The organism is Caulobacter sp. 1776, assembly GCF_040545685.1.
In the GTDB taxonomy this organism is placed as follows: Bacteria; Pseudomonadota; Alphaproteobacteria; order Caulobacterales; family Caulobacteraceae; genus Caulobacter.
This window is the reverse complement of record NZ_JBEPMI010000006.1, coordinates 109,085-165,158: the sequence shown is the minus strand read 5'-3', so window position 1 is coordinate 165,158 and position 56,074 is coordinate 109,085. Positions and strand designations below refer to the sequence as shown.

At 68.3% G+C, this 56,074-nt stretch carries 53 protein-coding genes (2 of these 53 cut by a window edge); 26 read left to right on the top strand and 27 right to left on the bottom strand.

The genetic code is table 11. The annotated features are described in order from the left end of the window. The 10 genes from sucD to ABIC66_RS16910 all read right to left on the bottom strand — a co-directional run. Positions 1-77, bottom strand: partial view of a succinate--CoA ligase subunit alpha gene (gene sucD / locus ABIC66_RS16955; protein ID WP_354071455.1) — the 5' portion only. It extends 808 nt beyond the left edge of the window; the window shows 77 of its 885 coding nt (coding positions 1-77); its start codon is at positions 75-77; the stop codon falls past the left edge of the window. Then, the gene (gene sucC, locus ABIC66_RS16950) at positions 78-1,277 is read right to left on the bottom strand and encodes an ADP-forming succinate--CoA ligase subunit beta (RefSeq protein WP_354071454.1); all 1,200 of its coding nucleotides are present in this window, start codon (positions 1,275-1,277) and stop codon (positions 78-80) included. A 225-nt stretch (positions 1,278-1,502) separates the two neighbouring features. Beyond that, positions 1,503-2,186: a hypothetical protein gene (locus ABIC66_RS16945; protein WP_354071453.1), complete on the bottom strand. Its 684-nt coding sequence runs from the start codon at positions 2,184-2,186 to the stop codon at positions 1,503-1,505. Between the two features lie 68 nt (positions 2,187-2,254). Beyond that, entirely contained in the window at positions 2,255-5,617 is a 3,363-nt protein-coding gene (locus tag ABIC66_RS16940; RefSeq protein ID WP_354071452.1) for a glycosyltransferase, read from the bottom strand. An 82-nt stretch (positions 5,618-5,699) separates the two neighbouring features. After that, positions 5,700-7,049 carry a spinster family MFS transporter gene (locus ABIC66_RS16935; RefSeq protein WP_502910373.1) on the bottom strand — a complete coding sequence of 450 codons (1,350 nt, stop codon included), beginning with the start codon at positions 7,047-7,049 and terminating at the stop codon, positions 5,700-5,702. 32 nt (positions 7,050-7,081) lie between these two features. Then, the gene (locus ABIC66_RS16930; protein ID WP_354071450.1) at positions 7,082-9,325 is read right to left on the bottom strand and encodes a TonB-dependent receptor; all 2,244 of its coding nucleotides are present in this window, start codon (positions 9,323-9,325) and stop codon (positions 7,082-7,084) included. 175 nt (positions 9,326-9,500) lie between these two features. Next, positions 9,501-10,232, bottom strand: coding sequence for a TetR/AcrR family transcriptional regulator (locus ABIC66_RS16925; RefSeq protein ID WP_354071449.1), 732 nt, complete (start codon positions 10,230-10,232; stop codon positions 9,501-9,503). 76 nt (positions 10,233-10,308) lie between these two features. After that, positions 10,309-11,760: a carotenoid oxygenase family protein gene (locus tag ABIC66_RS16920; RefSeq protein ID WP_354071448.1), complete on the bottom strand. Its 1,452-nt coding sequence runs from the start codon at positions 11,758-11,760 to the stop codon at positions 10,309-10,311. A gap of 11 nt (positions 11,761-11,771) precedes the next feature. Then, positions 11,772-12,224, bottom strand: a complete 453-nt coding sequence (locus tag ABIC66_RS16915; protein ID WP_354071447.1) for a DUF2141 domain-containing protein — start codon at positions 12,222-12,224, stop codon at positions 11,772-11,774. Positions 12,225-12,257: 33 nt separating this feature from the next. Further along, entirely contained in the window at positions 12,258-12,812 is a 555-nt protein-coding gene (locus ABIC66_RS16910) for a DUF2306 domain-containing protein (protein WP_354071446.1), read from the bottom strand. On the opposite strand from ABIC66_RS16910, the gene ABIC66_RS16905 reads away from it, so the two are divergent. Next, positions 12,791-13,702, top strand: a complete 912-nt coding sequence (locus ABIC66_RS16905) for a LytTR family DNA-binding domain-containing protein (protein WP_354071445.1) — start codon at positions 12,791-12,793, stop codon at positions 13,700-13,702. The two genes, ABIC66_RS16910 and ABIC66_RS16905, sit on opposite strands and share 22 nt — an antisense overlap. Positions 13,703-13,718: 16 nt before the next feature. On the opposite strand, the gene ABIC66_RS16900 is transcribed toward ABIC66_RS16905, so the two are convergent. From ABIC66_RS16900 to ABIC66_RS16885, 4 genes are all read right to left on the bottom strand, one after another. Beyond that, positions 13,719-15,866 carry a hypothetical protein gene (locus tag ABIC66_RS16900; RefSeq protein ID WP_354071444.1) on the bottom strand — a complete coding sequence of 716 codons (2,148 nt, stop codon included), beginning with the start codon at positions 15,864-15,866 and terminating at the stop codon, positions 13,719-13,721. A 117-nt stretch (positions 15,867-15,983) separates the two neighbouring features. Beyond that, positions 15,984-17,360, bottom strand: a complete 1,377-nt coding sequence (locus tag ABIC66_RS16895; protein WP_354071443.1) for an efflux transporter outer membrane subunit — start codon at positions 17,358-17,360, stop codon at positions 15,984-15,986. A 143-nt stretch (positions 17,361-17,503) separates the two neighbouring features. Then, a complete protein-coding gene (locus ABIC66_RS16890) occupies positions 17,504-20,680 on the bottom strand; it encodes an efflux RND transporter permease subunit (RefSeq protein WP_354071442.1) in 3,177 nt (1,058 codons plus the stop codon). A 145-nt stretch (positions 20,681-20,825) separates the two neighbouring features. Continuing rightward, complete coding sequence (locus ABIC66_RS16885) at positions 20,826-22,007, bottom strand: efflux RND transporter periplasmic adaptor subunit (protein ID WP_354071441.1); 1,182 nt, start codon at positions 22,005-22,007, stop codon at positions 20,826-20,828. Positions 22,008-22,414: 407 nt separating this feature from the next. On the opposite strand from ABIC66_RS16885, the gene ABIC66_RS16880 reads away from it, so the two are divergent. Next, positions 22,415-23,050: a TetR/AcrR family transcriptional regulator gene (locus tag ABIC66_RS16880; protein WP_354071440.1), complete on the top strand. Its 636-nt coding sequence runs from the start codon at positions 22,415-22,417 to the stop codon at positions 23,048-23,050. 15 nt (positions 23,051-23,065) lie between these two features. Here the strand turns inward: ABIC66_RS16880 and modB are convergent, their stop codons facing one another. Both modB and modA read right to left on the bottom strand, forming a co-directional pair. Next, positions 23,066-23,740: a molybdate ABC transporter permease subunit gene (modB, locus tag ABIC66_RS16875; protein WP_354071439.1), complete on the bottom strand. Its 675-nt coding sequence runs from the start codon at positions 23,738-23,740 to the stop codon at positions 23,066-23,068. A 2-nt stretch (positions 23,741-23,742) separates the two neighbouring features. Further along, complete coding sequence (modA, locus tag ABIC66_RS16870) at positions 23,743-24,501, bottom strand: molybdate ABC transporter substrate-binding protein (protein ID WP_354071438.1); 759 nt, start codon at positions 24,499-24,501, stop codon at positions 23,743-23,745. Between the two features lie 68 nt (positions 24,502-24,569). Here modA and ABIC66_RS16865 point away from each other — a divergent pair, with 68 nt between their 5' ends. After that, positions 24,570-25,352 (top strand): TOBE domain-containing protein, encoded by a 783-nt coding sequence (locus tag ABIC66_RS16865; protein ID WP_354071437.1) that lies wholly within the window; start codon positions 24,570-24,572, stop codon positions 25,350-25,352. Here the strand turns inward: ABIC66_RS16865 and ABIC66_RS16860 are convergent. After that, positions 25,349-25,795: a MarR family winged helix-turn-helix transcriptional regulator gene (locus ABIC66_RS16860; protein WP_354071436.1), complete on the bottom strand. Its 447-nt coding sequence runs from the start codon at positions 25,793-25,795 to the stop codon at positions 25,349-25,351. The two genes, ABIC66_RS16865 and ABIC66_RS16860, sit on opposite strands and share 4 nt — an antisense overlap. Positions 25,796-25,895: 100 nt before the next feature. Here ABIC66_RS16860 and ABIC66_RS16855 point away from each other — a divergent pair, with 100 nt between their 5' ends. Beyond that, positions 25,896-27,329, top strand: coding sequence for an FAD-dependent oxidoreductase (locus ABIC66_RS16855; RefSeq protein WP_354071435.1), 1,434 nt, complete (start codon positions 25,896-25,898; stop codon positions 27,327-27,329). Here the strand turns inward: ABIC66_RS16855 and ABIC66_RS16850 are convergent. Then, entirely contained in the window at positions 27,326-27,733 is a 408-nt protein-coding gene (locus tag ABIC66_RS16850) for a MarR family winged helix-turn-helix transcriptional regulator (protein WP_354071434.1), read from the bottom strand. The genes ABIC66_RS16855 and ABIC66_RS16850 overlap by 4 nt on opposite strands. A 116-nt stretch (positions 27,734-27,849) precedes the next feature. Here ABIC66_RS16850 and ABIC66_RS16845 point away from each other — a divergent pair, with 116 nt between their 5' ends. Both ABIC66_RS16845 and ABIC66_RS16840 read left to right on the top strand, forming a co-directional pair. Beyond that, positions 27,850-28,602 (top strand): DUF899 domain-containing protein, encoded by a 753-nt coding sequence (locus tag ABIC66_RS16845; protein ID WP_354071433.1) that lies wholly within the window; start codon positions 27,850-27,852, stop codon positions 28,600-28,602. A 91-nt stretch (positions 28,603-28,693) separates the two neighbouring features. Further along, entirely contained in the window at positions 28,694-29,440 is a 747-nt protein-coding gene (locus ABIC66_RS16840; RefSeq protein ID WP_354071432.1) for a VOC family protein, read from the top strand. On the opposite strand, the gene ABIC66_RS16835 is transcribed toward ABIC66_RS16840, so the two are convergent. The 3 genes from ABIC66_RS16835 to mtgA all read right to left on the bottom strand — a co-directional run bounded on the left by ABIC66_RS16835 (position 29,437) and on the right by mtgA (position 31,189). Next, positions 29,437-29,847 carry a Ros/MucR family transcriptional regulator gene (locus ABIC66_RS16835; protein WP_354071431.1) on the bottom strand — a complete coding sequence of 137 codons (411 nt, stop codon included), beginning with the start codon at positions 29,845-29,847 and terminating at the stop codon, positions 29,437-29,439. The genes ABIC66_RS16840 and ABIC66_RS16835 overlap by 4 nt on opposite strands. 101 nt (positions 29,848-29,948) lie before the next feature. Beyond that, the gene (locus ABIC66_RS16830) at positions 29,949-30,497 is read right to left on the bottom strand and encodes a GNAT family N-acetyltransferase (RefSeq protein ID WP_354071430.1); all 549 of its coding nucleotides are present in this window, start codon (positions 30,495-30,497) and stop codon (positions 29,949-29,951) included. Positions 30,498-30,511: 14 nt separating this feature from the next. Then, positions 30,512-31,189 (bottom strand): monofunctional biosynthetic peptidoglycan transglycosylase, encoded by a 678-nt coding sequence (gene mtgA / locus ABIC66_RS16825; RefSeq protein WP_354071429.1) that lies wholly within the window; start codon positions 31,187-31,189, stop codon positions 30,512-30,514. 125 nt (positions 31,190-31,314) lie between these two features. On the opposite strand from mtgA, the gene ABIC66_RS16820 reads away from it, so the two are divergent. After that, positions 31,315-31,977 (top strand): nitroreductase, encoded by a 663-nt coding sequence (locus ABIC66_RS16820; RefSeq protein WP_354071428.1) that lies wholly within the window; start codon positions 31,315-31,317, stop codon positions 31,975-31,977. 148 nt (positions 31,978-32,125) lie between these two features. Here ABIC66_RS16820 and ABIC66_RS16815 read toward each other — a convergent pair whose 3' ends face one another. Beyond that, a complete protein-coding gene (locus ABIC66_RS16815) occupies positions 32,126-33,145 on the bottom strand; it encodes a WD40 repeat domain-containing protein (RefSeq protein ID WP_354071427.1) in 1,020 nt (339 codons plus the stop codon). A gap of 342 nt (positions 33,146-33,487) precedes the next feature. Here ABIC66_RS16815 and ABIC66_RS16810 point away from each other — a divergent pair, with 342 nt between their 5' ends. Beyond that, positions 33,488-33,934, top strand: coding sequence for a biopolymer transporter ExbD (locus tag ABIC66_RS16810; protein WP_354071426.1), 447 nt, complete (start codon positions 33,488-33,490; stop codon positions 33,932-33,934). Between the two features lie 144 nt (positions 33,935-34,078). Continuing rightward, on the top strand, positions 34,079-34,513 hold the full coding sequence (locus ABIC66_RS16805) for an ExbD/TolR family protein (protein ID WP_354071425.1): 435 nt from the start codon (positions 34,079-34,081) through the stop codon (positions 34,511-34,513). An 81-nt stretch (positions 34,514-34,594) separates the two neighbouring features. On the opposite strand, the gene ABIC66_RS16800 is transcribed toward ABIC66_RS16805, so the two are convergent. Both ABIC66_RS16800 and ABIC66_RS16795 read right to left on the bottom strand, forming a co-directional pair. Then, entirely contained in the window at positions 34,595-35,704 is a 1,110-nt protein-coding gene (locus ABIC66_RS16800; RefSeq protein ID WP_354071424.1) for a CobW family GTP-binding protein, read from the bottom strand. 46 nt (positions 35,705-35,750) lie between these two features. Next, the gene (locus ABIC66_RS16795; protein WP_354071423.1) at positions 35,751-36,380 is read right to left on the bottom strand and encodes a hypothetical protein; all 630 of its coding nucleotides are present in this window, start codon (positions 36,378-36,380) and stop codon (positions 35,751-35,753) included. A 202-nt stretch (positions 36,381-36,582) separates the two neighbouring features. On the opposite strand from ABIC66_RS16795, the gene rplU reads away from it, so the two are divergent. The 3 genes from rplU to ABIC66_RS16780 all read left to right on the top strand — a co-directional run bounded on the left by rplU (position 36,583) and on the right by ABIC66_RS16780 (position 38,179). Then, positions 36,583-37,155, top strand: a complete 573-nt coding sequence (gene rplU / locus ABIC66_RS16790; protein ID WP_354071422.1) for a 50S ribosomal protein L21 — start codon at positions 36,583-36,585, stop codon at positions 37,153-37,155. A 33-nt stretch (positions 37,156-37,188) separates the two neighbouring features. After that, positions 37,189-37,458, top strand: a complete 270-nt coding sequence (gene rpmA, locus ABIC66_RS16785; protein ID WP_047406501.1) for a 50S ribosomal protein L27 — start codon at positions 37,189-37,191, stop codon at positions 37,456-37,458. Between the two features lie 190 nt (positions 37,459-37,648). Continuing rightward, positions 37,649-38,179 (top strand): GNAT family N-acetyltransferase, encoded by a 531-nt coding sequence (locus ABIC66_RS16780; protein ID WP_354071421.1) that lies wholly within the window; start codon positions 37,649-37,651, stop codon positions 38,177-38,179. Positions 38,180-38,293: 114 nt separating this feature from the next. Here ABIC66_RS16780 and ABIC66_RS16775 read toward each other — a convergent pair whose 3' ends face one another. After that, positions 38,294-39,226: a hypothetical protein gene (locus ABIC66_RS16775; protein ID WP_502910362.1), complete on the bottom strand. Its 933-nt coding sequence runs from the start codon at positions 39,224-39,226 to the stop codon at positions 38,294-38,296. Positions 39,227-39,527: 301 nt separating this feature from the next. On the opposite strand from ABIC66_RS16775, the gene obgE reads away from it, so the two are divergent. The 9 genes from obgE to ABIC66_RS16730 all read left to right on the top strand — a co-directional run bounded on the left by obgE (position 39,528) and on the right by ABIC66_RS16730 (position 48,881). Beyond that, positions 39,528-40,592 carry a GTPase ObgE gene (gene obgE, locus ABIC66_RS16770; protein ID WP_354071419.1) on the top strand — a complete coding sequence of 355 codons (1,065 nt, stop codon included), beginning with the start codon at positions 39,528-39,530 and terminating at the stop codon, positions 40,590-40,592. Then, entirely contained in the window at positions 40,589-41,734 is a 1,146-nt protein-coding gene (proB, locus tag ABIC66_RS16765; protein ID WP_354071418.1) for a glutamate 5-kinase, read from the top strand. The genes obgE and proB overlap by 4 nt, the downstream gene beginning before the upstream one ends. 163 nt (positions 41,735-41,897) lie before the next feature. Then, positions 41,898-43,427 carry a UbiD family decarboxylase gene (locus ABIC66_RS16760; RefSeq protein ID WP_354071417.1) on the top strand — a complete coding sequence of 510 codons (1,530 nt, stop codon included), beginning with the start codon at positions 41,898-41,900 and terminating at the stop codon, positions 43,425-43,427. A 25-nt stretch (positions 43,428-43,452) separates the two neighbouring features. Then, the gene (locus tag ABIC66_RS16755) at positions 43,453-44,019 is read left to right on the top strand and encodes a hypothetical protein (protein WP_354071416.1); all 567 of its coding nucleotides are present in this window, start codon (positions 43,453-43,455) and stop codon (positions 44,017-44,019) included. Between the two features lie 68 nt (positions 44,020-44,087). After that, complete coding sequence (locus ABIC66_RS16750; protein WP_354071415.1) at positions 44,088-45,863, top strand: M14 family metallopeptidase; 1,776 nt, start codon at positions 44,088-44,090, stop codon at positions 45,861-45,863. Positions 45,864-45,951: 88 nt separating this feature from the next. Beyond that, complete coding sequence (locus ABIC66_RS16745) at positions 45,952-46,353, top strand: MAPEG family protein (protein ID WP_354071414.1); 402 nt, start codon at positions 45,952-45,954, stop codon at positions 46,351-46,353. Between the two features lie 166 nt (positions 46,354-46,519). Continuing rightward, positions 46,520-47,851 carry a TldD/PmbA family protein gene (locus ABIC66_RS16740; protein ID WP_354071413.1) on the top strand — a complete coding sequence of 444 codons (1,332 nt, stop codon included), beginning with the start codon at positions 46,520-46,522 and terminating at the stop codon, positions 47,849-47,851. Continuing rightward, positions 47,848-48,627, top strand: coding sequence for a 3'(2'),5'-bisphosphate nucleotidase CysQ (locus tag ABIC66_RS16735; protein ID WP_354071412.1), 780 nt, complete (start codon positions 47,848-47,850; stop codon positions 48,625-48,627). Before ABIC66_RS16740 ends, ABIC66_RS16735 begins: the two co-directional genes overlap by 4 nt. 20 nt (positions 48,628-48,647) lie before the next feature. Then, complete coding sequence (locus ABIC66_RS16730) at positions 48,648-48,881, top strand: DUF4170 domain-containing protein (RefSeq protein ID WP_354071411.1); 234 nt, start codon at positions 48,648-48,650, stop codon at positions 48,879-48,881. Between the two features lie 74 nt (positions 48,882-48,955). Here the strand turns inward: ABIC66_RS16730 and ABIC66_RS16725 are convergent, their stop codons facing one another. Continuing rightward, positions 48,956-49,621, bottom strand: coding sequence for a fused DSP-PTPase phosphatase/NAD kinase-like protein (locus ABIC66_RS16725; protein WP_354071410.1), 666 nt, complete (start codon positions 49,619-49,621; stop codon positions 48,956-48,958). A gap of 141 nt (positions 49,622-49,762) precedes the next feature. On the opposite strand from ABIC66_RS16725, the gene ABIC66_RS16720 reads away from it, so the two are divergent. From ABIC66_RS16720 to lpxK, 5 genes are read left to right on the top strand one after another with little or no spacing between them, the layout of a single operon-like run. Beyond that, positions 49,763-51,583, top strand: a complete 1,821-nt coding sequence (locus ABIC66_RS16720) for an ABC transporter ATP-binding protein (RefSeq protein ID WP_354071409.1) — start codon at positions 49,763-49,765, stop codon at positions 51,581-51,583. Then, positions 51,580-52,293 (top strand): lysophospholipid acyltransferase family protein, encoded by a 714-nt coding sequence (locus tag ABIC66_RS16715; RefSeq protein ID WP_354071408.1) that lies wholly within the window; start codon positions 51,580-51,582, stop codon positions 52,291-52,293. The genes ABIC66_RS16720 and ABIC66_RS16715 overlap by 4 nt, the downstream gene beginning before the upstream one ends. A gap of 31 nt (positions 52,294-52,324) precedes the next feature. Continuing rightward, positions 52,325-53,314: a cation diffusion facilitator family transporter gene (locus tag ABIC66_RS16710; protein ID WP_354071407.1), complete on the top strand. Its 990-nt coding sequence runs from the start codon at positions 52,325-52,327 to the stop codon at positions 53,312-53,314. Positions 53,315-53,323: 9 nt separating this feature from the next. After that, entirely contained in the window at positions 53,324-54,568 is a 1,245-nt protein-coding gene (locus tag ABIC66_RS16705; protein ID WP_354071406.1) for a 3-deoxy-D-manno-octulosonic acid transferase, read from the top strand. After that, a complete protein-coding gene (lpxK, locus tag ABIC66_RS16700) occupies positions 54,565-55,572 on the top strand; it encodes a tetraacyldisaccharide 4'-kinase (protein WP_354071405.1) in 1,008 nt (335 codons plus the stop codon). Before ABIC66_RS16705 ends, lpxK begins: the two co-directional genes overlap by 4 nt. Positions 55,573-55,632: 60 nt before the next feature. Here the strand turns inward: lpxK and ABIC66_RS16695 are convergent, their stop codons facing one another. After that, positions 55,633-56,074, bottom strand: the 3' end of a protein-coding gene (locus ABIC66_RS16695) for a metal-dependent hydrolase family protein (protein WP_354071404.1). Its footprint extends 845 nt past the window's final position; 442 of the gene's 1,287 nt are visible here — the last part of the coding sequence; the start codon falls outside the window, past its right edge — the gene reads right to left on this strand; it ends in the stop codon at positions 55,633-55,635.

Sequence of the window (56,074 nt, the reverse complement as noted above, 5' to 3'; positions counted from 1 at the left end):
TCGGTGTGGAACGTGCCTTGAGCGCCGGTGATGCCCTGGCAGATGACCTTGGTTTGCGAACCGATCAGAACCGACATTTAGCGGGCGCCCTTCACAGCGGCGACGATCTTCTCGGCGCCGTCAGACAGATCGTTGGCGGCGATGACGTTCAGGCCGCTTTCCGAGATGATTTTCTTGCCGAGTTCGACGTTGGTGCCTTCCAGGCGGACGACCAGCGGAACCTGCAGGCCGACTTCCTTCACGGCGGCGATGACGCCTTCCGCGATGATGTCGCAGCGCATGATGCCGCCGAAGATGTTGACCAGGATGCCCTTCACGGCCGGATCGGCGGTGATGATCTTGAAGGCCGCGGTGACCTTCTCCTTGCTGGCGCCGCCGCCGACATCCAGGAAGTTGGCCGGCTCTGCGCCGTACAGCTTGATGATGTCCATGGTGGCCATGGCCAGGCCCGCGCCGTTGACCATGCAGCCGATTTCGCCGTCCAGGGCGATATAGGCCAGGTCGTACTTCGAGGCTTCGATTTCCTTGGGGTCTTCTTCGCTCTCGTCGCGCAGGTCCTTGATGTCCGGGTGACGGAACAGCGAGTTGCCGTCGAACGACAGCTTGGCGTCCAGGACCTTCAGGTGATCATCCGCCGTCACGATCAGCGGGTTGATCTCGAGCATGGCCATGTCCTTGGCCATGAACGCCGTATAGAGCTGGTTCAGCAGCGAGGCGGCTTCCTTGGCGAGGCCCCCGGTCAGGCCCAGGGCCTTGGCCAGGGCGCGCGCGTGGGTCGGCCACACGCCGGTCGCCGGATCGATGGTGAAGGTGTGGATCTTCTCGGGCGTCGAGTGGGCGACGTCCTCGATGTCCATGCCGCCTTCGGTCGAAGCGACCACCGAGACCTTGCTCGAGGCGCGGTCAACGAGAAGCGACAGGTAGAATTCCTTGGCGATCGCCGCGCCTTCTTCGATGTAGAGGCGGTTGACCTGCTTGCCCTTGGGGCCGGTCTGGTGGGTCACCAGCACGCGGCCGAGCATTTCCTCGGCGTTGAGGCGGACCTCTTCGACCGACTTGACGACGCGGACGCCGCCCTTGGCGTCGGGGCCCAGGCCCTCGAACTTGCCCTTGCCGCGACCGCCGGCATGGATCTGGCTCTTCACGACGAAGACCGGCCCGCCCAGCTTTTCGGCGGCGGCGGCGGCTTCGTCGGGCGTGAAGGCGGCGAAGCCGCGCGGCACGGGAGCGCCGAACTCGGCGAGTACGGCTTTGGCTTGATGTTCGTGGATGTTCATGAGGGCCCGGTCTCGACGACGGCTTTCTGAAATGTGGCCGGGTTATAGGAGCGGTATTTCGCAGGCGCAACCGCGTGAGGACGATAAGGTGAAGGCTTGCGCGCTTATCTTGTCGCGCAGGACACCCACGCCGCCGGTTTGGGCGCTCCTGAAAAGGGAAACCCTTGACCCTGCGGAAGTGTTACCGGTCACACCCTTTGGGTGGCGAATGGCTGTCCACCGGTGTCAGTCGGCATCGTCCTTCAAGAAACATACGATCAGCGCCGCGATCGCCGCCGCGTCGCGGTCGCCGCTGTCCTTGGCCGGCAGGTAAGCGTTGAAGTTCAGGCCGTTGAGATCCATCGCGCCGACATCGACGCCGTCGCGGCTGAAGATGTAGCCGATGGTCCCGCCGCCGGTGAGCGGCAGGCCGCTCTCGACCACCTTGGTCTCCAGCCGATAGGTGCGACCGCCGAAGCGCAGCTCGCCGGCCCGTTGAGGCTGCTGCAGCCGGCTGATGAACGTCCCCTTGGACCGCGCCATGGCGAACGCGGCGTCGACTCCGGCCTTCGCGCCCTCGAAGGTGCAGACGTATTGCAGCCGGTCGTGCTTGAAGGTGATCCAGCTCAGACCCAGCCGCCCCTCGCCGCCGCCGCAGTAGACCACTATCTCGCCCAGGCTCGGCGAGGTCACGTGGATCTCGACCTTGGCCTTGCTGCCCTTGAAGAACGGCATCGCGGTCGTGGAGGAGACGCCGCCGTAATAGCCCTCGTACTCGCCCAGTTGAAAACCAGGCCGTAGCAGGCGTGGCCCCTTCTTGCCCTGCAGCTTGACCTTCTCGGTGCGTTCGGTGATCGGCGCCGCGGCGCGCGCCGGAACGGCCAGGGCCAGGCCCATGGCGAGCGAAAGTGCGATAGCGACGGATTTCATGGCGAGCCCTCCCCGATTGAGCGTCGAGGCTGAGCTTGCCACACACCGGCGTTATCTCAACGCTCCATTCAACGTGGAGATGAAACCGACGCCGATCCCCGGCGCTCTAGCCTGCCCCAGCCGACCCGGCCGCCCTGGATAGCGGTGACCACCGACTTGACCACGACGTAATACATCAGCTGGCGATAGCCGAACCGCTGCACCGGCAGGAACGGCAGGTCGGCCCACGGCGCGCGCTTCTCCAGGGCCATGCCCAGGGCCCCGGCCGAGAGGTCGACCGCGATGAACACCGCCCAGTAGGCCAGGCCCAGCAGCATGTCGTCGGGCCGCCACTCCACCGGATGGGCCACCGCGCCATAGAGGCCGGCGACCAGGCTCCAGACCACCGCCAGATCGACCAGCGGCGCGGCCACGGCCAGGATGATCTGGAACAGCCAGATCTGCGGCAGGGCCACGAAGCCCAGCACGGGCGTCTTGGTGTTGAACATCGCCTTGCGGTGCTTCCACACGCATTGCAGCGTGCCGAACGACCAGCGGAAGCGCTGCTTCAGCAGGCCGCCGACGGTGTCCGGCGCCTCGGTGTAGGCGCGGGCCTCGGGATCGAAGGCCACCTTCCAGCCGGCGCGCTGGCAGGCGATGGTCAGGTCCTGGTCCTCGGCCAGGGTGTCGGCCGGATAGCCGCCCAAGGCGTCCAGCACGCTCTTGCGCCAGGCCCCCACGGCGCCCGGCACCACGGTGACCGCGCCCAGGGCCGACAGCGCCCGCCGCTCCAGGTTCTGGGCGGTGACATATTCCAGGGCCTGCCAGCGGGTGACGATGTTCAGGCGGTTGCCGACGATGGCGTTGCCGGCCACGGCGCCGACGTCCGGATCCTGGAACCAGCGGGCCAGCCGGCCGATCGTCTCGGGCGGGAACAGGGTGTCGGCGTCCAGCGCCACGACGAACTCGCCCCTGGCCACGGCCAGGCCCCGGTTCACCGCCCGCGCCTTGCCTCCGTTCTCGAAGGACAGCAGCGTCACGCGCGGATCATCGGCGAAGTGATCGCGCACCTCCTGCGCCGTACGGTCCTTGGAGCCGTCGTCCAGGACCAGCACCTCGAGGTTCTTCCAATCGCTCTCCAGGATCCGCGCCACCGAGGCGGCGATCACCTTCTCCTCGTTGAAGCAGGGGATCAGCACGCTGACCAGCGGACCGTTGTCGCTGTCGAGATCCGCCGGCTCTTCGTGGGTCCAGAAGCGGTGGACCAAAGCCAGGCTGGCCAGGAACACCAGCCGCGCCACGCCCAGGAAGATGGCGGTCACGAACAGCCAGGTCATCACCGCCTGCGCCCAGCGGAAGAAGTCGAAGCCCAGGCGGTCCAAAGCCAGGTCCAGCGCCGTGCGCGAGGTCGGCGGCATCACCTGCTGCGACGTCATGCCGGCCAGCTCGCCGACCGTGACCAGGCGATAACCGCGCGCGCGGATGGCGTCTATCAAGCCCGGCAGCGCCGCGACCGTGCGGCTGCGGTCGCCGCCGGCGTCGTGCAGCAGCACCACCTGCCCCGGCCGGGCGCCGGGATTGTCCAGCCGGTCCAGGGTGCGGTCGATGATCGTCTGCGGGTTGGGCTTCTGCCAGTCGTCCGGGTCGATGCGCAGGCCGACGGTCATATAGCCTAGGGTCTGCGCGATCACGAGCGGGGCCACCTCGTGCGGAGTCGACGGCTCGGCGTCGCCGAAGAACGGCGGCCGGAACAGGCGCATCGAGCGGCCGGTCAGCACCTCGAACAGGCGCTGGGTGGCGTTCAGCTCGACCTGCACCTGCGGCAGCGGCGTCTCGGCGATGTTGGGATGGGTCCAGCTGTGACCGCCCACGTCGTGGCCCTCGGCCACCTCGCGCTCCACCAGGTCCGGACGGCGCTGCATGTTCTGGCCGATCACGAAGAAGGTGGCCGGGGCGTTCTTCTGCTTGAGGATGTCCAGGATCTTCGGCGTCCAGCGACCGTCGGGACCGTCGTCGAAGGTCAGCGCCACCAGGCCCTTCTTCTGGCCGTAGCGCTCGATCACGTACGAGCTGGGAATGACGTCGTAGGTCTGGCCCGAGATCAGGCCGGTGTCGGGGTCGAACTCCAGGCTGCGCTTGCCCGGCGTCGGCAGCTGGGCGATCCGCAGCACCTCGCCGCCGCCGTCGAAGTCGACGCCCTGCCCATTCGCGAGGGTCGTCAGCCCGCCGGCCGAGGCCTGGCCATAGGGCTTGCCCAGCAGCGACCAGACGCCCGGATCCTCCATGCCCATTCGCCACAGGCCATAGCCGCGCGGCTTCCAGGGATCGGAGACCTTGACCTGGTTGAACAGGGTGACGGCGTCCAGGAACCAGACGACGTGATCGTCGCCGTTGTCGTCGGTATAGGTGTAGGTCGGGTTCAGGGCGTCGTCGTCCATGCGGATGGTCGCCCCGGCGTCCTGGGCATTGCGCATGGCCTCGTGGAAGGTCGCCGGCGCGCCCGAGGCGTGGCTGCCGTCCTTGTTCAGCGTCCAGTCGTAGCCATAGGCGCCCAGGGCCAGCACGGTGTGGTTCGGGTCGAGGGAAGCGAAGCGCTTGCCCAGCTCGGCCTCGTACCAGTCCTGGCCGGCGTTGGGGCCCGGATCGCCGAGGGCGTAGTGCTGGTCGTAGGCCATCAGCACCAAGGTGTCGGCGCTCTGCTGCAGGCGCTTGAGCGGCCAGCCCTCCTCGTCGAACGGCGCGGTGACCCAGACCTCGCGGCCCGAGCTCTTCAGCGCCGCGCGGGCCTCGTCGAGGAACTTGGGATACGCGGTCAGGCCCTTGGCGGATAGCGCCTCGAAGTCGAAGACATAGCCGCCGTAGCCGCGCTGGGCGGCCAGGTTGACGAGGTTGCCGATCAGCTTGGCGCGCGCGGCCGGGTCAACCAGCAGGGCGTCGGCCAGCGGGCCATTGAACGCGGCGTTGGCCGAGTTGTGGACCAGGGGCAGCACGGCCGGATGGTTGGGGGCGGCGGCGATTCGCGCCGCGCCTTCCGGATCGTCGACGAGGCCGATCTCCCCCTTCGAGCCGTTGATCGCCACCCACTGCGGCGAGACCACGTCCAGCTTGTCGATGTTGCGGCGCAGGGACTCGCGGCTGTCCTCGTCCCAGGCGACGTAGAAGCCGACCGAGAGCGGCCGGGCGGCGGCGTCGTTCGGAGCCGCCTTGGGGCGCGGCACGCGGCGCCAGGACTTCACCGGCTTGGTCTTGCGCGGGCTTTCCTGGTGCAGCGACGTCAGGACGTGCGGGTCCTTCAGCGGCGCGTCGGGCAGGCGCGGGGCGAAGGCCAGGGTGGCGACGAAGCCGGCCACGACCGCGGCGATGGCCGAGATGACGATCCCGAGAAGCAGCTTGGCCCGCCGCTCACGCTTGCCCGTGGGGTCGTGAAAGATATGGCGGTCTTCGGGGGTCATGGCGGCGCTCGTGATCTTCGCGCGTCTTGATACCCGATCTTGGCCGAAGCGTGACCGTCGAAACCCACGCCGCGTTCGCGCCCTACTCGACCCAGTCCTTCTTCAGCCGGGTCGAGGCCAGGGTCAGCAGAGCCGCCGCGCCCAGATAGAAGGCCAGGCCCCAGTAGATCGCGTAACGCATGGACTCCGCGCCGTAGGTCGGGGCCAGCTTGTCGGAGACGAAGCCGAAGAACCAATAGCCGACGGCGATGCCCAGCAGATTGTTGATCAGCAGGAACAGGGCCGAGGTCGTGCTGCGCATGGCGGCCGGGGCCAGATGCTGGACGGCGGTGACCACCGGGCCCAGCCAGGCCAGGTTCAGCCCCGTGGGGATCAGGAACAGCACGAAGGCCACGGCCAACGCCTTGGCGTTCATCGCCGCGAAGAAGCACGGCAGAGCGATCAGGAAGCAGACGGCGGGCGCCAGGGCGTAGGCGCCCTTCGACTTGCCGCCGAACTTGTCGCCTAGGAAACCGCCCAGCCAGATGCCAGCCACGCCGCCGAAGAAGGCGATGGCGCTGTAGTAGATCGAGGTTTCGACCAGGGTCAGGTGCAGGCTGCGGATGAAGAACGACGGCAGCCAGAAGGCGACGCCATAGCCGCAGACCGACGAACAGGCCGCGCCGAACGCCAGCAGCCAGAACGAGGGCTTGGGCAGGACGGTGGCCAGCACCGCGCCGAAGCCCGGAACCTTCGCGGCGACAGGAGCCTCGCCTGGGGCGACGTCGAAGCCCCCGCGCGGCGGATCCTTGACCACCAGCTTGAACAGCGGGGCCAGCACCACGCCGGCCGCGCCGACCGCGATGAAGGCCATGCGCCAGTCGACATAGGCGGCGATCAGGCCGCCGAACAGCACGCCCAGGGCCGTGCCCAGCGGGATGCCGAACGAATAGGCCGCCAGGGCCCGGGCCCGCTGATGCTTGGGAAAATAGTCCGAGATCAGCGAATAGGCGGGCGGCACGCCGCCAGCCTCGCCGACGCCGACGCCCATCCGGCACAGGAACAGCGACCAGAACCCGCCGGCGAAGCCGCAGGCCATGGTGAAGCCGCTCCACACCGTCAGGGCGGCGGTCATGATCCAGGTGCGGCTGAAGCGGTCGGCCAGCCAGGCGATCGGCACGCCCAGGGTGGTGTACAGCGCCGCGAAGGCCAGGCCGCCCATCAGCCCCAGCTGGGTGTCGGTCAGGTGCAGCTGCGCCTTGATCGGCTCCTTGAGGATGCCGAGGATCTGCCGATCCAGGAAGTTGAAGGTGTAGGCCAGGATCAGCATCGCCAGGACCACGTAGCGGTAACCCGCCTTCACCGGCGCCCCCGCCTCGATCCGCCGTTCGCTCATGCCCCTGCCCCCGGTTACGCCACCAGCTACATAGAAAGAGGGCGAGGCCTGTTGCAGCAAGCCCCGCCCAAGATGTTCGCCTAGATTTGTTAGAACGCCACCTCGATCGAGCCGGCGATGGTGCGCGGCGGGCCGTAGAAGCCGATCACCGAGTTGTTGTAGGTGGCGACCCCGAAGTTATAGCCGCCGGTGCGGTAGCGTTCGTCGGTCAGATTCTTGCCAGTCAGGGCCAGCTTGTAGCGACCGCCCGGCGCGGTCCAGATCGCCGTCAGGTCGACCAGGGTGAAGGCCTTCTGGTCCAGCAGCGGCAGCGGCTGCTCGAACTGCTGGTAGTCGTCGCGGTAGCTGACCATCGGGGTGATGGCCAGGTTGCCGCCGCCCAGCTCGCCGCGCCAGGTCAGGCTGACATTGCCAGTCCACTGCGGCGTGTTCTGGAAGCCATACAGGTCGGCGACGTTGATCACCTGGCCCGTCGCCAGCGTGGTCGAGGGGTTCAGCGGGTTCGGCGCGCCGGCCGGCACGAAGCGGCTGAAGCGGTCGTACTTGGCGTGGATGTAGCCCAGCGCGACATTGCCCGAGAGATGCTGACTGAGCTTGGCGTTGGCTTCGAACTCGACGCCGTACAGGGTCGAGGCGCCGGCGTTGTCGACCGAGCTGGCGATGCCCGAGGGCACCACGACCTGGGTCGTGACCTGCTGGTCGGTATATTTCGATAGGAAGGCCGCCGACGAGAACGAGACGCGACGGTCGAGCAGTGAGCCTTTCAGGCCGGCCTCGTAGGTCTTCACGACCTCGGGCTTGTAGCCATTGACGGTCTGCGGCGTGATGAACGCGTCGCCGCGCATGTCCCAGCCGCCCGACTTGTAGCCCTTGGAGAACGAGGCGTAGGTCGTCAGGTCGTCGGTCAGGTCGTACGAGGCCGAGATGCGCGGCGTGAACTGCTCGAAGGTCTTCTCGGCCTTGTAGTCCGTCCGCACCTGCAGGATCGGGCGCGGGGCGCCGTGCTGGAACGGGGTCGGCGTCGCCCCGAGATAGAAGTAGCGGAAGACGTTGGCGCGCTTGGCGTCGCGGGTGGCGCGGGCGCCCAGCGAAACCTTGAACCTGTCCGTCAGGTTGGCGCTGAAGTCGAAGAACGCCGCGAAGCTCTGGGTGTTGACCTTGCCGCCGTCGGCGATGGCCACGCCCAGATTACCGGCGATGGTGTCGAACTCGCCCGAGGCCTGGCTGTTCATGTAGTAGAGGCCGAACACGCCCTGGACGTTCTCGTCCGCGTAGACGGCCTGCAGTTCCTCCGAGAAGGAGCGGTCGTCATAGGTGGCCGGCACGTCCAGGGTCGGCAGCGGCGTGCCGTCGAAGTCGATCATCGTCTGGGTATGGCCGCGGCGGTTGGCCGTGATCGACTTCAGCGTGATCTTGTCCGTGGCGTTCCACTGGCTGGTCAGCGACAGGCCCTTGGTCATCACGTGGTTCTTGTCGCCCAGGCCCGCCTGGGTGTCATAGACGTCCAGCACCTGATAGCCGCCGACCAGCGCCGGCAGTTCGCGGTGGCCGTGGCGGGGATTGGAGTTGTCCTCGACGCGGTCGTAGGCCAGGCGGAAGAACAGGTCCTCGGTCGGCTTGTACTCGGCGCTCAGGCGATAGGCGTGGACGTCCTTGTCGTACTGGTCGGCGCCGGTGGTCAGGTTCGAGCCGTAGCCGTCGCGCTTGTAGAGAGCGTAGGCGCCGCCGATCGACAGGCCGGTGTCGCCGACGGGCGTCTGGGCCGAGACCAGCACGTCCGTCTGATTGTAGCTGCCGTAGGTCACCTTGGCCTTGGCGGCGGCTTCGTCGCCGAGGCGCTTGGTCACGTACTTGATCGCGCCGCCGATGGTGTTGCGGCCGTAGAGCGTGCCCTGCGGACCGCGCAGCACTTCGATGCGCTCGATGTCGAAGATGTCCAGCACCGCGCCTTGCGGACGGTAGATGTAGACGTCGTCGACATAGAGGCCGACGCCGGGCTCGTAGCCCCAAAGCGGATCCTGCTGGCCCACGCCGCGGATGTAGCTGATCAGGGTCGAGTTCGAGCCCCGGGCGGTCTGCACCGTGATGTTCGGGGTGGTCTGCTGCAGGATGGTGATGTCCGTGCCGCCCTGCTGCTCCAGCTTGGCGGCCGAGAAGGCCGAGACGGCCACCGGGACGTCCTTGAGGTTTTCCTCGCGGCGACGAGCGGTGACGACCACCGCGTCCACCGAAGCCGAATTGTCCGCCGCCGGAGCCTGCTGCGCCGACGCTACGCCCGCGATCGTGCTCCACGCCGCGCCAGCCAGCAGCGCGGCCTTCCACATCGAAGTCATGGGTTTCCCCTCCCTTGCGTTCCGCCCGTCCCGGGCCGGATCCGTCTTGCGCGGACGCGTGCTCGGGAGTTTCGCCAATTCATCGAACAGCGAATTGCGACCACCATCACCTGAACCGGCGCCGCGCGCCAGTCCTTTTTTCATCAAGTGATGAAAATGGATCGAGGGCGGAGGATCAGCGCAAGGAAGAGCCCTTGGCGATCACGGCGTCGAAGCCGGCCGCGCAGTAGGCGAACAGGCGCGCGCGGACCGCCTCCAGATCGCTGGAATGGCACTCGCCTTCCGACAGCGAGTCGATCCGTCCGGTCTCGGACAGGGCCAGCATCATCGATCCGGTCAGGAACTGATAGCACCAGTAGAGGTCGCGATACTCAGCTTCGGGACGGACGGTCTTCAGGGTCTCGACCAGGCGATGGACCACGGGGTCGAAGAACCGGGCCATGGTCTCGCCGCCCCAGGCCGGGGTGTTGTTCACCTGGGCCACCAGGGCGAAATAGCTCTTCCAGCCGGGACCGCCGTCCTGGGAGATGCGCAGCAGCGGATCGATGAAGGCCTCGATCACGCCCTCGACGGTCATGGTCGCCCCCTCTTGGCCTTGGGGGTCATGGGCCTTCAGATAAGCGTCCATCGAGGCCTCGCGGGCCTGGTTCAGGATCTCGGCCCGGCGCAGGAACACCGCGTCGAACAGCTCGCGCTTGGCTCCGAAATAGTAGTGAATCAGGGCGGTGTCGACGCCGGCCTCGGCCGCCACCTGGCGGGTCGTCACGCCATAGAAGCCGTGGCGCGCGAACAGGCCCTCGGCCGCGTCGAGGATGGTTTCCTTCAGGTCCAGGCCCTTGGCCTTGGACGGACGGCCCCGCCCGCTGGAACGGGCTCCAGAGCGGGACGAGGGCTTGGCTGCGGTCATGGAACGGCCCCGCCGTGGTTGCGCTCCGTCCTCGGATAGGCGCAACCCGGCGGGGCTGGCAAGGATCACCGTGACGTCAGGCGCCGACAAAGACGCCGTGAAAGGTCACCGGCAGGGCCACCGGGGCCCGCCAGGCGGCGATCGGACCTTGCTGGACGTGGCGCGCGTCGAACACATGCAGCTCGGTGGCCTTGGCGTCCAGATTGACCGTCGCGCCGACCAGCCAGCCGTCCAGCTCCTCGGATGAACCGGGGCGCGGGACGAAGACCATCTCCTCGACCAGGTGGCGCGGACCGAAGTCGAAGACCTGATCGCTGTCGCGCTTCCAGTCGCGCACCGCCACGCCCTGGAACAACGGCCGGTCGGGCCGCTCATTGGTGACATGAACGGAATACCGACGCGCCTGGCCGGCGCAACGCGGATCCGAGCGCGGGAACTCGGCGCTGATGGTCTCCTTGGCGAACTCGCCCTTGCCGTCGGCGCGCAGGGTGATCAGGGCTCGGCGCGGCGGCGCGGCGCGCACCCGCTCGCCGCGCAGGATGGCCCCGCCGTTGGCGGCCGTGCCCGACGGATCCTCGTCGACGCAGGCGTCGAAGCGGATGGTCCCGTCGGACTCCTCCCAGGCGTCGCCCAGGTGGAAGAAGAAGAACGGCGGCAACTCGAAGACCCGCTGCTTGCTGAGATCGTCCTTGTCCAGCACCAGCACCTGGGTTCCCAGTTCCGGCTTCCAGACCATCGAGGTCGAAAACGGCATCACGAACCGCTCCTGCAGCCAGGGCTGCAGCACCAGCACCAGGTGACGCGCGGTGGCGGTGAAGTCGTGCATGTAACTGCCGCGCGGCAGCTTGATCATTTCGGCCTTCAGCAGCGACCCGTCGGGCGCCAGCTTCCAGACCACCGCCTGTTTGCCGCCCAGCCCGATGTTCCAGATCGTCCCGTCGGGCTGGACACGCGGATGGGCCAGGAAGGGCATGCCCTTCAGGTCCGGGCGCAGGGTCTTGACGCCGCGGGTCTCCAGGGTGACGGGATCCAGAGCGGTGGGCGAACCGCCCTCCCACAGGGCCCACAGCTCGCCGCCGGCCATCAGCACCGAGGTGTTGGCGGCGTTGGCGTCGTCGGGGCCGGTGATCACCGAGCCCTTGCCGGCGACCGTGCCGAAGCCGGGGGTGATCACGGCTTTGGCCGCGGCGTCGTTGCGGCGCTTCACGGTGTCGACGAAGCGAGCGGAGATCCGCGCCTGGCCGTCGGCGATCTGGAACTTGCGCACCATGCCATCGCCGTCGAACCAGTGGCCGACCGAGCCGCCTGGCCGGCGGAACTTGGCCGGGCCGTTGCGGAACAGCGTCCCCGTCAGGTCGGCCGGCGCGCGGCCGTGCAGCCGGGTCATGGCGGTCGGCGCGAGGTCGGTCTCGACGTCGGCCAAGCCCAGGGTCCAGTCGTTGGCCGCGGCGGCCCAGACCGCCTCGGGGGTCAGCAGGGAGGCCCCGCCCAACAGGGCCGCGCCGCGCAGGATATCGCGCCGGTTCATGATCCCTCTCCCTATTTCAGGTGGATGGCTTGGGCGTTGGCGCCGGCCTTCACCGCGAAGGCGGCGGCGTCGAAGGCCGGCGGGCCCATGTTCGGCTGGGCGTCGCGCGAGAAGCCGTACGGCTCGACCGGCAGGCCGAACGGGTTCACGCCCATCTTGCCGTTCTCGTCGACGTCCTGGAACGCGCGGACGGCGTAGGTCCCCGGCGGTAGGGCGACGATTTTAGCGGCGGGCGCGGCGTCGGCGGCCGAGGCCATGGCGACGCGGACCGGCTTGCCGGAGCTCCAGCCCTGCGGGCTGCCATAGACGGCGATCATTATCTTGCCCGACGTCGAGGCCAGGGCCGGGAAGGTCAGGGTCAGGTCGCCGAACGCGTCCTGGGCGTGGGCGGCGGGCGCGATGAACGCGGCGGCGGCGGCCAGGGCGAGGGCCAGAGGGGAGATGAGCGTCTTGAACGGGATCATGGCGAGGTCCTTTGTCGATGAGGTTGAAGGGGGTCAGCCCAGGAACACGGTCCAGAGCAGGCGACCGGGGATGAAGGCGAACAGGCCGGCCAGCAGCAGGCCGCCGACGAACATGCCGGTCATGGCCCGGCGATGGGTCGCGACCTTGCCGCGCTTGATGGCGTAGACGGCGCCGGGCAAGCCGACGATCGTCCAGCCCGACAGCAGATGGATGAAGCTGAAGGCGCCGTGGTTCAGTTCACGGATGAACAGCGAGCTGACCGCCGTCGAGCCCATGGCCAGCACCCACGTCCAACCCAGCAGCTTGTGCATCGCCGTGCCCTTCACCCGCATCATCAGCGCAACGCCGATGGCGAGCGCGGTCAGGGCCGAGGCCAGGTGCAGCTGGATGACCGGCGGGGCCTCGACGATCCGCGAGACGTCCGGCGCGTGAGGCTGGAAATGGATGCGGTCGGCATAGCTGGCGACGCTGGTCAGCAGCTTCGGCGAGGCGACCGCCACGATCAGCATCGCGGCCCCGACGCCAAACACGGCGTTGCGGAGAGCGATCCAGCGGTCTTGCGAGATTGACTTGCCTTGCGCGGCCATCTTGCTTCACTCCGGTTCGGGGCGGGGCGGTGGATCGCCTCGCCGTCGAAAACCTTGGTGGAGTGGGCGTGTCCGCATCTCAATCGTCGTTGCGCCAGTCGCCGGCTTCGTTTCGCGAACGGCTGGCCGACGCCGTTCACGCTTCGCGAACGGCGATGACCGCCAAGGAGAGCTTGCGGGGGTTCGCGGTGTCGGCGGTGGCCGGGGTGTTCCTGGCCCTGATTGGCGCGTTCGGCACCAATGCGGTCCCGGTGGTTCCGCGCCTCGCCTACTGGACGGGCCTGTGCCTGGCCGGGGCGATCGTCGGCACGGCGGTCAGCCATTTCATCGGGCGAGAAGGTCGGGCCGACGCGCGGCCGTGGCTGTACGGCGCCCTGACCGTGGTGGGCGTCACCCTGCCCTTCACGGCGGTCGTCTGGCTGGTCAGCGAGCTGACGTTCCACGGCGACGTGCGCCTGGCCGCCCTGTCGCTGTATCTGGGGCCCGTGTTCATCGTCACCGTGGCGATGACGGCCCTGAACTTCCTGGTCCAGCGCCAGCCGGTCGAGACCCACGCCGCTCCGGTCGGCGCCCCCGAGCCTCGCTTCCTGGATCGCCTGCCGGCCAAGCTGCGCGGCGCCGAGCTTTATGCCGTCGAGGCCGAGGACCACTATCTGCGCCTGCACACCTCGCGCGGCCAGGACCTGATCCTGATGCGGCTGTCAGACGCCGTGGCCGAACTGGAGGGCATCGAGGGCGCCCAGACCCACCGCTCGTGGTGGGTGGCCAAGGCGGCGGTCGAGGACGCCCGGCGCGGCGACGGCCGAGCGACCCTGCGGATCAAGGGCGACATCGAGGCGCCCGTCAGCCGCGCCTACGCCAAGGCTCTGCGCGCGGCGGGCTGGTTCTGAGAACTGGGTTCGGTCGTCAGCCGTAGTGGATGTCCGCGCTACCGGCGCCCGTGCCGACCGTCAGTCCCGTGACCCCGACCAGCCGGATCAGGCCGTCGCCGGTATTGACCCCGACCGTGGCGTCCTGGTGGTAGATGAAGGTGTCGCCGCCGTACTCGAAGACCGCCGTGGCGTTGGCCGCCACCTGGCTCGAGACGTTGATCAGCGCCTGCTCCAGGGTCGTGGCCGAACCGGCGCTCAGGCCGGTGACGACGGCCGGGATCTCGACGCCGAGATTCACGTGGTCCACGCTCTTGGCGAAATCGGTGACCGTGGCGAACATCGTCGCCTTGCCGTTCTCGATCATCAGGTTGGCGAACCGCGGGGCGGACAAGCCGTCCTGATAGATCGAGAGGGTGTCGGCCCCGCCGCCCAGCGTGAAGGTCTGCTTGGCGTAGCCGCGGAAATCGGCGCTGACCCGATCGCTCTCGCTGGACAGGATGATCGTCTGCGCGATGGACGTGTACGCGACGCCGATGCGCGTGGCGGTCACCCCGGCCGAACCCGAGGCGTCCACGTTGTAGGCGTCGAACGCCGCGGTCAGGCGGCCCGTCCCGGTGATCACCACCGACGAATAGTCCGTGACCCCGACGCTGGCGCTCTTGCCCGAGCGGATCGTGTCCAGAACGCTGTCGCTCTGCACATGCAGGTACAACGGGCCTTCGTTGCCGGTGACCAGCAGCTTGGCCGGCGTGGCGTTGCTGCTGGTCACGCCGTTCAGATAGGCGTGCACCGACTTGGCGCCGACCTCCGTCGAGGACATGCCGGAGAACACGAGGCCCAGGTGGTAGTTGGCCGTGAGCGTGCCGCCGCTGATCCCGTCCATCTTCAGCGCCACGCCATCGGCGAGGTCGTCGATCCTCACGGAGTCGGCCGAGCGCAGGGTGATGTCCTTCAGGCCGGTATAGCCCGTGGCGACGAGGGGGGCGATGAACGTGCCCGCGGGGACCGTGAACGACAGCTTGAAGTTCTCGAGCACCAGGTGCTCGACATTGGTGACCTTGGTCTTGTCGAACAGGTCGGAGTCGGCGCCCATCACCACGGTGTCGTTGCCCGCGCCGCCATCGATGATCGCGCCGTTGATGACCTTGCCGATGGTGATCAGGTCGTTGCCGGCCCCGCCGTTGATCGTGCCGTTGGGCGCGCCGCCCAGAACGGCGACCGAGGCGTTCAGCTGGCCCACGGTGATGGTGTCGTTGCCGTCGCCGCCATCGACATAGCCGCCGACCGCGCCCGAGAAGGTGATGGTGTCGTGGCCGCCGACGGTGGCGATGGTCTGGGACGCGTTGCTGTCGGTCCCGGTCACCGTGTCGTTGTTGGCCGTGGACCGCAGGTCGGGTGTCGCCGCGTCGGGGCTCACGCTCTGGCTGGAGGTCACCGTGATCGTGGCGCCGGTCGAGAACGTCGGCTGCTGGCCATAGACGCCCAGGAGGTCGATGTTGAACGCGGCCTGACCGTCGTTGGCGAGATCGGCCAGGAACGCGTCATTGGCCTTGGCGTAGACGCCCAGGTCCGCCTTGACGGCCTCGTTCATCAGCCAGCCGACCATCGCCGCCTTGGTGCCCTGCCCGTTCAGGCCGTCCTGGCCATAGGCGGCGAAGTACTGGGCGCGAGCGTAGAAGCCGCCGAGGCCATTGGGCACCTGGTCGTTGAGGATCGCGTCGATCTTGCCGGCCGCCGGCGCGAAGCCGAAGATTTCCGTATAGGCCTTGGTCGCCGCCGCCGTCAGGTCCAGCGCCCCATAGGCCGCCGCGAAGCGCGCCGCGCCCTCGCCCGCCTTGCCCAGGTTGATCGCGAAATTGATGTAGCGGTTCTCGGCCGTATAGGTCGTATAGGCCGCCGAGTTCAGGTTGTTGGGATTCTCGCCGGTCGGCGAGACCAAGTAGTCGAGGCCGCCCATTCGCGGCGTCACGCCCGTGAAGAAGGCGTAGGCCAGGTTGGCGACTGAGGTCGAGGCGTACGCCATCTTGCCGATCTCGACCCGCGCGTCCGTCAGGCTGAGAGTCGACGCGTCAACCTGCTGGGCCAGCGTCTGCAGCTTTGCCAGATCGGCGCTGGGAATGTTCGAGAACGTAATGCGCATGACGTCGGCATACGCGGCGCCTAGAACTTGAAGCGTGGCCATAACTCAACCTCCGGAAATCGAACGTCCCCATGAGTATTGAATTTGCTGTATAGCGCAAGCGTGGCCGTGAAAATAGTTCGCGGACCCGGCCGCCAGGGGCGGCCGGGTCCTTGCGGATCAAGCCTTCCAACCGCCGCCCAGCGCCTTGTAGATCGCCACGACGTCGGTGTTCACGCCGGTTTCGGCGACGCTGAGAGCGTCCTCCGCGGCCAGCAGGGTGCGTTCGGCGTCGAGCAGGACGAGGAAGTCGATGCCGCCTTCCTTGTACTGGATCCGAGCCAGCTCGGCCGCGCGGCGCGAGGCGGCGGCCTGGTCGCTCAGGCTCTTTAGCTGGGCCTGCTGCTGGCGATAGGAGACCAGGGCGTTCTCCAGATCCTCCAGCGCGCGCAGCACCGTCTGGTCGTAGTTGGCCAGGGCCGCGTCGTCGCGAGCCCGCGCCGCGCGCAGGCGGGCGTGGGCGCTGCCCAGGTCCAGGGCCGGCCAGCTGACGCTGGGGGCCACCGACCAGGCCTTGCTGGCGCCGTTGCCGAAGCCGGCCGAGGTCCCCGACAGGAAGCCGATGAAGCCGGTCACCGAGACGCGCGGGAAGAGGTCGGCCGTGGCCACCCCGACCTGCGCCGTCTGGGCGGCCAGGCGGCGCTCGGCCGCCTGCACGTCGGGGCGACGACGCAGAAGGTCGCCGGCCTCGCCGATCGGCAGGGCGGTGACCAGCGGCCGAGTGTCCGTGTCGCGTGGAACCAGCAGGGCGTCCAGCGCGCCGGGCCGTTGGCCGGTCAGCACGGCCAGGCGGTAGTTGGCGCGCTTCTCGGCCGTGATCAGGCCCGGGATCGCCGCCTCGGTGGCGTTCAGGCGAGCCTGAGCGCTGGCCACGTCGATCGGGCTGCCCGCCCCGGCGTCGAACCGCACCTTGGTCAAGCGCAGGGTCTCGCGCTGGGTCTCGAGGTTGCGATTGGCGACCTTCAGGCGGGCCTGGGCGCCGCGCAGTTCGAGGTAATTGCGAGCGACTTCCGCCGCGACCGTGACCTGGGCGTCGCGCAGCTCGGCCTGGGCCGCGCCGGCCTCGGCCCCGGCCGCCTCGACGCCGCGCCGGACGCGGCCGAACAGATCGATCTCCCAGCCGGCGTCGAAGCCGGCCTGGTAGGTCTGGCTCTCGACGCGCTGCCCGTTCGAGCCGGGCTGCTGCTGGTCGCTCTTGACGTAGGTCCCGTCGGCCGTGACGTGCGGCAGCAGGTCGAGCTTCTGTTCGGTGAACAGGGCCCTGGCCTCGGCGACGCGAGCGACGGCGATCTTCAGGTCCAGATTAGCCGCGAAGGCCCGGCCGACCAGTTGATCGAGCACCGGATCGCCGAATGCCTTCCACCACTCCGCCTCGGGATTGGCGGCGGTGAAGACGGCCGGGTCGGCGTTCTGGAAGGCCGCCGGCGGAGTCGCCGGCGCCTTGTAGTTCGGCCCCACCGCGCAGGCGGCGGCCGAGAGCGAGATGCCGGCGACCAAGAGAACGCGGAGCGCCTTACCCCAGTTGTCATCCCGGCCGGAGCGCGAAGCGCGGAGAGCCGGGACCGCCGGATACGCCGGCGCTTGTTGAGGTCCCGGGTCTGCGCTGCGCTTCGCCCGGGATGACAGGTCTTTATCGAACATCAGTGCGCCTCCACGGGCGAGGTCAGGGCCGCCTTGCTCGCGGCCTTGTGGGCCGTGAAGCGACGGATGACGTAGTAGAAGACGGGGGTCAGGATCAGGCCGAAGACGGTCACGCCTAGCATCCCCGAGAACACCGCCACGCCCATGGCGCGGCGCATCTCGGCCCCGGCCCCGTGCGACACCACCAGGGGGTAGACCCCCATGATGAAGGCGATCGAGGTCATCAGGATCGGACGCAGACGCAGGCGGCAGGCTTCCAGGACCGCTTGGAGCGGGCTATCGCCGTGCTCCTCGCGCTCCTTGGCGAACTCCACGATCAGGATGGCGTTCTTACACGCCAGCCCCACCAGCACGATCAGGCCAATCTGGGTGAAGATGTTGTTGTCGCCCTTGGTCAGCATTACCCCGGCCAGGGCCGACAGCAGGGTCATCGGCACGATCAGGATGACGACCAGCGGCAGGCTCCAGCTCTCGTACTGGGCGACCAGCACCAGGAAGGCCAGCAGCACGCAGAGCGGGAAGATGTAGATCGCCGTGTTGCCCGCCAGGATCTGCTGGTAGGTCAGCTCGGTCCACTCGTAGCCCATGCCGTTGGGCAGCTCGGACTTGACGATGTCCTCCAGCGCCTTCTGGGCCTGGCCGGTCGAGTAGCCCGGCGCCGGGCCGCCGTTGATCTCGGCGGTCAGCAGGCCGTTGTAGTGGCTCTCGCGGTCGGGACCGGTGGCTTCCTTGAAGCTGACGAACGCGCCCAGCGGGATCATCTGGCCCTGACCGTTGCGGGTCTGCAGGCGCAGCATCTGCTCGGGCTGCAGGCGGAAGCTCTGATCGGCCTGGACGTTGACCTGGTAGGTGTGGCCGAAGCGGTTGAAGTCGTTGACGTACAGCGAGCCCAGATAGACCTGCATCGTTTCGAACAGGTCGGTCAGGGACACGCCCTGAGCCCGGGCCTTCTCGCGGTCGATGTCGGCCTGGATCTTCGGCACGCTGACTTGATAGCTGGAGAAGATCCCCGCCAGGGCCGGGTCCTTCTGGGCCTTGGCGATGACGTTCTGAGTGGCCTTGTACAGCTCGTCCGAGCCCATGCCCGCCTTGTCGACGATCTGCATCCGGAAGCCGCCGATGGTGCCCAGGCCCTGCACGGACGGCGGCGGGAAGACCGCGATCTGGGCGTCGGGGATGCCGGCGAACTTCTGGTTCAGCGTGCCGACGATGGCGTTGGCCGACAGAGCCTCGCCGCGACGGTTCTTGAAGTCGTCGAGCGGGAAGAACACGGCGCCGGCGTTCGGGGCGTTGATGAAGCCGTTGGCCGACAGGCCCGGGAAGGCCACCGAGTGCTTGATGCCCGGCACCTTCATGGCGATGTCGCCCATCTGGCGGATCACCGCCTCGGTGCGGTCCAGCGAGGCCGCGTCGGGCAGTTGCACGACGGCGACCACATAGGCCTTGTCCTGCTGGGGCACGAAGCCGCCCGGCGTGCGGGCGAAGGCGAACACCGTCAGGATCAGCAGGCCGCCATACAGCGCCAGGGCGGCGGTGGAGCGGCCCAAGGTCTTGGCGACGCCGCCGACATAGCCGTTCGAGGCCTTGGCGAAGAAGCGGTTGAACGGGTTGAACAGCCAGCTCAGCGACGCGTCGATCAGCTTCTGGAAACGGTCCTTGGGCGCGTCATGCGACCGGAGCAGCACCGCGGCCAGGGCCGGCGACAGGGTCAGGGAGTTGATGGCCGAGATCACCGTCGAGATGGCGATGGTCAAGGCGAACTGACGATAGAACTGGCCCGACAGACCGCTGATGAAGGCGGTCGGGATGAACACCGCGCACAGCACCAGGGCCGTGGAGATGATCGGCCCGGTCACCTCGGTCATGGCCTTCCGCGTCGCCGCGGCGGGCTCCAGGCCGTTGGTGATGTTGCGCTCGACGTTCTCGACCACGACGATGGCGTCGTCGACGACGATGCCGATGGCCAGCACCAGGCCGAACAGCGTCAGGGCGTTGAGGCCGAAGCCCAGCATCAGCAGGATCGCGAAGGTGCCGACCAGCGAGACGGGCACGGCGATCAGCGGAATCACCGAGGCGCGCCAGCCCTGCAGGAACAGCACCACCACCAGCACGACCAGGATGATCGCTTCGATCAGGGTGTGGACCACCGAGTCGATGCTTTCCTGCACGAAGGCCGTGGTGTCGTAGATGATCTCGTAGTCGACGCCTTCGGGGAACTCCTTCTTGAGCTCCTTCATGGTCTTCTTGACCTCGGCCGCCATCTGCAGGGCGTTCGAGCCGGGGCGCTGGAAGACCGGCACGGCGACGGCGGACTTGTTGTCGAGCAGAGAGCGCAGGGCGTAGTTGTCGGCGCCCAGCTCCACGCGGGCCACGTCGCCCAGGCGGGTGATCTGGCCGTCCTCGCCCGAGCGGACGATCACGTCGCGGAACTGCTCCTCGTCGGTCAGGCGGCCGGGGGCGTTGACCGACAGCTGGAATTCGGCGCCAGAACCGGCGTTGGGCGGCGCGCCCAGCTGACCGGCGGCGACCTGGACGTTCTGTTCGCGCAGGGCGCGGACGACGTCGCCGGCGGTCATCGACAGGGCCGCCAGCTTTTCCGGATCCAGCCACACGCGCATCGAATACGCGCCCGCGCCGAAGATCTGCACGTCGCCGACGCCGTCGATCCGCTTGAGGCGATCGCGGACGTTCAGCTGCGCGTAGTTGCTGAGATACAGCATGTCGTAGCGGTTGTTCGGCGAGATCATGTGCACGACCAGGGTCAGGTCGGGCGAGGCCTTGTTGGTCGTCACACCGATGCGCTGGACCTCCTGCGGCAGTTTGGGCAGGGCCTGGGCCACCCGGTTCTGCACCTGCACCTGGGCCTTATCCAGGTCGGTGCCGAGCGCGAAGGTGACGGTCAGGATCATCGCCCCGTCGGACGCCGACTGGGATGACTGGTAGATCATCCCTTCGACGCCGTTGATGGCCTGTTCCAGCGGCGCGGCCACCGTCTCGCCGATGACGGACGGGTTGGCGCCGGGATAGGCCGCGCGCACCACCACGGTGGGCGGCACGACCTCGGGATATTCGCTGATCGGCAGGCGCGGGAGCGATACGATGCCGGCGATGAAGATGATGATGGAGAGCACGGCCGCGAAGCGCGGTCGGTTCACGAAGAACTTCGAGAAATTCATGACAGGCATCCGGGGAGGAGCTGAAAGGGGTACGCGTCGGGCGCGAGTGGTCTCTCCCCGCCATCCGGCGAGCGACGAGAACCCCCGCGAACCCTGAAAAAGACGCCCGGCTCAGTCGCGAGCCGGGCGTACGCTTCAGTTACGCTTAGTTCTGACCGGCGGCCCGGCCGGCCTCGGCGATCTGGCGGCCGCCGGCCTCCAGCTGCGAGAGGTCGGCCAGGTCCGTCTTGACCTTGACCGGCGCGACGGTGTCGCCCGGCTTGACCTTCTGAAGGCCGCCGACGATCACCCGGTCGCCGGGCTTCAGGCCCTGGCGGATGATCCGTAGGTTGCCGGCCAGCGGCCCGATCTCGACCGGGCGGTACTCGGCCTTGTTGGCGCTGTTGACGACCACGACGTAGCGCTTGCCCAGGTCGGTCGCGATGGCGCGGTCGGGGGCCAGGGCCACGGTCTGGGTCTCGGCGCTGACCATGCGGATCCGCGCGAACAAGCCCGGGGTGAAGCGGCCGTCGGCGTTGGCGAAGATCGCCCGACCGTTGATCGTGCCGCTCTTGGCGTCCAGGGCGTTGTCGATGAAGGCCAGCTTGCCCTCGTGCGGATAACCGTCCTCGGTCATCAGGCCCATATAGACCGGGCTGCCCTTGCCGCGTTCCGCCGAGGCGTACTTCAGGAAGGTCTGCTCGTCGGCGTTGAATTCGGCGTAGATCGGGGTGTCGGACACCACGGTCGTCAGCAGGGACGACTGGGTGACCAAATTGCCGCGGGTGATGATGGCCTTGGAGACCCGGCCGTCGATCGGCGAGGTCACGCGGGTCCATTCCAGGTTCAAGCGGGCGGTCTGATAGGCCGCCTGAGCCGCCGACAGATTGGCTTGCGCCGCCTTTTCCTCGGCGGAGAGGCGGTCGAATTCGCTCTGGGCCAGAGCGTTCTGCTCGATCAGGCGACGGCCGCGCTCGCGATTGACCACGGCCAGGTCCAGCTGGGCCTTGGCGCGGGCCACCTCGGCCTGGGCGCGGTTGGCCTCGGCCTGGTACGGGCGCGGGTCGATCTGGAAGAGCACCTGGCCCTTGGAGACGCGCGCGCCCTCGGCGAAGCGGGCGCCGTCGATATAGCCCGACACGCGCGGGCGGATCTCGACGGTGTCGATCGGCTCGAGGCGGCCGGTGAAGTCGTCCCACTGACGGAGCGACTTGAAGGCCACGTCGGCGACGGTGACCTGGGCTGGCGGCGGGGCGGCGGCTTCCTGCTTGGCTTGGGCCGAGCAGGCAGCCAGCACGGCGACGGCGGCGAGGCCGGCGAAGGACGTGATGACGGGTTGAATACGCATGGGGGGAGGACCCTGCAGGATGGTGAAGCGGAAGGGGGAGGAACTGTTTCTTGTCATTCCCAGACGGGCCGACGGGCGGACCGCTGAGTGCTTGAGGACCAGGTCTGGCCCAGGGCGCGGACGGTCGATTGTCCGATCCAGCGCCGATTGGAACCGGTCCGAGATTTTATGAGGCCCAGCAAACCCTGGCCGGCTTGGCCTGGGGCGCGGTGGCGATGTCGTTCGCTTGAGGGGGCATTGGCGCGCGCTCCGTTTTTGGGGTTAAAGGGTTAAATGTCGCAGGGGCTGTTACTTGACCCGGGCGACCGGAAGGACGATTTAGGATGTGACGAGACCGTTCGGTATCATCCCTCCATGCCGGAGAGATACTGACCGGTAACTCCCACGTCAAGGAGAGCACTGCCAAAATGGCGACAAGAAATTCTGGGGACGCTGTCGGGGGCGACATGGAAGCGACGGTGTGCGCGCCCGCGTCCAAGCGCCCCGCGCGGGACCGGATCTTCGAGACCGCCCGCGAGCTGTTCTATCAGCACGGCATCCGCGCGGTCGGCGTCGAGACCATCGCGTCCGAGGCCGACGCCACCAAGATGACGCTCTATCGGAACTTCCCGTCCAAGGACGAACTGGTCGCCGAGGTGCTGCGCGAGCAGGAGCGGGAGTACTGGGCCTGGTGGGAAGAGGTCACGTCCTGTTGCTGCACCGATCCGCGCGCTCAGCTGGAGGCGATCTTCGACGCCTTCGAGACCAAGGCCTGCAACAAGGACGTCCACGGCTGCCCGCTGTCGAACGCCGCCATCGAGCTGCACGAGGAGAACCATCCGGCCCAGGTGGTCTCGGTCAACTACAAGAAGGAGCTGTACCGTCGGCTTCTCGACCTGACCCTGCGCGCCGGCGCCAAGGACGAAGATCTGGCCGACGCCCTGATGCTGCTGATGGAAGGCTCGTCGAGCGCCCGCGTCACCCTGGGCGCCGCCGGCCCGGTTCGCGCCGTGGCCCGCTCGGCCCGGGCGCTGATCCGCTTTCACCTGGACGGCGGCTGCTAGCCGCCTAAAGGCGCCTTAGGTTCGGGTTCGGAGCAGGATCTTCGAACGGGCCTCCAGAGCCAGCAGGACGAACAGCACCACGAAGGCGAAGGCTAGCAGCAGCAGCGACAGGCGGTGCGCCTGCCCCCACTCCAGGCCCTCGACCAGGCGGTAGATCTCGGTCGACAGCACCGTGGTTTCGCCGGGGATATTGCCGCCCAGCATCATCACCACTCCGAATTCGCCAACCGTGTGGGCGAAGGTCAGGATGGCGGCGGCGACATAGCCCGGCAGCGACAGCGGCAGGGCCACCCGCCAGAAGCTCTGCCAGCGCGACGCGCCCAGGCAGGACGCCGCCTCTAGCGGCTCGTCGCCGATGGCCAGGAACGCGTTGCGCAGCGGCTGCACGGCGAACGGCAGCGAATAGATCAACGAGCCGATCACCAGCCCCTCGAACGTGAAGGCCAGGGTCCGCACCCCGAACGGGTGCAGCAGGATCATCAGCGGGCTCCTGGGCCCTAGGGCGATCAACAGATAGAAGCCCAGCACCGTCGGCGGCAGCACGATCGGCAGAGCGACCAGCGCCGTCACCGGTGTCCGCAGGGCCGAGCGCCCGCGCGCCAGCCACCAGGCCAGCGGCGTGGCCAGGACCAGCAGCAGGATCGTGGTGATCCCCGCCAGCTTGGCCGTCAGCCACAGAACTTCGGTCATCCCTAGCGGGCCTCGTAGCCGTAACGCTTGATGATCGCCTTGGCCTCGCCACCCTTCAGGAACTTCAGGAAGGCCTTGGCCGCCTCGCTATTTTCGCCGGTCTTCAACAGCACCGCCTGCTGCTCGATCGGGGTGTGGTCGGACGCCGGCACGAGCCAGCGTGAGCCGCCCGGCGCGTTCACCACCTGCGACAGGGCCACGAAGCCCAGCTCGGCCGCGCCGGTCTGGACATACTGATAGGTCTGGGTGATCGACGCGCCCGTGACGATCTTCGGCTCCAACGCCTCGTAGAGCTTCAGCCCGGTCAGGGTCTCGACCGCCGCCTGGCCGTAGGGCGCGACCTTGGGGTCGGCGATCGACAGCTTCGCGAACTTGCCCGTCGCAAGCACCTTGCCCTTCCCGTCGACCAAGCCTGGCGTCTTGCTGAACAGCACCAACCGGCCCGTGGCGTAGGTGAAGCGCGAGCCCGCCACGGCCAGGCCCTCGGCTTCGGCCTTCCGCGGCCGCTCGACATCGGCCGACAGGAAGACCTCGTACGGCGCGCCGTTGGCGATCTGGGTGTAGACTTGGCCGGAGGAGCCGAAGCTCAGGATCGCGTCATGGCCGGTCTTGGCCTTGAACTTCGCCGCGATCGCCTTGGCCGCTTCGGTGAAGTTGGCGGCGACGGCGACCTTGGTCTCGCCAGCCAAGACGGTCCCGCCCAACATCAGCGATAGAACGCCGGACAGGGCGGCGATCAGCATCGGACGACGGGCGATCATCTGGTAATCCTGGGCGGCGTGGCGGTTATGCAGTTAGACTACATAACGATGAAATCGAGACCCGGCCAGTGAGCAGCGAAACGGACTTCAGCGCGTCCCTGATCCTCAAGCGCGAGGGCCTGGCCCGCGTGGGACTGGAGCGCATCACCCTGCTGGAAGCCGTCGCCCGCCTGGGTTCGATCAGCGCCGCCGCCAAGCAGACCGGCCTTTCGTACAAGGGCGCCTGGGACGGGGTCCAGGCGCTGAACAACTTGTTCGACGCGCCGCTGGTCAGCGCCGCGCCGGGCGGCAAGTCCGGTGGCGCTGCCCAGGTCACGCCGCGCGGCCAAGCCGTGATCCGCGCCTTCCGCGCCGCCGAGCGCGAGGTCGGGGCGGCGTTCGCGCGGCTGGAGGCCGACCTGTCCGGCGACGCCGAACTGCTCTGGAGCCTCGGTCTGCGCACCAGCGCCCGCAACGCCCTCCGCGGCGTGGTGTCCCTCATCGAGGGCGACGGCGTCACGGCGACCGTGACCCTGGCGCTGGGCAGGGACCTGTCGCTGCGCGCGTCGATCACCCGTCGCAGCGTCGAGGACTTGGGTCTGGCCCCTGGTCGCCCGGCGATCGCTCTGATCAAGTCGAGCTTCGTCCGCCTGGGCGAAAGCGCCGTCGGAAGCGACAGCGACAACCGCCTGGCCGGCGCGATCGTCGACCGCGAGGCCGGCGAAACCTCGGCCGAGGTGACGATCGCCCTCTCGGCCGGCAAGACCTTGGTGACGACGCTGAAACCGGACGACGCGGGCTGGAACTTGCCGGTCGGCGCGTCGGTCGAGGCGCGGATCGCGGCGCCGGACGTGATCCTGGCGGTGGACTAAGCCTTCAGCGCCGCGTTCGCCTCGTCCACGAACTTTCGCAAGAGCCGCGCGAGTTCCTGGCGGTCCCAAGTGCTCCACTTGTCCAGCATCGGCCCCACCAGCCGCTGACGCGCGGCGTCCAGGGCGTCGGTGAGCTCGCGGCCTTTGTCGGTGACCACCGCCTCGCGCACGCGCTTGTCGGCGCCCGGCCGCCGCTCGACCAGGCCCAGGCTTTCCAGCTTGGCGACCTGGCGGCTGACCACCGAATGGTCGCGGCCGGCCGCGTCGGCCAAGTCGACCACGCCGATCGGCCCCTTACGCTCGATGCGGACCAGCAGCGGGAACAGCGCTCTGTCCAGCGCGACCCCCGCTTCCCGGATCAGCATGTCGTCGGCCTGAGGCCGGTTGAGGAACCCCGCGAGGTCCATCATCGCCAGGTGAATGTCGCGTAGATCAGAATCCATGTGTGCATTTTGCACATTTCCCGTTGACGCTGTCCAGGTCACGATTTATGTGCCTTTTGCACGCGATATGCGTGCCTTATGCACACGAATGGAGATGCGGATGACCTACGCCCTGACGACAGATGTCCTGATCTGCGGAGCCGGCGCGGCCGGCCTGACCCTGGCGATCGACCTGGCCCGCCGGGGCGTCGACTTCATGCTGATCGACAAGGCCGACGGTCCGTTCCACGGCTCGCGCGGCAAGGGGATCCAGCCCCGCAGCGTCGAGGTCTTCGAGGACCTCGGCGTGCTGGACGGCCTGCTGGCCGCCGGCGCCGCGCCCTATCCGACCATCCGGGCCTATGCGGGCCAGACCTTCACCGACACCCAACTCGGCGAGGACGCCCAGCCGACCCCGGCCGAGCCCTGGGCTCGCCCGCTGATGTCGCCGCAGTTCCTGACCGAGCGGGCGCTGCGCGATCGGCTGGCCGTCCTCGGCCACGCGCCGCGCTTTGGGACCGCCCTGGCCGGCTTCGTCCAGGACGCCGAGGGCGTCACCGCGACCCTGGACTCAGGCCAGACGATCCGGGCCCGCTGGATGATCGGCGCCGATGGCGGCCGCAGCTTCGTGCGCCCCGCGCTGGGCGTCGACTTCCCCGGCGAGACCAAGCCCGGCCGGGGCCTGGTCGCCGATGTGAGGCTGATAGGCCTGGCGCGCGACGTCTGGCACAACTTCACCGGACCAGACGGCCAGAGGATCTCGTTCTGCCCCCTGGCCGGAACCGATCTCTTTCAGCTGCAGGGCCATGCGCCGGACACGGCGGATGTCTCGCTCGTGGCGCTGGACGCCCTCACCCGCCAGCGGACCGGTCGCGACGACATCGTGGTCACCGAGGTCCTCTGGGCCTCGACCTTCGGGGTCAATGCGCGGCTGGCCGAGCGCTATCGGGTCGGGCGGGTGCTGCTGGCCGGCGACGCCGCCCATGTGCATCCGCCGACCGGCGGCCAGGGGCTGAACACCAGCCTGCAGGACGCCTACAATCTGGGCTGGAAGCTGGCCGCCGTCCTGGCCGGCGCGCCCGAGGCCCTGATCGACACCTACGAGGCCGAGCGCCGCCCGATCGCCGGCGAGGTGCTGGGCCTGTCGACCCGCCTGCTGGCCAAGGGCGACCTGAAGCGCGGCCGCGAGGCGCGCCAGCTGGACCTCGGCTATCCGGACTCGCCGTTGTCGCTGGACCTGGGCGTGGCGGCCAAGGTCGCGCCCGGCGATCGCGCGCCCGACGCCCCCTGTCGCGATCGCGACGACAAGGCGGCGCGGGTGTTCGAGGTTCTGGCCGGCCCGCACTGGACGCTGCTGGGCGCCAAGACCGCCATCGCGCCGCGGCCGGGGCTGATCGTCGCCGATCTGGTCGACGCGAACGGCTGGTTCGCCGACGCCTACGGCCTGCCGCCGACCGGGTTCGTGCTGGTGCGCCCGGACGGCTATGTCGCGACGGTGGGAAAGACGGGCGATGAGGCGGCGGTGGAAGCCTATCTCGCGAAGGTCGGCCTCTAGGCGATCTTCCGCAGTCCCGTTCGGAGCGCTTCGCTCCCGCCATCCAGTTCCGCGTCGAGCTTGCCGTGCTCGCGCGTCCAGATCGGCGTGGCCTGGACCAGCACCGCCCGCCCCGCGTCGGTCAGGCTCAGCACCCGCGCCCGCTTGTCCTTGGGGTCGGGCGCGACGGTCAGCAGGCCGCGTCGCTCCAACGGCTTCAGGGCCGCCGTCAGAGTAGTGCGGTCCATGGCCAGCAGATTGGCGACCCCGCCCAGCCCCGCCGGCTGGGGCCGGTTCAGCGACATCAGCAGCGAGAACTGGCCGTTGGTCAGCCCCACCGGCCGCAGGGCGTCGTCGAAGCGTCTGGCCAGGGCCCGGGCGGCGCGCTGGACGTGCAGGCACAGGCAGGTGTCCCGGACGTGCAATGTCGTTTCGAAAGGAATGCTTTCCTGAAGAATCACGGCCGCCTTTGACATGGCCCATGTAGGTTGATATCAACGTAAAAAGTCAAGCCGAAGTTGTTCAGCTTACGGAGGACGTAATGTCGCATGCCCCAGAAAAGCACGCCGTGGTTTCCCGCGAGGACTGGCTGGAGGCGCGCCGCGCCCTGCTGGTCAAGGAAAAGGCCCACACCCGCGCGCGCGACGCCCTGAACGCCGAGCGCATGGCCCTCCCCTGGGTGAAGCTGGACAAGGACTACGTCTTCGACACCCCGGCCGGGAAGAAGACCTTGGCCGAGCTGTTCGACGGTCGCAGCCAGCTGATGATCTACCACTTCATGCTGGGGCCGGACTGGGAGGCGGGCTGCCCGGGCTGCTCGTTCATGGCCGATCACCTGGACGGAACCCTGCCCCACCTGAACCACCACGACGTCACCCTGGTCGCCGTCGCGCGCGCCCCGCTGGCCAAGATCGAAGCCTACAAGCGTCGCATGGGCTGGCGCTTTCCGTGGGTGTCGTCGTTCGAGAGCGATTTCAATCGCGACTTCCACGTCTCGTTCTCGCCCCAGGACCTGGCCGGCGAGACGATCGACTACAACTTCACCACTCTTCCCGCGTCGCAGGGCAATGACGAGCTGCCGGGATTGTCGGCCTTCTACCGCGACGCCGACGGCCAGGTGTTCCACACCTATTCCACCTATGCCCGAGGGGCCGAGGAACTGCTCGGTACGCTGATGATCCTGGACCGCGCGCCCCTGGGCCGCAACGAGGACGGCACGATGGGCTTCGTCCGTCGCCATGACGAGTACGAGGACGCGCCCAAGGCCGCCTGTTGCAGCGGGGCGGCGGCCTGATCCCGTCAGCATGATCCGATCCTGGAGCGCTTTCGTCGAGACGCTGCCCGCGCCGGGCGGCGCTCTCGCATCCCCATCAAAGGAGGCCCGCATGGCCAACGACTTCGTCTGGTTCGAGCTCGTCACCACCGACACCAAGGCGGCCGGGGACTTCTACAAGGCGGTGGTCGGCTGGTCCTCCGAGATGTCGTCCGGCCCCGCCGGACCCTATACGATCTTCAAGGCAGGCGAGATCCCCGTCGGCGGCATGCTGGAGATGCAGGGCGTCCCGCCAGGCTGGCTGGGCTATGTCGGTGTCGACGACGTGGACGCCTATGCCAAGAAGGTCGAGGCCGCCGGCGGCGTCGTTCACAAGCCGCCGCAGGACATTCCCGATGTCGGCCGCTTCGCCGTGGTCGCCGATCCGCAGGGCGCGATGTTCATCGTGTTCAAGGGGTCGCTGAGCGAGGCCCCGCCGCGCCCCGCGCCGATGTCGCCCGGTTCTCTGGGCTGGTCGGAGCTGCACGCGGCCGACTGGGAGAAGGCCTTCGCCTTCTATGCGAGCCTGTTCGGCTGGGTGAAGTACGACGCCATGCCGATGGGAGAGATGGGCGTCTACCAGACCTTCGGCGGGCCCGACGGCGCGTTCGGCGGCATGTTCAGCAACCACCAGCCTGCGCCGGGCCCCTACTGGCTCTATTATTTCGGCGTCGAGGGCGTCGATTCAGCCATCGAACGGGTGAAGACCCAGGGCGGCGAGGTTCTGATGGGTCCGATCGAGGTGCCCGGCGGCGCCTTCGCGGTCAACGCCAAGGATCCGCAGGGCGGGCTTTTCGCCTTCCTCGGCCCGCGAGGCTAGATCGCGGTCCGTCGCGCATGGCCCAGGCCCGACGCCTTGGCCATGGCGCTGCGCCGGTCGCGATATTCCGGCGCGGTCATCGGATAGTCGTCGGGCAGGCCGAAGCGCGCGCGATAGTCCGCCTCGGTCAGGCCGTGGCGATGCAGGTGGCGTTTCAGCGTCTTGTAAGGCCGCCCGTCCAGGAAGCTGACCAGCGCCTCGGGGCGGACGCTGCGGCGGATCGCGCCTAGGGTCGGCTTGGCCGGTGCGGCGACCGAGGCGTCGGGTCCGCGCGCCGCGCCATCCAGCACCTCATGGACCGTGCGGATCAGCCTGGGCAGGTCCGCGCGTTCGAGGGCGTTGGACGAGACATAGGCGCTGATGATCCGGGCGGTCAGGCCCAGGGTCGGCGTGGCGGACGGGTCCATGACGACTTCCTTCGGAAAGCGGTGACCAACTCTGGGCCACGTCCGAAATCAGGACTCGGGACTATTGGGTCCGCTCGTGAATTTCGACGAAGCCGGACGAACTAGCGACCGGACCGCGCCCGCCATTGCGCCACCGTCTGGCCCCACAGATCGATGACCGTCGCCTCGTAGGGCGGCGGCAATTGAGTCCTGCCGCCATTGGTCGAGCCGAGGCGCTGGGCGACCTTGATCGAGGGGGCGTTCTCCGGATCGATGCAGTGGACCACCTCGGTCCATCCCAGATGATCGAAGGCCCAGTCGATCGTCGCCTCGGCCGCCTCGACCGCATAGCCCTGGCCCCAGGCGGCTGGATGCAGCCCCCAGCCGACCTCGGTCCCCGGCCAGTCTTCCGGCTTCCAGGGGCCGATGCGACCCAGCCAGCGACCGCTCGACTTCTCGATCACCGAGAACATGCCGAACCCTCTCAGCGACCACGACCCGGCCATGGCCGCCATGAACCGCCAGGCCACCGACCGCGGCTGCTGACCGCCGATGAAGCGGGCGGCGACCGGGTCGGCCATCATCTCGGCCCAGCCGTCCAGATCGACGTCGGCCGGCGGTCGCAGGATCAGCCGTTCGGTCTCGAGCGTGGGCCCCGGCGCTACCCGCATCGCATTTCTCCGCTCTAGCTGACGCACTCGGCCAGGCCGCCGCGGCGCACTGCACCCGAGGCCCTGCCGATCTTCTTGCTGCGCTTGGCCACGTAGCGGCCAGGCTTGATCACCTTCCACTTCAGCGGGCTGGGCAGGATCGCGGCCAGGCGCGAGGCCTGGGCCGGGCTCAGGCGGTCGGCCCCGACCCCGAAATACCGCTGGGCGGCGGCCTCGGCGCCGTAGATGCCCGGGCCGTATTCGATGGAGTTCAGATAGACTTCCATGATCCGCTTCTTGCCCCAGAAGGTCTCGATCAACACCGTGAACCAGGCCTCGAGCCCCTTGCGGACATAGGAGCGCCCCGGCCACAGGAAGACGTTCTTGGCGGTCTGCTGGCTGATGGTGGAGCCGCCGCGGATCTTCCGGCCCGACTCGTTATTGGCGTAGGCCTTCTGCAAGGCATCGAAGTCGAAGCCGCGATGGTCGCAGAACTTGGCGTCCTCGGCCGCGATCAGGGCGCGCGGCAGGGCCGGAGCGACCTTGTCGATCGGTCTCCAGCGATGATCCAGGCCCCGCCCCTCCACGGCGCGGATCACCATCAGCGGCGTCACCGGCGGCGGGATGAAGCGATAGAGGATCACGGTCACCACCGGTCCGGCCACCAGCACGATGAACAGAGCCAGCGCGATGTTACGCAAAAGCCGCCGCACGAAACGTTTCCCCCCAGCTGCAGACGCCGCCCAGACATCCCTTGTCTTGACGCAGCGGACGGATGCTAACCAGACGAACCGCCCCTGTCGCGTGGGATAGAGTCGCGGGGTTAAGGGAGCCTTCGATGGACGTGATCGACGCCGTCAACCGCCGCATGTCGGTGCGCGCCTTCAAGCCCGATCCCGTGGACGGCGCCGTGGTGCGTGAACTCCTCGAGGCCGCCTCTCGCGCCCCGTCCGGCGGCAATCTGCAGCCTTGGCGGGTCCAGGCCGTGGCCGGCGAGCCCTTGAAGGCGCTGAAGGCGACCATGCTCCAGCGGGTCGCCTCGCCGGACGAGACCGAATACGCCGTCTATCCGCCCAATCTGTGGGAGCCGCTGCGCAGCCGCCGGTTCCAGGTCGGCGAGGACATGTACGCGTCGCTGAACATCCCGCGCGAGGACAAGCTGGCTCGCCAGCAATGGTTCTCGACCAACGGTCAGGGCTTCGGCGCGCCGGTGCAGCTGTTCTTCTCGATCGACCGCCGCTGCGGCCCGCCGCAGTGGAGCGACGTCGGCATGTTCATGCAGACCTTCATGCTGCTGGCCGTCGAGCGGGGCCTGGACACCTGCCCGCAGGAGTTCTGGTCGCACTACAACCAAGTGGTCGACGCCCACGTCGGCCTGCCCGAGGGCCACATGCTGTTCTCCGGCATGGCGCTCGGCTATCGCGACGAGGCCGCGCCGGTGAACCTCTGGCGCTCGCGCCGCGACCCGTTCGAGGCGTGGGGCGAACTGAAGGGGTTCTAACCTCCTCTATTCCGCTCTCCCCCGGCGAAAGCCGGGCCCCAGATCCCGTGGCGCCGAGGCTGATTGGAATAGGCGCGGCGTCCTTGGCGAACACCTCCGAGCCCTTCCATCTGGGTCCCGGCTTTCGCCGGGAAGATCGGAATGAAAATTACCCCGCGAACTCGCGCGGCCCGCTGAGGTCCGGGATGGCCACGACGCCCGCCTCGCCGCTCTCGTCGCCCCAGGCCAGCCGCTTGCCGTCGGCGCTGGCGGTCAGGGCGCTGATCGGGGCGCCCTTCTCGGCCTTCAGGGTCTCGATGCGGCCGTTGCGCATGTGGGCGGCCCAGATCTTGCCGTTGTCCTGGCCCGCGAAACACACGGGCTGGACGTCGACGCCGGCCACCCGCACCACCATCGAATCGCGGGAGAAGCCGATCTCGGCGGCCTCCTTGCCCATCGGGCCGTTGGCGCCGGCGAAGGGCCAGATGACCGCGCCATTGGCGCCGGCGGTGACCAGCAGATTGCCTTTGTCGAAGAAGGCCAGGCTCTTGATCTTGGACGGATAGCCGCCCATCCGCATGTCCTTGCTGTCCGACAGCCGCCAGCCGTGCAGCTGGTTCTCCTGCATCGACGAGATCAGGAACTTGCCGTCGGGGCTGAAGGTCACGGCGATATGGCTGCCGGCCCATTTCAGCGGGGTCGGCTTCTGGTCGGCGATCCGCGCGTACCACAGTTGGGCGCCGCCGTAGGTGGCCGAGGCCAGGCGACGGCCCTTGGGCTCGAAAGCCAGACCCGACACGGTCTTCTCGTGCGAGAAGGTGCGGGCGAAGGCCGGGTCGGCCACGTCGCGGACATGCACCTCCTTGCCGGCCGTGAAGGCGATCAAGCCCGAGGCGGCGCTGGCGGCCACGTGCTCGATCCATCGGCCCTTCACCTCGGCGATCACGGTGGCGACCACCTCGCCGCCCTCGATTCGGCTCCAGGCCACCCGACCGTCGTCGCCGCCCGTGACGATCCCGGCGCCGCTGGGATGCGCCGCGGCGGCCAGGACGGCGCCGTCATGGGCCTCGACCGTGATGAATCCGTCCTCGGTCTGCAGACGAACGGTGCCGTCGCCCAGGGCGAACATGGCGCGGCCGGAGCGGTCGAACAGGGCGTCGGTGACGAAGGCGTCGAAAGAAAAGATCATGCGCGCGAGATAGAGCGTGGCAGCCAAAAGTGTAAGCGGTTTTGGCGGCCGCCACGCTCTAACTTTTAGAATCGGAGCCCAGGGGGCTCCGGGGCCAGGAGGGCCGCGACGACCAGACTCTTTCAGAAAGCTCGGCCCGCGCGCGCGTTTCGCGCCTCACGCGAGGCCACGGGCCACAAGCTGCTCGTTCGAACGGCGTTCGGCAAAAAAGACTCGAAAAGGGGTTGCCATCGCGGCGCGTCGTCGGGCTTTACTTCCGCGCCCGTCTGCGCCAGACGTGGCGAGGTAACGACATTTCAGGCGCGCCCCGAGCGGCGCGACCTTCTGGGAGACAGTCAGGCTATGGCGGCTAAACTTGCTGGCGGCGGCGGTGGCCGTTATTCGCTGGGCCAGAATTCCGAAATCAACGTCACGCCCTTCGTGGACATTCTGTTGGTGCTGCTGATCATCTTCATGGTCGCCGTGCCGATGGCCGTGACCTCCATCAAGATCGACCTGCCGCCGGCGGTGCCGAACCCGACGCAGGAGAAGCCGAAGGAACCGGTCTTCATCTCGATCCAGAAGTCGGGCGCGATCTTCATCGCCGACAAGCAGACCAGCCTGGACAACCTGGAAGGCGACCTGAACGCCAAGTTCACCGCCACCGGCCAAGCCGGCCCGAAGGACGATCAGCGCGTCATGATCCGCGCCGACGCCGACGTGCTGTACGCCGACTTCATGGGCGTGCTGAACCAGCTGCAGACCGCGGGCTGGTACAAGGTCGGCCTGATCAACGAAGACATCCACTAAGGATCGTCCTCGGCGACAGCCAAGACATCAGGGGCCCGGCGGCGACGCCGGGCCCCTTTTTCGTGCCTCCGACTCCAGACTTTACAACTGTAGAAAAGAGATCAGACTACGCTTGTAACTTTTCAGCGGGAAAGGAAGCGGACCATGGCGGCGAAACTCTCGGGCGGCGGCGGGCGCTACGCGGTGCGCCAAAACGCGGACATCAATGTCACGCCCTTCGTGGACATCCTGATGGTGCTGCTGGTGATCTTCATGGTCGCCGTGCCCACGGCCGTGACATCGATCAGGCTCGATCTGCCGCCCGCGTCGAAAGACGTTCCGCCAGGCAAGCCGATGGCCATCGCGATCCAGACCTCAGGCGCGCTGTTCCTGGCCGGCCGGGCGACCCGGCTGGATAGGCTGGCTGGCGATCTCAGCGCTCGCTTCAAGGCCGATGGCCAGACCGGATCGCGTGGCGACCAGCGGGTGATGATCAGCGCTCAGGCCGACGTGCCGTACGAGACCTTCATGGGCGTGATCAACGAGGTCCACCACAACGGCTGGACCAAGGTCGGGATCGTCAACGAGGACATCCACTGATCGGACCTCGATGATATCCTAGAATACGAAAGCCCCGGAGCTCAGGCTCCGGGGCTATTTGTTTGGCCGGGCGGTGGGTCTTTAAGCCGCCGTCGCCTCGAAGCCCTTGCGCAGCTCGGCCTCGTCCAGATCGCGGCCGATGAACACCATGCGGCTGTAGCGCTTGTCCTTGTCGGTCCATTCACGCTGGAAGTCGCCTTCCAGGATCATGTGCACGGCCTGGAAGACAAGGCGCTTGTCCTCGCCCTTCACGTCGATGATGCCCTTGGCGCGCAGGATGTCCGGACCGCGCTTGGCTAGCAGGTCGTTGAGCCAGGCGGTGATCTTCTGGCCGTCGACGGGCTTGTCCAGGGTCAGGGAGATCCCCTTCACGCCGTCGTCGTGGATGGCGCTGGCGGCCCCATGGTCGTGATCGTGGTGGTCATGGCCGCAGTGCTCGTCATGCACATGGTCGTGGTCATGGTGGTGGTGATGATGATGGTCGTGACCGCAGTGCTCGTCGTGTACGTGGCCCGGCTCGCCGTGGGCGGGATTCAGGAAATCCGGCTCCAGGTCGGTGATCCGCTCCAGGTCGAAGCTATGCTTGCCCAGGATGGCGTCCAGCGGAACGTTGGAGCGCTGGGCGCGATGGATCGGGGCCAGCGGGTTGATGCGGCGGATGCGAGCCTCGACGTGGCGCAGATCGTCCTCCGAGACGAGGTCGGTCTTGTTCAGCACGATCTGGTCGGCGAAAGCGATCTGTTCGACGGCTTCCTTGCTGTCGCCCAGACGCAGCATGATGTGCTTGGCGTCGACCACGGCGGTGACCGAATCGAGGGCCGTGCGCGCCTTGACGTCGTCGTCGACGAAGAAGGTCTGGGCCACCGGGCCCGGATCGGCGAGGCCCGTGGTCTCGACGATGATGGCGTCGAAGCCGCCCTTGCGCTTCATCAGGCCCTGAAGAACCCGGATCAGGTCGCCGCGCACCGTGCAGCAGACGCAGCCGTTGTTCATCTCGAACACTTCCTCGTCGGCCCCGACCACCAGGTCGTTGTCGATGCCGACCTCGCCGAACTCGTTGACGATCACGGCGTAGCGCTTGCCGTGCTCCTCGGTGAGGATGCGGTTGAGCAGCGTGGTCTTGCCGGCGCCGAGATAGCCGGTCAGCACGGTGACGGGGATCTTGCCGGAAACGGAGGAGGCTTGGGTCATGGGCGCTATTTAGGCGCTCGGTCACTCAAACAAAAGCGGGGGACCGTCAGAGTTCGAGAAACGCGACGCCGACGCCCATGGCGATCAGGGCGACGCCCAGGATCGTCGATTCGTAGCGGGCGATCTTCTCCAGCCCCAGGTGCTTGACGCCGGCCAGGCTGAGGGTGGTGAACAGCAGCATGCCGGCGGCCGTGGCGGCCATCAGCACGGCGCTGAGCGCCGCGAAGCCCGTCCAGCCGTGCTTCACCCCCGCCAGATAGATCGGCAGGAAGGCCTCGCAGGGCGACAGGGTCAGCAGCACCACCAGGGCGATGATCGCCGTCCGGTCCGAGGCGTAGCGGCGGGTCGAGACCTCGGCCTCGCCGTGGTCGTGGCGGCCGCGCCATAGATAGAAGAGTCCGAGGCCCATCATCAGGGCCCCGACCGCCCAGCCGAACAGGTCGCCCATCCTCGGCTGCACGGCCAGGCCCGCGCCGACCAGGATCAGGCCCAGCAGGATCGTGAAGGCCACGTGGCCCAGGCCCGCCAGGAAGGTGACGCCCAGGGTCTTGCCCGCCGACCAATGCTGACCGCGCCCGACCAGCACGAACGGCAGCCAGTGCGTCGGCAGGGCCGCGTGCAGGAAGGCGACCGTAAAGCCGGTGACGGCGATGGGGGCGAGAAGCGTCGGGTTCACGGGATGGCTATAGCGTGTTATAAAGTAACAGGCCAGAGGCTTATTGCATCGACAGCACATTGGCCCCGATCGGTGCGGGAATCCGCCCGGACGCCGTTGACTCCCAGCCTTTGCGCTGTATAAGTCGCGCCCTCTTCGCCCGCCGGGTTTCCGAGCGGGCGTTCCCTATTTTGCGAACGCACGTTTTTAAGGCGCTAAACCTATGTACGCGGTGATCAAAACCGGCGGCAAGCAGTACCGGGTTCAAGCCGGCGACCTGCTGGTTGTCGAAAAGCTCGAAGGTGAACCCGGCGCTGCCGTGGCCTTCGGTGAAGTCCTGATGCTTGGCGAAGGCGAGGCCGTGACGGTCGGCGCCCCCACCGTGGACGGCGCTGTCGTCTCCGGCACCCTGCTCGAAACCCGCAAGGGCGAGAAGGTGAAGATCTTCAAGAAGATCCGTCGCCAGGGCTATCGCCGCACCCGCGGCCATCGTCAGCTCGAGTCCGTCGTGCGCGTCACGTCGGTCGTCGGCGCTGGCCTGGAAGCCAAGTGGGACGGCGCGATCGACCTGACCCCGAAGGTCATCCTGAACGCCCGCGCCCGTGGCCTCGGCGACGCCGCCGTTCCTGCGACGATCCCGGCCGCCGTCGAAGCGACCCCGGTCGTGAAGAAGGCTTCGAAGGCCAGCCCGAAGGTTGAAGCCGCCGTCGTCGAGCACGCCGACGCTGTCGCTGAAGCCCCGAAGAAAAAGGCCGCGCCGAAGAAGGCCGCCGCCAAGGAAGACGGCGAAGCCTAATCGGCTTCGTCATCTAGGATTTAGGAGAGCAAGATGGCTCACAAGAAATCAGGCGGCTCGTCCAGCAACGGTCGCGACTCAGAGTCGAAGCGCCTTGGCGTGAAGAAGTTCGGCGGCGAGAAGGTTCTCGCCGGCAACATCCTCGTGCGTCAACGCGGCACGAAGTTCTATCCGGGCGCCAATGTCGGCATCGGCAAGGACCACACCCTCTTCGCGCTCGTTCAAGGCGCGGTGGGCTTCGTGACCAAGAAGCAAAACCGCACCTATGTGACGGTGACCCCGGCCGCTCAACCGGCCGAGTAAGCACGAACCAGAGTTTCTTCGGGTCGTGCTTCTGCCAAGAAGACGATCCGGACAGACGATCTCTAGCGGGGAGTCCGGAACGCCGGGCTCCCCGCTTTTGTTTTGTCTCGCCGCCTTTTGAAACAGACTTCGCCATGGCGGCGTCACGGTCCCGCTTCAAGGAGGACCGGAGGAACTCTGGGAGGCGCCGATGTGCGTCATTGAAAGACCCGTCATCGAGACCCAGCGCTTGACGCTGCGCGCGCCGGCCAAGGCCGATGTCGAGCGCGTGGCGGCCTTCTGCGTCGATCACGACGTCGCGCGCATGACCACCCGCATGCCCTCGCCCTACACTCGCGATCACGCCGAGGACTTCGTGGCTCGCTGCGGGACCCAGGACCGCTCGCGCGACAACACCTTCGCCATCGAGTTGGTCGGCGAGGGTCTGATCGGCGTCGTCGGCCTGTTCACGCCGCCGGAGGGCGGGGTCGAGATGGGCTATTGGATCGGCCGTCCCTACTGGGGTCGCGGCTACGCCACCGAAGCCGCCAAGGGCGCGCTGGACTGGGCCCGCGGCGCTTGGAAGAAGCGCTATGTCACCGCCGGCCACTTCGCCGACAACGCCGCCTCGGGCCGGGTGCTGGTCAAGGCCGGCTTTCTCTATACCGGGGTCGTCGAGCACAAGCCGTCGATCGCGCGCGGCGAACCGGCCGCGACGCGGATGATGGTGTGGCTGGCGTAAAAACTGTCATCCCGGCCAAGCGCGAAGCGCGCCGAGCCAGGACCACCGGAAGCGCCGAGTCTGTTGCGATCCCGGCTTTCCGCTTCGCTGCGGCCGGGATGACAACTTCTCTCTCTAAGCCGCGCGGTGGGTGTGGATCACCTTCTGGGGACCTTCGCGGAAACGCTTCTCGGCGACAGTGATCCGCTCGCACAGGGCGTCGAGGTCCGACAGCAACGAATAGGTCGCGTAGATGGGAATTTCCATCAGCGCCACCTGGGCCCGCGGCATGAACTCCGTGTATTTCTTCCAGGACAAGTGGCCGTCACGAGCGGCCATGGCCCGCTGGCCCAGCGGATTCCACAGGTCCAGGTCCATCAGCTCGTCGCGGCACTGCTTCATGACCGGCAAGGCGATGTAGAGGAACAGGAACGTCGGGGTGGCGGCGCGGGCGAACTGCGGCTGCACCTGCAGGTGCCAGATGCGGTAGGCCTCGAAGAACCCCTGCTTGCGCACCGGGTCCGGCGGCAGCCACGTGGCGTTCTCGTTGATCAATTCGTTGGCGGTCCCCGAACGCTTGACCAGCTCGTCGGCGCTGGTGCCCGCCGGCATGGCCTTGGACAGCGCCACCACCGGAATAGCCAACTTCTTGGCGACGTCGGTATAGGCCACCTGTTTGCCGGCCATCGGCGTCCACTGGCCGAACGACGGCGCGCCCGGCGTGCTGGCGCGCTTGGCGGCCGCCGTCTTGTGCATCAGCAGCTGCTCTTCGCGCTGCTTCTCGGCGCGGAGGCGATCGAATTCGATTTCGTGGGCGGCCTGCTCTTCGGGGGTCATCCAGCGGGCTCGGCCCGGGCCGTAGGTGCGCTCGTAGCGATTCACCAGCACGAGGTTGTGCTCCGCCGACGGCTTGACGCCGACCTCGGCGAGGAAGGTCTTGAACTCGCGCCACTGCGGCGCGATGCCGGTCCCCCGGCTGATCAAGATATTGCGGTGGGCGGACGCCTCGGCGCTATACTTACGGTGAAGATCCTGCGTCGACAAATCGCGCAGATCCTTCCCCAGCATCGCTCCGCCTTCATCTACCGTGCCCAAGGTCAGCCTCCCGCTCCGCCGTAGAAGAAACGACGGTTTTGCTGCCAAGACACTTTGTCGCACTATGTGTTTTAACACTTCGTCACGATCGCGGGCGTCAGCCACGCTTTTTCGCGACATCCCCAGTGACCAAGCGTCACAGCACCCCGGGCGCGCCGCGGCGCGTCCGCGATCTTGAAATCAAAGCCCCGCGGAGCGGATGATCCACCCGCTCCGCGGGGCTCTAGGGGCCTTTTGGCTCGACGCGCGGGACGCCTTGGGACTAAAGAGCGCCATGAAATTCTTGGACCAATGCAAGATCTACATCCGCTCCGGTAACGGCGGCGGCGGATCGGTGTCGTTCCGCCGCGAAAAGTACATCGAGTACGGCGGCCCCGACGGCGGCGACGGCGGTCGCGGCGGCGACGTGTGGATCGAGGCCGTCGAAGGCCTCAACACCCTGATCGATTATCGTTACCAGCAGCACTTCAAGGCCGGCACGGGCGTGCACGGCATGGGCCGGGCGCGTCACGGCGCGGCGGGCGACGACGTGCTGCTGAAGGTTCCGGTGGGCACCGAGGTCCTCGAGGAGGACAAGGAAACCCTGATCGCCGACCTCGACCACGTGGGCGCGCGCCTGCTGCTGGCCAAGGGCGGCAACGGCGGCTGGGGCAATCTGCACTTCAAGGGTCCGGTCAACCAGGCGCCGAAATACGCCAATCCCGGCCAGGAGGGCGAGGAGCGCTGGATCTGGCTGCGACTGAAGCTGATTGCCGACGTCGGTCTGGTCGGCCTGCCCAACGCGGGCAAATCCACCTTCCTGGCCGCCGCCAGCGCCGCCAAGCCGAAAATCGCCGACTATCCGTTCACGACCCTGACCCCGAACCTGGGCGTGGTCGACCTGTCATCCAGCGAACGGTTCGTGCTGGCCGACATCCCCGGCCTGATCGAGGGCGCGTCGGAAGGCGCCGGTCTCGGCACGCGGTTCCTGGGCCACGTCGAGCGTTCGGCCACCCTGATCCACCTGATCGACGCCACCCAGGACGACATCGCCGGCGCCTACGAGACGATCCGGGGCGAGCTGGAGGCCTATGGCGAGGAGCTGGCCGACAAGGCGGAGATCCTGGCCCTGAATAAGATCGACGCCCTCGACGAGGAGACCCTCGCCGAGAAGGTCGCCGCGCTGGAAGCGGTCGCCGGCGTCAAGCCGCGCCTGGTCTCCGGCGTGTCCGGCCAGGGCGTCACCGAGCTGCTGCGCGCCGCCTATCGGCAGGTGCGCATCCGCCGCGGCGACCTCGAGGACGAGATCGCGGACGACGAGGACCACGTCGACGAGACCCCCGGGGGCTGGACGCCGTGAGCCAAGGCTCGCTCGGGGGAAGCAAGGGCGCATTCGAGGCGGCGCGGCGCATCGTCTTCAAGGTCGGCTCGGCCCTGCTGGTCGACGCCGAGACGGGCGCGGCCAATCGCGCTTGGCTGGACGCCTTCTGCGCCGACGCCGCCGCCCTGCGCGCGGCCGGCAAGCAGGTGCTGGTCGTCTCGTCCGGCGCGGTCGCGCTGGGACGCCGCCGGCTGGGCTTGGCCGGCCGCAAGATCACCCTGCCGGAGAAGCAGGCCGCCGCCGCCGCCGGCCAGAGCCTGCTGATGCACGCCTGGGAGCAGGCCTTCGCGCCGCACGACATCGGCGTCGCTCAGATCCTGCTGACCCGCGACGACACCGAGACCCGCCGGCGCTGGCTGAACGCCCGCGCCACCACCGAGACCCTGATGGGCCTGGGCGTGGTCCCGGTGGTCAACGAGAACGACACGGTGGTGACCGAGGAGATCCGCTACGGCGACAACGATCGCCTGGCCGCCCGCGTGGCCCAGATGGCCGGCGCCGACCTGCTGGTGCTGCTCTCCGACATCGACGGCCTTTACACCGCCGACCCGCGCAGAAACCCCGGCGCGGCCCACATCCCGCTGGTGTCGGAGATCACCCCCGAAATCGCCGGCATGGCCGAAGGCGCCAATACCGCGGCCGGGGTCGGCACCGGCGGCATGGCCACCAAGATCGCCGCCGCCCGCATCGCCCGCGCCGCCGGCTGCGCCACCCTGATCACCCTGGGCTCGCGTCCCCATCCCCTGGCCGCCATCGCCGCCGGCGAGAAGGCCACCCTGATCGAGGCGGGCGCCTCGCCCGCCGCCGCCTACAAGGCCTGGATCGCCGGGTCGCTGGCTCCGCAGGGCTGGGTGACGATCGACGCCGGAGCCGCCAAGGCGCTGGTCTCGGGCAAGAGCCTGCTGGCCGCGGGCGTCCGCGCGATCGAGGGCCCGTTCGACAAGGGCGACGCCGTTCGGGTCCGCGACGAGACCGGCCGCGAGGTCGCGCGTGGCATCGTCCGCTACGACAGCGCCGACGCCCACCGCATCGCCGGCCTGCGCTCCGACGCCATCGAGGCCGAGCTGGGCTTCACCGAAGGCCCAATGATCCACGCCGACGACCTGGCGGTCAGCGCCTAGAATCTGTCATCCCGGACAAGCGCGTAGCGCGCCGATCCGGGACCGCCGGAAGCGCTGCGTTCGTGGCGGTCCCGGGTCTCCGCTACGCTCCGCCCGGGATGACAGTTTCTGATTCAGTTCTCCCATCGCCCGGTCTAGGTTCCGCGCGTTCCCAGGAGTCCCCATGGCCTACCGTTCCCTCCGCGAATTCATCGACGTCCTGGAGGCCAAGGGCGAGCTCGTTAGGGTCAAGGAGCCGGTGTCCAGCGTGCTGGAGATGACCGAGATCCAGACGCGCCTGCTGGCCACGGGCGGGCCGGCGGTGCTGTTCGAGCATGTCCTGCTGCCCGACGGCTCGCGCTCGTCGATGCCGGCCTTGGCCAACCTATTCGGCACGGTCAAGCGCGTGGCCATGGGCGTGACCCTGGGCGGCGAGCCGCGCGAGACGGCGGGCGAGCTGCGCGAGGTCGGCGAGCTCTTGGCCTTTCTGCGCCAGCCCCAGCCGCCCAAGGGGCTGAAGGACGCCCTCGACATGCTGCCCCTGGCCAAGACGGTCATGAGCATGCGCCCCGGAACGGTGAAGAAGGCCCCAGTGCAGGAAGTGGTCCTGACCGGCGACCAGATCGACCTCACGACGCTGCCGGTCCAGACCTGCTGGCCGGGCGAACCCGCGCCGCTGATCACCTGGCCGCTGGTCGTCACCAAGGGCCCGGGCAAGGATCGCGAGGACGACTTCAACCTCGGCATCTACCGCATGCAGGTGCTCTCCAAGGATCGCTGCATCATGCGCTGGCTGGCCCATCGCGGCGGGGCCCAGCACTACGCCCGCCACAAGAAGGCGGGGAACAAGGACCCCCTGCCCGCCTGCGCCGTGCTCGGCGCCGATCCCGGCACGATCCTGGCCGCCGTGACGCCGGTGCCCGACACCCTGTCGGAATACCAGTTCGCCGGCCTGCTGCGTGGGGCCAAGGTCGACCTCGTCCCGGCCAAGACGGTGCCGCTGATGGTCCCGGCCCACGCCGAGATCGTCATCGAGGGCCATGTGCTGCTGGACGAATACGAGGACGAGGGTCCGTACGGCGACCACACCGGCTATTACAACAGCGTCGAGAAGTTCCCGGTCTTCCAGGTGACGGCGATCACCATGCGCAAGGACCCGATCTACCTGACCACCTTCACCGGCCGGCCGCCGGACGAGCCCTCGGTGCTGGGCGAGGCGCTGAACGAGGTGTTCATTCCGCTGATCCGCCAGCAGTTCCCCGAGATCGTCGACTTCTGGCTGCCGCCCGAGGGCTGCAGCTATCGCATCGCCGTGGTCTCGATGAAGAAGGCCTATCCCGGCCACGCCAAGCGCGTGATGCTGGGCGTCTGGAGCTATCTGCGCCAGTTCATGTACACCAAGTGGGTGATCGTCGTGGACCACGACATCAACGCCCGCGACTGGAAGGACGTGATGTGGGCGATCAGCACCAAGATGGATCCAGCTCGGGACATCACGGTGATCGAGCACACCCCGATCGACTATCTCGACTTCGCCAGCCCCGAGAGCGGCCTGGGCTCCAAGATCGGCCTGGACGCCACCGACAAGTGGCCGCCCGAGACCAAGCGCGAATGGGGCGAGGAGATCCGCATGGACCAATCGGTGGTCGACGCCGTCAGCGAGAAGTGGGCGCGCCTGGGATTGCCGGGAGACGGGACGCCGATCTGGAAGTAGCGTCGTCTGAGTCGTTGGGGGCCTGATGGACGCGATCGAGATCTTCTTCGCCTGCTACGGGGTCCTGCTGGCGTTGTCCTTCGCCAAGGTGCTGGCCGGCGCCGCGCGCCTGATCGCCCATCGCAAGACCATCCGCATCGGCTGGCTCACGCCTCTGCTGATGCTGCTTCTGCTGTTCGACATGGCCAGCGCCGTGACCAGCGGGTGGCGCAATCTGGGGGTGGCCGACATCAGCCTTCGCCTGGTGCTGGCCTGCCTGTCGGCGGCCGGCGCCTATTATGTGATCGCGTCCCTGGCCGTCCCGGAAGAGCTGCAAGATGGCGCCGATCTCGACGCCTGGTTCCGCGACCACAAGCACTACATGGCCGGCGGCCTGCTGGCCGCCAACCTGCTGGGCTTCGAGCTGGTCCAGTCGCTGATTAAGGGCCCGGCCGAGATGGTCGCTGGACGCTGGATGGGCTTCTCGGGCGTCATGAACCTGGTGTTCTACGCCCTGGTCGCGGTGCTGATTCTGGTCCGCAACCGGATCACCGAGCTGGTCATGCTGGCCACTCTGAACATCGTCTACGTCCTGGTCCTGCTCGTCTTCTAGAGCGCCCCCTTGCCAGGGCCGCGCGGAGGGGCGACGACAGCGCCCTGTTTGTTTCCGGAGCGCCCGTCATGGCCCAGACTCCCTCGCCCAAGGCCCCATGGGATCAGCCCTTCCTGCCGCCCGCCCCGCACTGGCAGGGCGCCAGCCAGGCCCTGCTCCGCGACAAGTCCGATCCGTGGGTGACGCCGTTCGAGGCCGACGCCGACCACGACTTCTCGCCGACCTACGCCGACACCCGCGCCTGGTTCGACAGGCTGGACAACGCGTCCAAGCTGGTCCGCGTCGAGGACTTCGGCGTCTCGCCGCAGGGCCGGGCGATCTTCGCGGTGATCGCCAGCAAGGACGGCGACACGCTGGATCCCGGCAAGCCGCTACTGCTGGTCCAGTGCGGCATCCACCCCGGCGAGATCGACGGCAAGGACGCCGGCATGATGCTGCTGCGGGACATGGCGTTTCACGGTAAGGATGGCCTGCTGGACAAGGTCAACCTGGTCCTGATCCCGATCCTGTCGGTCGACGGACACGAACGGGCCAGCGCCTATTCGCGGCCCAACCAGCGCGGGCCGCGCATCCAGGGCTGGCGCAACACGGCGACCAACCAGAACCTCAATCGCGACTTCATGAAGCTGGACCAGCCGGAGATGCAGGCGCTCAAGCGCCTGCAGGCCAAGTACAGGGCCGATCTCTATGTCGACGTCCACGTGACCGACGGCTTGGACTACCAGTACGACGTCACCTACGGCTTCAACGGCGAGAACGGCGTCTGGTGCCGCTCGCCGGCCATCGCTCGGTGGCTGGACACGGAGCTCAAGCCCGTCATGAACCAGAGCCTGGAGGCCGAGGGCCACATCCCGGGCGAGCTGGTGTTCGGCATCGACGACCAGAACCCCAAGGCCGGGTTCAACGACGGCGGCCTGGGCGAGCGCTTCTCGAACGGCTGGGGCGCCGCGGCCCATGTCCCGACCATCCTGATCGAGAACCATAGCCTGAAGCCCCACGCCCAGCGCGTGCTCGGGACCTACGTCTTCATCGAGACGGCCCTGAAGCTGCTGGCCGACAAAGGCGAGACCTTGCGCGCCGCCATCGCCGCCGACCGCGCCCTGCGCCCCGCCGAGATCCCGGTCAATTTCGTGTCGGACGACAAGCCGAGCTACACGCGCGCCTTCAAGGGCATCAAGTACGAATACTATGACAGCCCCGCCTCCGGCCGGAAGGAGGTGCGCTGGTTGGGCGAGCCCGATCCCGAGATCTGGCGGACGCCATTCTACGGCTCGCACCCGACCCTGACCTTGAAGCGCCCGGTCGCCTACTACGCACCCAGCTACCGCGCCGACCTGATCGAGCGGCTGAAGCTGCACGGCGTGAGGCTGGAGACCCTCGACCGGGACACGACCATCAAGGTCGAGATGATCCGCTTGGTCGATCCCAAGCTGGCGACCGTCGCCAACGAAGGCCACGTCCAGATCAGTGTCGACCAGGTCACCACCGAGACCCGCGACTGGACCTTCCCCAAAGGCTCGGTCCGCGTCCCCACCGACCAGCCGCTGGGCGACCTGGTGGTCCTGCTGCTGGAGCCACAGTCCAGCGAGAGCGTCTTCGCCTGGGGCATGGTCCCCGAGGTGCTGAGCCGGGTCGAATATATCGAGTCCTACGCCATCGCCCCGCTGGCCGAGGCGATGCTGACGGCTGATCCGGCGCTGAAGGCTGCGTTCGAGGCCAAGCTGGCGGCCGAACCGAAATTCGCCGCCGATCCGGACGCGCGCCTGGCCTGGTTCTACGAACGCACGCCCTTCTATGACGACCACTACTTGCTCTATCCGATCGCCCGCGAAATCGCGCGATAGGAGGGTCGACTTGCCGACCCCGGACGGAAGGCCTCATATGGCCCCTCCGTTCGGGGGCGAGCGGTCAGTGCACTAGGGTCTTGATTTCATGGATACGATCGCTTCCGGCCACGCCGCCGCGCTGTGGGCCGGCCTTCACCTGTTCCTGCTGCTGATCCTGTCGCTGCTGGTCGTGCGTCTGCGCCAGAAGCACAAGGTGGCCTTGGGCGACGAAGGCATCCCGGAACTGGCCCGCGCCATCCGCGCCTTCGGCAACGCCACGGAATATGTCCCGACCGGCATCGCCGCGCTGGCCGTCCTGGCCGTGGCCGGCGCCTCGCCGCTAGCCATCCACGTGGTCGGCTTCATCCTGTTCGCCGGCCGCGTGATCCACGGCGTCGGCCTCTCCAACAGCGGCGGAGCCTCGATCGCCCGGTCGGTCGGCATGGTCTGCACCTGGCTGGCCTACATCTTCGCGGGCGTGGCCTTGCTGGTGTCGGCGATCGGCTGACCTTCAAAACCTGTCATCCCGGCCAAGCGCGAAGCGCGCCGAGCCGGGACCATGGCAAGCGCTGACATTTCCGGCCGTCCCGGCTCTCCGCTGCGCTAGGGCCGGGAAGACAATAGAAGTTGCGCCGCCGCTTGCCCCCGCCGGGGCCCCTCGTCCATAAGACCGCATGGACGATAATCTGTTGCATGACGTGGTCGCCGCCGCGCGCAAGGCCGGGGCCGACGCGGCCGAAGCTGTCTTCGCCGAACGCCAATCCCTCTCCGTCGGCGTCCGCTTGGGCGCGCTGGAAGAGGTCGAGCGCGAGGAGGCCCGAGACCTCGGCCTGCGGGTCTTCATCGGCAATCGCAGCGCCACGGTCTCCGGCTCGGACGTCTCGGCCGAGGCCCGCGCCAAACTGGTCGAGCGCGCCGTCGCCATGGCCCGCCTGGCGCCGGAAGATCCCTATGCCAGCCTCGCGCCCAAGGATCGCCTGGCCAAGGGCCCGTTTCCCGAACTCGACCTGATCGACCCCTACGAGCCCACGGCCGAGACCCTGGAGACCCAGGGCCGGATGGCCGAGGAACACGCCCGCGCGGTCAAGGGCGTGACCAATTCGGATGGCGGTTCGGCCAGCTGGTCGTCGTCGCGGTGGTCGCTGGTGACCAGCGACGGCTTCCACGGAACCCACGCGGCCACGGCCCATTCGATCTCGGCCTCGGCCATCGCCGGCGAAGGCGCGGGCATGGAGCGCGGCGGCGAAGGCCGCTCGACCCGCCACTTCGGCGACCTGCCCGCCGCCGGCGACATCGGCATGGAAGCCGGCCGCCTGGCGGTTGCGCGCCTCAATCCGCGCAAGATCGCCTCGACCACCGCCCCGGTGATCTTCGAGAACCGCCTGGCCATGAGCCTGATCGGCCCGCTGCTGGGCGCGATGTCGGGTCCGTCGATCGCCCGTGGCACCTCGTTCCTGAAGGACAAGCTGGGCCAGCCGATCTTCGCCCGCGGCGTTCGCCTGGTGGAAGATCCGCACCGGGTGCGCGGCCTGGGCTCGGCCCCGTTCGACGACGAGGGCGTGGCGACGGAAGCCCGCGCCCTGATCGACGACGGCGTGCTGACCACCTGGCTGCTCAACACCAGCTCGGCCAGGCAATTAGGCCTGACCACCACCGGCCACGCCTCGCGCGGCCTCGCGGGCCCCTCCGGCGTCTCGACCCACAATCTGACGCTCCAGCCGGGCGCCAAGGACCTGCAGGGCCTGATGAAGGACGCGGGGACCGGCCTCGTCGTCACCTCGATGTTCGGCCCGTCGCTGAACGGCAACACCGGCGACTGGTCGGTGGGCTGTTCGGGCTACTGGTTCGAGAACGGCGAGAGCACCGGTCCAGTCACCGAAATCACCGTGGCTGGCAACCTGATCGACATCTACGCCCGCCTGGTTCCTGGCTCGGACCTCGAGTTCCGGGGCGCCAGCAACAGTCCCTCGCTGCTGGTCGACGCCCTGGCGATCGCGGGCAAATGAACGACCTGGAGCTGATCCTTCAGGCCGCCAAGGAAGCCGGCGAGCTGGCGCTCTCGGCCCGCGAAAGCGGCCTGAAGATCTGGTCCAAGGAAGGCGGCTCGCCCGTCACCGACGCCGATCTCGCCGTCGACACCCTGCTGAGGACCGAGCTGAAGGCCGAACGCCCGGACTATGGCTGGCTGTCGGAAGAGACGGCCGACGATCCGGCCCGCCTGACCACGACCCGCCAGTTCGTCGTCGACCCGATCGACGGCACGGCCGCCTTCATGAAGAACAAGCCGTGGTTCGCGGTCTCGATCGCCGTGGTCGAGAACGGCCAGCCGATCGCCGGCGTCGTCCATGCCCCGGCGCTGAACGAGACCTACGCCGCCACACGCGACGGCCCGGCCACCCTGAACGGCGCGATCATCGAGCCCAGCGCCACCGACCAGCTGCTGGGCGCGGCCATGCTGGGCGACGCCAAGATGTTCGCTCACCCGGCCTGGCGCGAACCCTGGCCGCAGATGCGGATCGAGAGCCGCAACTCGATCGCCTACCGCATGTGCCTGGTGGCCGCCGGGACCTTCGACGCCGCCGTGGCCCTGTCGCCCAAGAGCGAGTGGGACGTCGCCGCCGCCGACCTGATCTGCCGCCGGGCCGGCGCGATGCTCAGCGACCACAAGGGGCGACAATTCGCCTATAATCGCCCCGTTCCGCTGGTTCCGAGCCTGGTTTGCGCCAATCAGGCGCTTGCGCCATTGATCCTGTCACGCGTCGGGCATATCGAGCTGCCATAATCATAATTCCTCGCAGGAACTTGCTCCAAATGGCTGAAAAGCAGCTTCTCCATCTCGTCGTCGGCGGTGAGCTGAAGGACGTCGCCGGCATCGAATTCCGCGACCTCTCGAAGGTCGAATTCGTCGGCGCCTACCCGAACTACGACGAAGCCCACAAGGCCTGGAAGGCCAAGGCCCAGGCCACCGTGGACAACGCCCACGCGCGCTACTTCATCATCCATGCGCACAAGCTGCTGGATCCGAGCGTCGGCTGAGGCTTGAAGGGGGCCGGGCCACTGGCCCCCACCTGACCGCTTCGCGGTCGTCCGTCCCCGGGGCGAGTGAGCCGCTACTCCCGCCGCAAGATCCTGTCCGTCAGCACCTTCCCCAGCATCCCGGCCCGAAAGGTCTTCTTCATCGCGACCGGATCGTAGTCGTCGCTCTCGACCCACTCGCTGAACGTCAGCCCCTTGGGCTCGCCGACTTCCAGGTACTGCTCGAACACGTAGTCCAGCACGCCGGTATTGCCGTGCTTGATGTGCAGATAACGCGGCGACAGCTGCTGCATCGCCTCGCGGATCGGCAGGCCCAGGCGGTAGTGGGCGTAGAAGACGCTCATGATCCCCGCCCGGTCCGCGCCCGATTTGCAGTGCATCAGGGCCGGATATTCGATGGTCTCGAACAGCTCTTTGGCCCCCCGCACCCGCTCGCGGATCGGGACCTCGCGCGAGGTGATGGTGAAGTCGACGAAGTTGAGGCCCAGGCGCTCGCAGGCGTCCTTCTCCAGCGCGTAGAAGCTGCCGTCGAAGCCGCCGCGCAGGTTCACGATCGTCTTGATGCCCTGCTTCTTCCACCAGGCCAGCTGGAACGGCCAAGGCTGGTTGGCGCGGACCAGCTCGGGGCTGATCCAGTGGGCGTTCGAGAACCCCAGGCGCAGATAGGCGTGGTCGTTCCACAGATAGTGGAGATAGGTCTTGAACCGGCCCCAGGGCGTGGTGAGGTCGAACTTGGCCAAGGCGGGGTCCTTCGGGAATTCGCCGCCTAAGTAGGGGCATCGGCCTCGAAAGGCAAAAGCGGCCCTCATGGCGTCGCTTTTCCTCGGCAGTGCGTCTCTCGCGTCCTTGACAGCCTCGCGTTGAAATCCGACCCCTCCCGCATGACCTCGCCGGACAATCAGCCCTCGAACCGCGCCCTGATGGGTCGGATGTGGCGCGAGTTCCTGAAGCCGCGCTGGAAGGGCTTCCTGGTCTCGATGGTCAGCGCGGTGATCGTCGCGCGCCTGACGGTCCTGCTGGGCGAATACGTTCAGCCCGCCGTCGACCAGCTGATCGCCAAGCCCCAGCCCGGCGCCTTGATCTGGGTGCCCTTGACCATCGCCGGCCTGGCGGTGGCGCGCGGGGTGTTCCAGGTCATCCAGGCCAGCCTGATCAACCGCATCGGCAACGGCGTCGTCGGGGACATGCAGACCCGCCTGTTCGGCCGCCTGATCCGCGCGGACTTGGCGCGGCTGCGCGGCGCGCACTCGGGCTCCTATGTCGCCTCGGTGCTGTACGACGCGGGCCTGATCCGCGAGGCCGCGACGACCGGGATCATCAACTACGTCCGCGAGGGCCTGACTGTCGTCATCACCCTGTGGGCCCTGCTGCACAGCGACCCGATCCTGGCGGCCGGCGTGCTGATCATCGTCCCTGCCGTCAGCGGCATCATCCGCAACTTCTCCCGCCGCACCACCAAGGCCGCCAAGGGCGCGATGGGCGAGACCTCCAATCTCTCCACGGCGATCATGGAGAGCCTGGACGGGGTCAAGATCGTCAAGATGGAGAACCGCGAGGCCTACGAGGAAGGTCGCGTCGCCGCCGTGGTCGAGCGTCGCCAGCGCCATCTGATCAAGGGCAGCAACGCGCGCGCCATGGCCGCGCCGGCCACCGAACTGTTCTCGCAGCTCGTCATCGCCGCGGTCTTCGCCTATGCCGGCTGGCGCGCCATCAGCGGCGCCGTCGTCGTCGGTCCGTTCACCCTGCCGCCGATCACCGCCGGTGGCTTCCTGAGCTTCGTGATCCTGCTGGGCATCGCCGCCCAGTCCCTGCGCCAGGTCGCCAATCTGCAGACCGTGTTCAGCGAAGGCCTGACCGCCGCTCGCCGGCTGTTCGAGGCACTGGACGTCGCGCCGACCATCGTCGACCCCGCCGACGCCAAGGCCCTGCCGGCCGGCGACAGCGCCATCGCCCTGGACCACGTCACCTTCTCGTATGGCGCGGACATCCCCGCCCTGTCGGATGTCTCGATCCAGGCCCGCAAGGGCGAGACCGTCGCCCTGGTCGGCCCCTCGGGCGGCGGCAAGAGCTCGATCCTGAACCTGATCCCGCGGTTCTACGACGTGACGGCCGGGGCGGTGACCATCGACGGCCACGACGTGCGGTCGGTGACCCTGGCCTCCCTGCGCGATCGCATCGCCCTGGTCACCCAAGAGCCGTTCCTGTTCGACGACAGCATCCGCGCCAACATCGCCTATGCCCGCCCCGGCGCCAGCCAGTTGGAGATCGAGGCCGCCGCCCGCCAGGCCGCCGCCCACGACTTCATCCTGGAATTGCCCGAAGGCTATGACACCGCCGTCGGCGAGGCCGGGGCCCGCCTGTCGGGCGGCCAGCGCCAGCGTATCGCCATCGCCCGCGCCTTCCTGAAGGACGCCCCCATCCTGCTGCTGGACGAGGCCACCAGCGCCCTCGACACCGAGAGCGAGGCCCAGGTCCAGGCCGCGCTGGAGCGGCTGATGGCCGGCCGCGCCACCATCCTGATCGCCCACCGCCTGTCGACGGTGAAGAATGCCGACCGCATCTACGTGATCGACAAGGGCCGCGTGGTCGAGACCGGGACCCACGCCGAACTGGTCCGCGCCGGCGGCCTCTACGCGCGCCTGGCCAAGGCCCAGGACCTGGACCATGCGCCCCCAAGCGAAATCGGGGAGACGTCCGCTTGAGGCCTCTGCGTTCGCCCTGGGTCATGAGCGCCATGACCTCGCTACTGGCCGGCTATCTGCGCCTGACCTATCGGACGCTGCGCTGGACCCGCGAGGGCCAGGCGATCGCCGAGCAGGTCTGGGCCGAAAGCCTTCGCGACGGCCGCGGCGCGATCCTGTGCTTCTGGCACTCGCGCGTGCCGGTCGCTCCCACCTGCTGGCCGCAAGGTCCCGACAAGCCCCGGATCCACGCCCTGATCTCGCAGTCCACCGACGGCGAGTTCATCGCCCGGGTGATGGACAAGATCGGCTTCCCGGCCGTGCGCGGCTCGTCCGCCAAGAAGACCGACCCGGCCAAGAACAAGGGCGGCGAGCAGGCCTTGCGCGACATGGTCCAGTGGCTGCGCCAGGGCAACGCCATGGCCGTGACCCCCGATGGCCCCCGCGGCCCCGCCGAGCATATGGAGAAGGGCGTCGTGACCCTGGCCCGCATGACCGGCGCGCCGGTGCTGTTCGTCGGCATCGCCATGCAGCCCTGTATCCGGCTGAACAGCTGGGACCGCACCATCGTGCCGCTGCCGTTCGCCCGCGCCGCCATGGTCTGGGACAGTCCAGGCCGCGTGGCGCGCGGCGACGATGTCGATGCGCTGCCGGCCCAGTGGGCCGCGCGCCTCAGCGCCGTGTCTCGCCGCGCCGAGGCGATGGTCGGCGAAACGACACCCGAACATTGATCCGCCCCGCCCTTGGTGGGATGTAGGACCCATGCCGCACGATCACGGACATTCGCACGACCATCACGATCATGATCACCACGATCATGGTCATGCGCATGGCCATCACCACCATCACGGACATCACGGGCACAGCCACGCGCCCAAGGACTTCGGCCGCGCCTTCGCGATCGGGGTGGCGCTGAACCTGGGCTTCGTGCTGGTCGAGACCGGCGCCGGCCTGATCACCCACTCCCTGGCCCTGCTGGCCGACGCCGGCCACAACCTGTCGGACGTGCTGGGCCTGCTGATGGCCTGGGGCGCGGCCGTGCTGGCCAAGCGCGCGCCCAGCGCCCGCCGCACCTACGGCCTGCGCAAGGGCACCATCCTGGCCTCGTTGGCCAACGCCGCCCTGCTGCTGATCGCCGTCGGCGCCATCGCCTGGGAGGCCGTCCGCCGCTTCGCCACGCCCGAGCCGATCCAGGCCGGCCCGGTGATGATCGTCGCGGCCATCGGCATCGCCATCAACACCGCCACGGCCCTGATGTTCATGCGCGGCTCCAAGGACGACCTGAACGTCCGGGGCGCCTTCCTGCACATGGCCGCCGACGCCGCCGTCTCGGCCGGCGTGGTGCTGGCCGCCCTGGCCATGGCGCTGACCGGCTGGTTGTGGCTGGACCCGATGGTCAGCCTGGCCATCGTCGCCGTCATCGTGCTGGGCACCTGGGGCCTGCTGCGCGACTCGCTGGACATGGCCCTGGACGCCGCCCCGCGCGGCATCGACACCGGCAAGGTCCGCGAGTGGCTGGCGCATCGTCCCGGCGTCACCGAGGTCCACGACCTGCACATCTGGGCGATGAGCACCACCGAGACGGCCCTGACCGCCCACGTCGTCCGCGCCCTGGGCGCCGACCATGACGCCTTCCTGCACGAGACCTGCGGCCAGCTGGCCAGCAGGTTCAACATCGGCCACGTGACCATCCAGGTCGAAACCAGCGGCGGCGCCCACGGCTGCCGCCTGGCCCCGGCCGATGTCGTCTAGGGGCGCGGTGTGACCCTGTCGCTCGGCCTCTACCGGGCCGCCACGGGGCTGCTCGAGCCCATCGTTCCAGTCCTGCTGGCCGGCCGCGCCCGCAAGGGCAAGGAAGACCCGACCCGCCTGGCCGAACGGCTGGCCAAGGCCCCGACCGCCCGTCCGGACGGCCCGCTGGTCTGGCTCCATGGGGCCAGCGTCGGCGAGAGCCTGTCGATCCTGCCGCTGGTCGAGCGCCTGCGCGCGGAACGACCGGAGGTCACGGTGCTGGTCACCTCGGGCACCACCGCCTCGGCCACCCTGCTGGCCAGGCGCCTGCCGGCGGGCGCGATCCACCAGTACGTGCCGGTCGACGCGCCCGGCGCGGCGCGGCGCTTCATCGCCCGCTGGAAGCCCAGCCTGGCCGTCTTCGTCGAGAGCGAACTGTGGCCGAACCTGCTGCTGGAGGCCAAGGCCGCCGGGACGCGCCTGGCCCTGGTCTCGGCCAAGCTGTCGGACCGCAGCTTCAAGAGTTGGAGCAAGCGCCCCGACGCCGCGCGGCGGCTGCTCTCCGGTTTCGACCTGATCCTGGCCCAGGACGCCCGCGCCCACGACCGCTTCGAGGCCTTAGGCGGCAAGGTTTGTGGCGAGGCGGACCTGAAGTTCGGCGCCGCGCCGCTACCGGTGGACGCGGCCGCCCTGGCCGTCGAACGCGCTCGCTTCGCGCGTCCGCCGTTGCTGATCGCCAGCACCCATCCCGGCGAGGACGAGATCGTCCTGGACGCCATCGCCGCCCCGCCCAACCGTCCGCCGGTGGTGCTGGCCCCGCGCCACGTCGAGCGCGGCCCGGCTATCGTCGCGCTGGCCCAGGCGCGCGGCCTGTCCGCCGTCCTCCGCAGCCGGGCGCCGCGCCAGCCGGCCGACGTGATCGTCGCCGACACTCTGGGCGAGATGGGCCTGTGGTTCCGGCTGGCCGCGACGTCGCTGATCGCTGGCAGCCTGGTCCCCGACATCGGCGGCCACAACCCGCTGGAGGCCGCGCGGCTGGATTGCCCGGTCATCAGCGGCCCATTCGTCGACAACTGGGCCTCGGCCTTCGCCGGGCTGCAAGCGGTCGGAGGCGTCGCCATGACCACGCCCGCCGCGCTCCGCGACGCGCTCGCCGCCGACCTCGCCGATCCCATCGGGGCCAAGGTCCGCGCGGCCCGCGCCCGTAGTTTTGTCGACATCCGCGACGCCGAGGCCCGCGTGGGCCTGTCCCGCATCCTCGAGCTGGTCCCATGAAACTCGGCACGCCGCGCTGGTGGTACGTGAAGACCGGCGGTCCCGCTCCGCTGACCCGCGCCCTGCTGACCCCAATCTCGTGGCTCTGGGCCGACGTCACCCGCCGCCGCCTCGCCCGGACCACGCCCGCGATCGTCGGCGCGCCGGTGATCTGCGTCGGCAACGTCACCATGGGCGGGGCGGGCAAGACCCCGATCGTCCGCGAGTTGCTGCTGACCCTGACCAAGCGCGGCGTCGTCGCTCACGGCCTGTCGCGCGGCTATGGCGGCAAGCTTAAGGGGCCGGTCCAGGTCGACACCGCCCGCCACACGGCCGCCGACGTCGGCGACGAGCCGCTGATGCTGGCCCAGGACTTCCCGATGTGGATCGCGGCCGACCGCGTCGCCGGCGCCCGCGCCGCCGCCCGGGCCGGGGCCCAGGCCATCGTCATGGACGACGGCCATCAGAACCCGACCGTCCGCAAGGCCCTGTCCCTGGTCGTGGTCGACGGCGAGACCCGCGGCGGCGAGTGGCCGTTCGGCGACGGCCGGGTGTTCCCCGCCGGTCCGATGCGCGAGCCGCTGAAGGTCGGGCTGTCGCGCGCCGACGCCGTGATCGTGCTGCTGCCGGTCGACGTGGAGCAGCCAGACTTCGACCTGCTGGTCCAGTTCGGCGACATGCCGGTGCTGGTCGCCCGGCTGGAGGCCGCCGCCCCCGTGCCGAAGGGGCCGCAGGTCGGCTTCGCCGGCATCGGCAAGCCCTGGAAGGTCGAGAAGGCCCTGACCGCCGCCGGCTGTCAGTTGGTCGACTTCGCGCCCTTCCCCGACCATGGCCAGTACGACGAGGCGACGCTGAAGATGCTGGCCGAGCGGGCCAAGGTCTATGACGCGGGTCTGGTCACGACCGAGAAAGACTGGGTGCGCCTGCCGCCGGCCTGGCGCGAGAAGGTCACACCCTGGCCGGTGCGGGCCAGGTTCGAGGACGAGGCGGCGGTGGAAGCGCTGCTGATGGGGATCGGGCTGTAGGCCGTGACCTTCTTCCCCCTTCGGGGGAGGAGCGCGAAGCGCGGAGGGGGCGGAAGATTCCTACTTATAAACCACCCCGCCCTTGATCACCGACGTCACGCGCTGCAGCTCGGTGACGTCCTTCAGCGGATCCCCCTTCACCGCGATCAGGTCCGCCGACTTGCCGGCCGCCAGGCTGCCGATCTCGGCCGACAGCGAGAAGTGATCGGCCGCGTTGACCGTGGCCGCCTGGATGGCCTCCAGCGGCGTCAGCCCCGCCTTGACCAACAGGGCGAACTCGCCGGCGTTGTCGCCGTGGGCCGAGACGCCCGTGTCGGTGCCGAAGGCGATCTTGACCCCGCCGTCGTGGGCGCGCCGGGCCATGGCCAGCATCTTCGGTCCGGCCTCCAGCGCCTTGGCGGTCTGGGCCGGGGTCAGGAAGTTGTTCGGACCCGAAGCCACCCGATAGACGAAGTCGCCGGCCATCAGGGTCGGGATCAGATAGGCGCCGTTCTTCTTGAAC

What these genes read in the sequence shown, in the direction of transcription:
- sucC (WP_354071454.1), bottom strand. Translation starts at nt 1,277, where the DNA reads ATGAACATCCACGAACATCAAGCCAAAGCCGTACTCGCCGAGTTCGGC.
- ABIC66_RS16945 (WP_354071453.1), bottom strand. Translation starts at nt 2,186, where the DNA reads ATGAAATCCGTCGCTATCGCACTTTCGCTCGCCATGGGCCTGGCCCTG.
- ABIC66_RS16940 (WP_354071452.1), bottom strand. Translation starts at nt 5,617, where the DNA reads ATGACCCCCGAAGACCGCCATATCTTTCACGACCCCACGGGCAAGCGT.
- ABIC66_RS16930 (WP_354071450.1), bottom strand. Translation starts at nt 9,325, where the DNA reads ATGACTTCGATGTGGAAGGCCGCGCTGCTGGCTGGCGCGGCGTGGAGC.
- ABIC66_RS16925 (WP_354071449.1), bottom strand. Translation starts at nt 10,232, where the DNA reads ATGACCGCAGCCAAGCCCTCGTCCCGCTCTGGAGCCCGTTCCAGCGGG.
- ABIC66_RS16920 (WP_354071448.1), bottom strand. Translation starts at nt 11,760, where the DNA reads ATGAACCGGCGCGATATCCTGCGCGGCGCGGCCCTGTTGGGCGGGGCC.
- ABIC66_RS16915 (WP_354071447.1), bottom strand. Translation starts at nt 12,224, where the DNA reads ATGATCCCGTTCAAGACGCTCATCTCCCCTCTGGCCCTCGCCCTGGCC.
- ABIC66_RS16910 (WP_354071446.1), bottom strand. Translation starts at nt 12,812, where the DNA reads ATGGCCGCGCAAGGCAAGTCAATCTCGCAAGACCGCTGGATCGCTCTC.
- ABIC66_RS16900 (WP_354071444.1), bottom strand. Translation starts at nt 15,866, where the DNA reads ATGGCCACGCTTCAAGTTCTAGGCGCCGCGTATGCCGACGTCATGCGC.
- ABIC66_RS16890 (WP_354071442.1), bottom strand. Translation starts at nt 20,680, where the DNA reads ATGAATTTCTCGAAGTTCTTCGTGAACCGACCGCGCTTCGCGGCCGTG.
- ABIC66_RS16885 (WP_354071441.1), bottom strand. Translation starts at nt 22,007, where the DNA reads ATGCGTATTCAACCCGTCATCACGTCCTTCGCCGGCCTCGCCGCCGTC.
- ABIC66_RS16880 (WP_354071440.1), top strand. Translation starts at nt 22,415, where the DNA reads ATGGCGACAAGAAATTCTGGGGACGCTGTCGGGGGCGACATGGAAGCG.
- modB (WP_354071439.1), bottom strand. Translation starts at nt 23,740, where the DNA reads ATGACCGAAGTTCTGTGGCTGACGGCCAAGCTGGCGGGGATCACCACG.
- modA (WP_354071438.1), bottom strand. Translation starts at nt 24,501, where the DNA reads ATGATCGCCCGTCGTCCGATGCTGATCGCCGCCCTGTCCGGCGTTCTA.
- ABIC66_RS16860 (WP_354071436.1), bottom strand. Translation starts at nt 25,795, where the DNA reads ATGGATTCTGATCTACGCGACATTCACCTGGCGATGATGGACCTCGCG.
- ABIC66_RS16855 (WP_354071435.1), top strand. Translation starts at nt 25,896, where the DNA reads ATGACCTACGCCCTGACGACAGATGTCCTGATCTGCGGAGCCGGCGCG.
- ABIC66_RS16845 (WP_354071433.1), top strand. Translation starts at nt 27,850, where the DNA reads ATGTCGCATGCCCCAGAAAAGCACGCCGTGGTTTCCCGCGAGGACTGG.
- ABIC66_RS16840 (WP_354071432.1), top strand. Translation starts at nt 28,694, where the DNA reads ATGGCCAACGACTTCGTCTGGTTCGAGCTCGTCACCACCGACACCAAG.
- ABIC66_RS16835 (WP_354071431.1), bottom strand. Translation starts at nt 29,847, where the DNA reads ATGGACCCGTCCGCCACGCCGACCCTGGGCCTGACCGCCCGGATCATC.
- ABIC66_RS16830 (WP_354071430.1), bottom strand. Translation starts at nt 30,497, where the DNA reads ATGCGGGTAGCGCCGGGGCCCACGCTCGAGACCGAACGGCTGATCCTG.
- ABIC66_RS16820 (WP_354071428.1), top strand. Translation starts at nt 31,315, where the DNA reads ATGGACGTGATCGACGCCGTCAACCGCCGCATGTCGGTGCGCGCCTTC.
- ABIC66_RS16815 (WP_354071427.1), bottom strand. Translation starts at nt 33,145, where the DNA reads ATGATCTTTTCTTTCGACGCCTTCGTCACCGACGCCCTGTTCGACCGC.
- ABIC66_RS16810 (WP_354071426.1), top strand. Translation starts at nt 33,488, where the DNA reads ATGGCGGCTAAACTTGCTGGCGGCGGCGGTGGCCGTTATTCGCTGGGC.
- ABIC66_RS16805 (WP_354071425.1), top strand. Translation starts at nt 34,079, where the DNA reads ATGGCGGCGAAACTCTCGGGCGGCGGCGGGCGCTACGCGGTGCGCCAA.
- ABIC66_RS16800 (WP_354071424.1), bottom strand. Translation starts at nt 35,704, where the DNA reads ATGACCCAAGCCTCCTCCGTTTCCGGCAAGATCCCCGTCACCGTGCTG.
- rplU (WP_354071422.1), top strand. Translation starts at nt 36,583, where the DNA reads ATGTACGCGGTGATCAAAACCGGCGGCAAGCAGTACCGGGTTCAAGCC.
- rpmA (WP_047406501.1), top strand. Translation starts at nt 37,189, where the DNA reads ATGGCTCACAAGAAATCAGGCGGCTCGTCCAGCAACGGTCGCGACTCA.
- ABIC66_RS16780 (WP_354071421.1), top strand. Translation starts at nt 37,649, where the DNA reads ATGTGCGTCATTGAAAGACCCGTCATCGAGACCCAGCGCTTGACGCTG.
- ABIC66_RS16775 (WP_502910362.1), bottom strand. Translation starts at nt 39,226, where the DNA reads ATGCTGGGGAAGGATCTGCGCGATTTGTCGACGCAGGATCTTCACCGT.
- obgE (WP_354071419.1), top strand. Translation starts at nt 39,528, where the DNA reads ATGAAATTCTTGGACCAATGCAAGATCTACATCCGCTCCGGTAACGGC.
- ABIC66_RS16760 (WP_354071417.1), top strand. Translation starts at nt 41,898, where the DNA reads ATGGCCTACCGTTCCCTCCGCGAATTCATCGACGTCCTGGAGGCCAAG.
- ABIC66_RS16755 (WP_354071416.1), top strand. Translation starts at nt 43,453, where the DNA reads ATGGACGCGATCGAGATCTTCTTCGCCTGCTACGGGGTCCTGCTGGCG.
- ABIC66_RS16750 (WP_354071415.1), top strand. Translation starts at nt 44,088, where the DNA reads ATGGCCCAGACTCCCTCGCCCAAGGCCCCATGGGATCAGCCCTTCCTG.
- ABIC66_RS16745 (WP_354071414.1), top strand. Translation starts at nt 45,952, where the DNA reads ATGGATACGATCGCTTCCGGCCACGCCGCCGCGCTGTGGGCCGGCCTT.
- ABIC66_RS16740 (WP_354071413.1), top strand. Translation starts at nt 46,520, where the DNA reads ATGGACGATAATCTGTTGCATGACGTGGTCGCCGCCGCGCGCAAGGCC.
- ABIC66_RS16735 (WP_354071412.1), top strand. Translation starts at nt 47,848, where the DNA reads ATGAACGACCTGGAGCTGATCCTTCAGGCCGCCAAGGAAGCCGGCGAG.
- ABIC66_RS16720 (WP_354071409.1), top strand. Translation starts at nt 49,763, where the DNA reads ATGACCTCGCCGGACAATCAGCCCTCGAACCGCGCCCTGATGGGTCGG.
- ABIC66_RS16710 (WP_354071407.1), top strand. Translation starts at nt 52,325, where the DNA reads ATGCCGCACGATCACGGACATTCGCACGACCATCACGATCATGATCAC.
- lpxK (WP_354071405.1), top strand. Translation starts at nt 54,565, where the DNA reads ATGAAACTCGGCACGCCGCGCTGGTGGTACGTGAAGACCGGCGGTCCC.